General features: G+C 32.6%; 41 protein-coding genes, 1 tRNA gene, 1 other RNA gene and 1 pseudogene (1 of these 44 cut by a window edge). 27 read left to right on the forward strand and 17 right to left on the reverse strand.

Annotation, left to right across the window (positions count from 1 at the left end):
* Positions 1 to 10 carry the beginning of a 2-isopropylmalate synthase gene (locus C8C88_RS12635; protein WP_121338672.1) on the reverse strand. Its footprint begins 1,157 nt before the window's first position, so the window shows 10 of its 1,167 coding nt (coding positions 1-10); the start codon lies at positions 8 to 10; the stop codon falls past the left edge of the window.
* A 154-nt stretch (positions 11 to 164) separates the two neighbouring features.
* On the opposite strand from C8C88_RS12635, the gene C8C88_RS12640 reads away from it, so the two are divergent.
* Entirely contained in the window at positions 165 to 1,709 is a 1,545-nt protein-coding gene (locus C8C88_RS12640; RefSeq protein WP_121338466.1) for a hypothetical protein, read from the forward strand.
* A 50-nt stretch (positions 1,710 to 1,759) separates the two neighbouring features.
* Here C8C88_RS12640 and C8C88_RS12645 read toward each other — a convergent pair whose 3' ends face one another.
* Complete coding sequence (locus C8C88_RS12645; RefSeq protein ID WP_121338467.1) at positions 1,760 to 3,736, reverse strand: thiamine pyrophosphate-dependent enzyme; 1,977 nt, start codon at positions 3,734 to 3,736, stop codon at positions 1,760 to 1,762.
* A 171-nt stretch (positions 3,737 to 3,907) separates the two neighbouring features.
* Between C8C88_RS12645 and C8C88_RS12650 the strand changes: the two genes are divergently transcribed.
* From C8C88_RS12650 to C8C88_RS12680, 7 genes are all read left to right on the forward strand, one after another.
* On the forward strand, positions 3,908 to 4,858 hold the full coding sequence (locus C8C88_RS12650; RefSeq protein ID WP_121338468.1) for an isopenicillin N synthase family oxygenase: 951 nt from the start codon (positions 3,908 to 3,910) through the stop codon (positions 4,856 to 4,858).
* Between the two features lie 105 nt (positions 4,859 to 4,963).
* Positions 4,964 to 5,293, forward strand: a complete 330-nt coding sequence (locus tag C8C88_RS12655; RefSeq protein WP_121338673.1) for a translation initiation factor — start codon at positions 4,964 to 4,966, stop codon at positions 5,291 to 5,293.
* Positions 5,294 to 5,346: 53 nt separating this feature from the next.
* Positions 5,347 to 6,216 (forward strand): nucleoside phosphorylase, encoded by an 870-nt coding sequence (locus tag C8C88_RS12660; protein WP_121338469.1) that lies wholly within the window; start codon positions 5,347 to 5,349, stop codon positions 6,214 to 6,216.
* A 94-nt stretch (positions 6,217 to 6,310) separates the two neighbouring features.
* Positions 6,311 to 7,435 carry an SDR family oxidoreductase gene (locus C8C88_RS12665; protein WP_121338470.1) on the forward strand — a complete coding sequence of 375 codons (1,125 nt, stop codon included), beginning with the start codon at positions 6,311 to 6,313 and terminating at the stop codon, positions 7,433 to 7,435.
* Between the two features lie 182 nt (positions 7,436 to 7,617).
* Positions 7,618 to 8,550 (forward strand): transglutaminase, encoded by a 933-nt coding sequence (locus C8C88_RS12670; protein ID WP_121338471.1) that lies wholly within the window; start codon positions 7,618 to 7,620, stop codon positions 8,548 to 8,550.
* A 197-nt stretch (positions 8,551 to 8,747) separates the two neighbouring features.
* Positions 8,748 to 12,185, forward strand: a complete 3,438-nt coding sequence (locus C8C88_RS12675; protein WP_121338472.1) for a gliding motility-associated C-terminal domain-containing protein — start codon at positions 8,748 to 8,750, stop codon at positions 12,183 to 12,185.
* Between the two features lie 20 nt (positions 12,186 to 12,205).
* Positions 12,206 to 13,087, forward strand: a complete 882-nt coding sequence (locus tag C8C88_RS12680) for a type IX secretion system membrane protein PorP/SprF (RefSeq protein WP_121338473.1) — start codon at positions 12,206 to 12,208, stop codon at positions 13,085 to 13,087.
* Between the two features lie 156 nt (positions 13,088 to 13,243).
* On the opposite strand, the gene C8C88_RS12685 is transcribed toward C8C88_RS12680, so the two are convergent.
* Positions 13,244 to 13,318, reverse strand: a tRNA-Val gene (locus C8C88_RS12685).
* 186 nt (positions 13,319 to 13,504) lie between these two features.
* Between C8C88_RS12685 and C8C88_RS12690 the strand changes: the two genes are divergently transcribed.
* Positions 13,505 to 15,292 carry an ABC transporter ATP-binding protein gene (locus C8C88_RS12690; RefSeq protein WP_121338674.1) on the forward strand — a complete coding sequence of 596 codons (1,788 nt, stop codon included), beginning with the start codon at positions 13,505 to 13,507 and terminating at the stop codon, positions 15,290 to 15,292.
* A 78-nt stretch (positions 15,293 to 15,370) separates the two neighbouring features.
* Here C8C88_RS12690 and C8C88_RS12695 read toward each other — a convergent pair whose 3' ends face one another.
* On the reverse strand, positions 15,371 to 16,540 hold the full coding sequence (locus C8C88_RS12695; RefSeq protein WP_121338474.1) for a proline dehydrogenase family protein: 1,170 nt from the start codon (positions 16,538 to 16,540) through the stop codon (positions 15,371 to 15,373).
* A gap of 92 nt (positions 16,541 to 16,632) precedes the next feature.
* Here C8C88_RS12695 and aroB point away from each other — a divergent pair, with 92 nt between their 5' ends.
* The 7 genes from aroB to C8C88_RS12730 all read left to right on the forward strand — a co-directional run bounded on the left by aroB (position 16,633) and on the right by C8C88_RS12730 (position 23,553).
* Positions 16,633 to 17,700, forward strand: a complete 1,068-nt coding sequence (gene aroB / locus C8C88_RS12700; RefSeq protein WP_121338475.1) for a 3-dehydroquinate synthase — start codon at positions 16,633 to 16,635, stop codon at positions 17,698 to 17,700.
* Between the two features lie 58 nt (positions 17,701 to 17,758).
* Positions 17,759 to 17,938, forward strand: coding sequence for a hypothetical protein (locus C8C88_RS12705; RefSeq protein WP_121338476.1), 180 nt, complete (start codon positions 17,759 to 17,761; stop codon positions 17,936 to 17,938).
* A gap of 52 nt (positions 17,939 to 17,990) precedes the next feature.
* Positions 17,991 to 19,391 (forward strand): arginine decarboxylase, encoded by a 1,401-nt coding sequence (locus C8C88_RS12710; protein ID WP_121338477.1) that lies wholly within the window; start codon positions 17,991 to 17,993, stop codon positions 19,389 to 19,391.
* Between the two features lie 93 nt (positions 19,392 to 19,484).
* The gene (locus C8C88_RS12715; protein WP_121338478.1) at positions 19,485 to 20,456 is read left to right on the forward strand and encodes a deoxyhypusine synthase family protein; all 972 of its coding nucleotides are present in this window, start codon (positions 19,485 to 19,487) and stop codon (positions 20,454 to 20,456) included.
* Between the two features lie 10 nt (positions 20,457 to 20,466).
* On the forward strand, positions 20,467 to 20,871 hold the full coding sequence (locus tag C8C88_RS12720) for a DNA primase (RefSeq protein WP_121338479.1): 405 nt from the start codon (positions 20,467 to 20,469) through the stop codon (positions 20,869 to 20,871).
* Positions 20,872 to 20,957: 86 nt separating this feature from the next.
* Entirely contained in the window at positions 20,958 to 23,075 is a 2,118-nt protein-coding gene (recQ, locus tag C8C88_RS12725) for a DNA helicase RecQ (protein ID WP_121338480.1), read from the forward strand.
* A gap of 1 nt (position 23,076) precedes the next feature.
* Positions 23,077 to 23,553 carry a DNA-deoxyinosine glycosylase gene (locus C8C88_RS12730; protein WP_121338675.1) on the forward strand — a complete coding sequence of 159 codons (477 nt, stop codon included), beginning with the start codon at positions 23,077 to 23,079 and terminating at the stop codon, positions 23,551 to 23,553.
* Position 23,554: 1 nt separating this feature from the next.
* On the opposite strand, the gene C8C88_RS12735 is transcribed toward C8C88_RS12730, so the two are convergent.
* The 4 genes from C8C88_RS12735 to C8C88_RS12750 all read right to left on the reverse strand — a co-directional run bounded on the left by C8C88_RS12735 (position 23,555) and on the right by C8C88_RS12750 (position 28,467).
* Positions 23,555 to 24,070: a DinB family protein gene (locus C8C88_RS12735; RefSeq protein ID WP_121338481.1), complete on the reverse strand. Its 516-nt coding sequence runs from the start codon at positions 24,068 to 24,070 to the stop codon at positions 23,555 to 23,557.
* 11 nt (positions 24,071 to 24,081) lie between these two features.
* Positions 24,082 to 26,667: a phosphoenolpyruvate carboxylase gene (locus C8C88_RS12740; RefSeq protein WP_121338482.1), complete on the reverse strand. Its 2,586-nt coding sequence runs from the start codon at positions 26,665 to 26,667 to the stop codon at positions 24,082 to 24,084.
* Between the two features lie 88 nt (positions 26,668 to 26,755).
* Positions 26,756 to 27,235 carry an Lrp/AsnC family transcriptional regulator gene (locus tag C8C88_RS12745; protein ID WP_072943262.1) on the reverse strand — a complete coding sequence of 160 codons (480 nt, stop codon included), beginning with the start codon at positions 27,233 to 27,235 and terminating at the stop codon, positions 26,756 to 26,758.
* Between the two features lie 77 nt (positions 27,236 to 27,312).
* Positions 27,313 to 28,467, reverse strand: coding sequence for a M14 metallopeptidase family protein (locus C8C88_RS12750; protein WP_121338483.1), 1,155 nt, complete (start codon positions 28,465 to 28,467; stop codon positions 27,313 to 27,315).
* A gap of 312 nt (positions 28,468 to 28,779) precedes the next feature.
* Between C8C88_RS12750 and C8C88_RS12755 the strand changes: the two genes are divergently transcribed.
* On the forward strand, positions 28,780 to 29,238 hold the full coding sequence (locus C8C88_RS12755) for a helix-turn-helix transcriptional regulator (RefSeq protein ID WP_121338484.1): 459 nt from the start codon (positions 28,780 to 28,782) through the stop codon (positions 29,236 to 29,238).
* A gap of 18 nt (positions 29,239 to 29,256) precedes the next feature.
* Here the strand turns inward: C8C88_RS12755 and C8C88_RS12760 are convergent, their stop codons facing one another.
* Positions 29,257 to 29,808 carry a 1-acyl-sn-glycerol-3-phosphate acyltransferase gene (locus tag C8C88_RS12760; RefSeq protein ID WP_121338485.1) on the reverse strand — a complete coding sequence of 184 codons (552 nt, stop codon included), beginning with the start codon at positions 29,806 to 29,808 and terminating at the stop codon, positions 29,257 to 29,259.
* 60 nt (positions 29,809 to 29,868) lie between these two features.
* On the opposite strand from C8C88_RS12760, the gene C8C88_RS12765 reads away from it, so the two are divergent.
* Together C8C88_RS12765 and C8C88_RS12770 are read left to right on the forward strand one after the other, a co-directional pair.
* Complete coding sequence (locus tag C8C88_RS12765) at positions 29,869 to 30,534, forward strand: spermidine synthase (RefSeq protein WP_121338486.1); 666 nt, start codon at positions 29,869 to 29,871, stop codon at positions 30,532 to 30,534.
* Positions 30,535 to 30,654: 120 nt separating this feature from the next.
* Positions 30,655 to 31,371 carry a potassium channel family protein gene (locus C8C88_RS12770; RefSeq protein WP_121338487.1) on the forward strand — a complete coding sequence of 239 codons (717 nt, stop codon included), beginning with the start codon at positions 30,655 to 30,657 and terminating at the stop codon, positions 31,369 to 31,371.
* On the opposite strand, the gene kdsB is transcribed toward C8C88_RS12770, so the two are convergent.
* From kdsB to C8C88_RS12790, 4 genes are all read right to left on the reverse strand, one after another.
* The gene (gene kdsB, locus C8C88_RS12775; protein WP_121338488.1) at positions 31,366 to 32,091 is read right to left on the reverse strand and encodes a 3-deoxy-manno-octulosonate cytidylyltransferase; all 726 of its coding nucleotides are present in this window, start codon (positions 32,089 to 32,091) and stop codon (positions 31,366 to 31,368) included. The two genes, C8C88_RS12770 and kdsB, sit on opposite strands and share 6 nt — an antisense overlap.
* Before the next feature lie 90 nt (positions 32,092 to 32,181).
* Positions 32,182 to 33,012, reverse strand: coding sequence for a 4,5-DOPA dioxygenase extradiol (ygiD, locus tag C8C88_RS12780; RefSeq protein ID WP_121338489.1), 831 nt, complete (start codon positions 33,010 to 33,012; stop codon positions 32,182 to 32,184).
* Between the two features lie 16 nt (positions 33,013 to 33,028).
* A complete protein-coding gene (locus C8C88_RS12785) occupies positions 33,029 to 33,430 on the reverse strand; it encodes a VOC family protein (protein WP_121338490.1) in 402 nt (133 codons plus the stop codon).
* A gap of 12 nt (positions 33,431 to 33,442) precedes the next feature.
* The gene (locus C8C88_RS12790; protein ID WP_121338491.1) at positions 33,443 to 34,864 is read right to left on the reverse strand and encodes an ATP-dependent RecD-like DNA helicase; all 1,422 of its coding nucleotides are present in this window, start codon (positions 34,862 to 34,864) and stop codon (positions 33,443 to 33,445) included.
* A gap of 149 nt (positions 34,865 to 35,013) precedes the next feature.
* On the opposite strand from C8C88_RS12790, the gene C8C88_RS12795 reads away from it, so the two are divergent.
* Positions 35,014 to 35,826, forward strand: a complete 813-nt coding sequence (locus C8C88_RS12795) for a DUF3822 family protein (protein WP_121338492.1) — start codon at positions 35,014 to 35,016, stop codon at positions 35,824 to 35,826.
* Positions 35,823 to 36,419 carry an RsmD family RNA methyltransferase gene (locus C8C88_RS12800; protein ID WP_121338493.1) on the forward strand — a complete coding sequence of 199 codons (597 nt, stop codon included), beginning with the start codon at positions 35,823 to 35,825 and terminating at the stop codon, positions 36,417 to 36,419. The genes C8C88_RS12795 and C8C88_RS12800 overlap by 4 nt, the downstream gene beginning before the upstream one ends.
* Positions 36,420 to 36,508: 89 nt before the next feature.
* Here C8C88_RS12800 and rnpB read toward each other — a convergent pair.
* An RNA gene (rnpB, locus tag C8C88_RS12805) (RNase P RNA component class A) lies at positions 36,509 to 36,835 on the reverse strand.
* 110 nt (positions 36,836 to 36,945) lie between these two features.
* Here rnpB and C8C88_RS12810 point away from each other — a divergent pair.
* The 3 genes from C8C88_RS12810 to C8C88_RS12820 all read left to right on the forward strand — a co-directional run bounded on the left by C8C88_RS12810 (position 36,946) and on the right by C8C88_RS12820 (position 39,170).
* Positions 36,946 to 37,257, forward strand: coding sequence for a hypothetical protein (locus C8C88_RS12810; RefSeq protein WP_121338494.1), 312 nt, complete (start codon positions 36,946 to 36,948; stop codon positions 37,255 to 37,257).
* Positions 37,258 to 37,440: 183 nt separating this feature from the next.
* The gene (gene dnaX / locus C8C88_RS12815; RefSeq protein WP_121338495.1) at positions 37,441 to 38,526 is read left to right on the forward strand and encodes a DNA polymerase III subunit gamma/tau; all 1,086 of its coding nucleotides are present in this window, start codon (positions 37,441 to 37,443) and stop codon (positions 38,524 to 38,526) included.
* Positions 38,527 to 38,786: 260 nt separating this feature from the next.
* The gene (locus C8C88_RS12820) at positions 38,787 to 39,170 is read left to right on the forward strand and encodes a DNA polymerase III (protein ID WP_233549340.1); all 384 of its coding nucleotides are present in this window, start codon (positions 38,787 to 38,789) and stop codon (positions 39,168 to 39,170) included.
* A 76-nt stretch (positions 39,171 to 39,246) separates the two neighbouring features.
* Here the strand turns inward: C8C88_RS12820 and C8C88_RS12825 are convergent, their stop codons facing one another.
* The 3 genes from C8C88_RS12825 to C8C88_RS12835 form a co-directional block, all read right to left on the reverse strand.
* Positions 39,247 to 40,137: a Ppx/GppA phosphatase family protein gene (locus C8C88_RS12825; protein WP_121338497.1), complete on the reverse strand. Its 891-nt coding sequence runs from the start codon at positions 40,135 to 40,137 to the stop codon at positions 39,247 to 39,249.
* A gap of 69 nt (positions 40,138 to 40,206) precedes the next feature.
* Positions 40,207 to 42,306, reverse strand: coding sequence for a polyphosphate kinase 1 (ppk1, locus tag C8C88_RS12830; protein WP_121338498.1), 2,100 nt, complete (start codon positions 42,304 to 42,306; stop codon positions 40,207 to 40,209).
* A gap of 5 nt (positions 42,307 to 42,311) precedes the next feature.
* Positions 42,312 to 42,797, reverse strand: a complete 486-nt coding sequence (locus C8C88_RS12835; RefSeq protein ID WP_121338499.1) for a histidine phosphatase family protein — start codon at positions 42,795 to 42,797, stop codon at positions 42,312 to 42,314.
* A gap of 561 nt (positions 42,798 to 43,358) precedes the next feature.
* Between C8C88_RS12835 and C8C88_RS12840 the strand changes: the two genes are divergently transcribed.
* From C8C88_RS12840 to C8C88_RS12850, 3 genes and pseudogenes are all read left to right on the forward strand, one after another.
* A complete protein-coding gene (locus C8C88_RS12840; RefSeq protein WP_121338500.1) occupies positions 43,359 to 51,632 on the forward strand; it encodes a gliding motility-associated C-terminal domain-containing protein in 8,274 nt (2,757 codons plus the stop codon).
* A 152-nt stretch (positions 51,633 to 51,784) separates the two neighbouring features.
* Entirely contained in the window at positions 51,785 to 52,693 is a 909-nt protein-coding gene (locus tag C8C88_RS12845) for a type IX secretion system membrane protein PorP/SprF (protein ID WP_121338501.1), read from the forward strand.
* Positions 52,694 to 52,704: 11 nt separating this feature from the next.
* A pseudogene (locus C8C88_RS12850) lies at positions 52,705 to 53,897 on the forward strand (PD40 domain-containing protein); the annotation flags it as partial.

Genomic DNA, 53,897 nt, shown 5'->3' on the forward strand with positions numbered 1-53,897 from the left:
CTCTATTCATTTTCATTTATTTAATGTAATTTCACATCTTAATAACAAAAATAGATTTCAATACTTTGTTATAAAAATCATTTTAATAAAATATACTGTTTATAAAGCTATTTAAACCTATTTAAATAATTGAAAATCAGTATTTTACATTACTTTATTTTACAATGGCTAACCATCAAAAAGATTTCTTATTTGTACTAATTAAATCGCTATCTAAATCTGAAAAAAGACAGTTTAAGATTTTTGCTAGCCGACTTGAAACTAGTTCAAATACAAAATTCATCGAATTATTCAACATTTTAGACAAATCAGAAGTTTATGATGAGAAACTTATTTTGAAAAGTGGCATCATTAAAAAAGTGCAATTATCAAACTTAAAGTCTTATTTATACAAACAAATCTTAGTAAGTATTAGACTTAATATTCCCAGTCAAAATATTCGGTATCAACTTAGGGAACAAATTGATTTTGCTGCCATTTTATACAATAAAGGATTATACAAACAAAGTCTAAAAATATTAGACAAAACCAAACAATTAGCCTTAGAGAATGATGAAAAACTAATGGCTTACGAAATTGTAGAATTCGAAAAATTAATTGAATCACAGTACATAACCCGAAGTATACAAGGGCGTGCGGATGAATTAGTTGTCCAAGCCAAAGAGCTGAATTACCGCAATACTATATCTAGTAAGTTGTCTAATTTGTCTTTGCAACTTTATGGTATTATGCTTAAAACGGGCTACGTAAAAAGTGATGAAGAGTACAAATATATTGACGACTATTTCAACAAACATATTTCTAAATTTGATGAAAAGAAATTTGGATTTAGAGAAAAATATTGGTTTTACAATGCTAATCTTTGGAGAAGCTTTTTAGTTCAAGATTTTTTATCTTGTTATAAATATGCACTTAAATGGGTTACTCTTTTCTACGATAATCCAAATATGATTTACTTAAATCCTGTTTTCTTTCTAAAAGGAAATCATTATTTACTGGAATCATTATATATGCTTAAATACAAATCAAAATTCAAAAAATATTTAGGCCTTTTAGAAGAAACAATTAAAGATTCCCGTTTCCCCGTTAATGATAATATTGCAAGTTTGTCATTTTTGTATGTTTATAACAACAAATTGAATTATCATATTTTAGAAGGAACTTTTGCAGAAGCAGAATATCTAATTCCTGAAGTTATTGAAAAACTAAAAACTCATAGTGAACATCTTGATGAACATCACGAAATGTTGTTTTACTACAAGATTGCTTCTATTTATTTTGGTAACGAAAAATATAATGAATCCATATTTTATTTGGAAAAAATCATAAACAATAAACACCTCACCATGCGTGAAGATTTAATGTGTTTTTCTAGAATATTATGCTTAATTGCTCATTATGAGATTGGTAAAGATTATTATTTAGAAACCCAACTGAAAAATACTTATAAGTTTTTGATAAAAATGAATGATTTGCATGAGGTACAAAAAGAAATTATCAAATTCATGAAAAACTTAAACTCCATTTATCCAAACGACATCAAAAAAGAGTTTGTAAAAATGAGAGAACGCTTTATCGAATTGGAAAAAAACACTTACGAAAAAAGAGCCTTCCTATATCTCGATATTATTTCTTGGCTGGAAAGTAAAATAGAAAACCGAAAAATTAGTGATATTATCAAAGAAAAAGCAAAACTAAGCAACCGATAATGATTTATTTATAACTAAAAAGCTCCTTGAAACCAAGGAGCTTTTTTTAGTTAATACGCTATAAGAGCTAACAATTCTTTTTCGAATTTGCCTTTCGGCAAATACTGATCTTCTAATGCTTTTGTAAACGGTATTGGACTATCTAAACTGGCACATCTTTTTACTGGTGCATCTAAATGTTCAAAACAATTTTCCATAATTAATGCCGAAATATCGCTTGCAACACCGCCAAACATAGAATCTTCCTGATAAATAATAACTCTTCCTGTTTTCTTTACTGAAGCAAAAATAGCTTCTGTATCTAAAGGCTGTAAAGTTCTTAAATCTAGTAAATCAGCAGCTATTTCAGGGTTCTTAGCTAAAGTTTCTAATGCCCAATGAACAGCAGCTCCAAAAGAAATAATAGTAACTGTATCACCTTCTTTCAATAAAGCAGCTTTCCCCAATGGAATTGTATAATAATTAGTTGGTACCTCTTGATGAATGCTTCTGTATAATTGCTTGTGTTCAAAAAACATAACTGGGTTTGGATCATTAATTGAGGTATTTAACAAGCCTTTGGCATCATAAGGAAAAGCCGGATAAACCACTTTCAATCCTGGTGTTTTAGTAAACCAAGCTTCATTAGTTTGCGAATGAAAAGGTCCCGCTTGAGTTCCACCACCACATGGCATGCGAACGACAACATCTGCTTTTTCCAACCAGCGGTAATGCGATTTAGCCAATAAATTTACGATTGGATTAAACCCTGTTGAAACAAAATCAGCAAATTGCATTTCTACAATCGCTTTGTGTCCATTGATAGATAATCCCATTCCAACAGAAACTACTGCGCTTTCACAAATTGGCGTATTTCGGATCCTTTCTTTTCCAAACTGCGCAACAAATCCATCGGTAATTTTAAACGCTCCGCCATATTCAGCAACATCTTGCCCCATAATTACGAGGTTGTAGTGACGCTCCATCGATTGTCTCAGACTAGCCGAAATTGCATCGATAAAACGAATGTTTTCCGTTTTTAAATCTGGTTTAACAAGCTCAAAATTATACTGTTGATAAACATCTTCTAATTCTTCATTGTAGGATGGTTTTATTTCTGGTTCAGCATTGGCTATAGCCAAACTTTCATCAATATCATTTTTAATTTCTGTATGTAAAGTAGCATCAAAATCAGCGGAGAGAATTTCATTTTCAATCAAGAATTTCCTGTAATTTTCTACAGGATCTTTTACTGCCCACATATCCATTAATTCCTGAGGAACATATTTGGTACCACTCGCCTCTTCATGCCCACGCATTCTAAAAGTTTTAAATTCTAGTAAAACAGGCCGAGGTTTTTCAATCATTGAGGCTTTCAAATCAGAGAGCAAATTATATACTTCCAGAATATTATTTCCGTCAATTATATGACTTTCTATACCATAGCCAATTCCTTTATCGGCTAAATTTTCGCAACGGTACTGTTCATTAGTTGGGGTAGAAAGACCGTATCCATTGTTTTCAATTACAAACATAACCGGCAATTCCCATACTGATGCAATATTTAATGCTTCATGAAAATCACCCTCACTAGTGGCACCTTCTCCTGTAAAAACAGCGGTAATTTTACCGTTTTTCGAAAGTTTATTCGCTAATGCTATTCCGTCTGCAACCCCTAACTGCGGACCAAGATGCGAAATCATTCCAATAATTTTATATTGCTGTGTTCCAAAATGAAAACTACGATCACGTCCTTTAGTAAATCCATTTGCTTTGCCTTGCCATTGCGAAAAAAGGCGGTACAACGGAATGTTTCTCCCTGTAAAAACACCTAAATTTCGGTGCATCGGTAAAATATATTCATCCGAATCCAAAACTGCTGTAACCCCTACAGAAATTGCTTCTTGACCAATTCCAGAAAACCATTTTGATACTTTTCCTTGACGAATAAGTATCAACATTTTTTCCTCAATCAGCCTAGGCTTAAGAATTTTTTTATATAAATCTAATAGTTGATTATTAGTTAAATCTTTTCTGTCAAAGGTCATTTTCTTCTATTTTATTACATTACTCAAAGATATAAAAATATAACAATTACATTTGTTTTTGTTATATTATTTAAAATTTGATTTGAAAAATTTAAAAATATGATTTAAAAATAATATTTACATTTGTATAGAAAGTTTTAAATAACTTTTACTTTATAAAATACATAAAATATGCAAAACATTCCTAGTGTTAACTTGCGTGATTTCCTTTCGGATGACCCGAAACGTAAACAAAAATTTGTAAATGAAATCGGAAGTGCTTTTGAAGATATTGGCTTCGTAGCACTAAAAGGGCATTTTTTAAATGACCAATTGGTTGATGAATTATATAGCGAAATTAGAAAATTTTTCGCTTTGCCATTAGAAACTAAACACAATTATGAAATTCCCGGAATTGGAGGACAGCGAGGGTATGTTTCGTTTGGCAAAGAACATGCTAAAGGCCGAAAAGAAGGAGATTTAAAAGAGTTTTGGCATTTTGGTCAATACGTTTCTGACGATTCAAAATATGCTTCGGAATATCCTAAAAATGTAGAAGTAAAAGAATTAGATCGTTTCAATGATGTAGGAAAAGAAGCGTATCAAATGCTGGAAAAAACAGGGATTTATGTATTAAGAGCATTAGCATTACATCTTGGTTTAGACGAATTTTATTTTGATGAATTTGCCAAAGATGGAAATTCAATACTAAGACCGATACACTATCCTCCTATTACTTCTGAACCAGAAAATGCTATTCGCGCCGCGGCTCACGGAGATATCAATTTAATTACTTTATTGATGGGAGCTCAAGGAAAAGGACTTCAGGTGCAAAATCATAACGGTGAATGGATTGATGCCATCGCTGAATCAGATGAATTAGTCATTAATGTTGGTGATATGTTATCTCGTCATACTAATAACAAATTAAAATCTACTATTCATCAAGTAGTAAATCCACCAAGAGAATTATGGGGAACTTCCCGATATTCTATTCCGTTTTTTATGCACCCAGTGAGTGACATGAAATTAGATTGTTTGGAAAAATGTATTGATTCTGAAAATCCAAAGAAATTTGATGATATTACTGCTGGTGAATACCTTTACGAACGTTTAGTAGATTTAGGTTTAATCAAAAAATAAAACTTAAATTTACATCAATAAATAAAAGACATTGAGTTTATGCTTAATGTCTTTTTGCTTTCTATTTTTATCCCGAAAGCAAAAAGACAACTAAAAATATTAAAAATGGATTTACAAGACCAATTAAAAAACCTATTTCCGGATCATCAAATCGCTCCTGAAGAAAAAGTTGAAGAAGTTGCTCATGAATTATATGTTCAAAAAGAACCTATGATTTGCAAATTCGAAAAAAGAAAAGGAAAAGCGACCACTATAATTGAAGGTTACGAAGGAACTGATGAAGATTTCAAAATTTTAGCTAAAGAAATCAAAACCAAATTAAGTGTTGGTGGAAGTTTCAAAGATGCTTCTATAATTATTCAAGGAGATTACCGAGATAAAATAATGCAAATACTCAAAGAAAAAGGATTTAAAGTAAAACGAGTTGGAGGCTAGAAAAAGTGTTCCGTTGAGCAACTTCAAACATTAAATCTCAAACAAAAAAAGTAATGATACAATCATCTGAATTAATTCTCAATCCTGACGGAAGTGTTTACCATTTAAATTTAAAACCGGAACACATTGCACACAACATTATTTTTGTTGGGGATCAAAATAGAGTGGAAAAAATCACGCAGTTTTTTGACAGCATAGAATTTTCTACTCAAAAAAGAGAATTTAAAACTCAAACCGGACTATTCAAAGGCAAACGAATTACAGTTTTATCAACTGGGATTGGTCCTGACAATATTGATATTGTAATGAACGAGTTAGATGCTTTGGTAAATATTGATTTGGTAACTCGCAAACCAAAAGAAACGCTAACATCATTAAATATTATCCGAATAGGAACTTCTGGCTCCTTGCAAGCTGATATTCCTGTTGACAGTTTTGTAATGTCCACATTTGGTTTAGGCCTTGATAATATGCTTCGCTCCTATGTTATTGACGAAATATCAAATTCTGAAATTGAGGACGCTTTTATAAAACATACCAATTGGGATTTACGAAAAGGAAAACCATATGCAATTTCAGGTTCAAAGAAACTTGAAAAAATGATTGAAAGCGATACCATTCATAAAGGAGTAACTGCAACTGCAGGAGGTTTTTATGGACCACAAGGTCGCATTTTACGATTGAACATTCAAGATGAAAATCTTAATTCAAAGATGGATAATTTCAATTATAGCGGAAACCGAATTACTAATTTTGAAATGGAAACAGCCGCTATTTATGGACTTTCTAAACTTTTGGGTCATCATGCCTTATCGATGAATGCTATAATTGCTAATCGAGCTAATGGTACTTTTAGTGAAGATCCATACAAAGCTGTCGATGAATTGATTGTTTACGTTTTGGATAAAATAGCTTCGGAATAAAATTAAATGATTCAAAACTCTTCGAATTTGTAGTTTTAAAAAAGTTTAAATAATTTTTTTAAAACTACATTTGCTTTTTTAGAACAAAACAACAATGAAAATAATACTTACTGGAGCAACTGGAGTTTTAGGATCACATATAATGTATGAAATTCTGGAGCTTTTTATTAATACTGAAATTGATGGAAAACTCTTTATTATTGCCCGAAATAAAGGAAAAAAGTCTGCTTTAGATCGTGTAAACGAAATATTATCAAGCAGTTACACCCCCAAAATAATTAAAGACAAGGGATTACCAAAATTACATGAATACATCAAAATCATTGATACTGATTTATCCGAAATTCAGGATACCTTTTCTAACCAAATAAAAGATGCCTATTTTATTCATTCAGCAGGTTATGTAAATTTATCAACGGATGAAGCGCATCGGGAGAAAATTTTTGATGAAAATACTAAAATTACAAAATCACTTTTCAGCATATTTCATCCTTTTATTAAAAAGTTTATTTACATCAGTACCGCTTTTTCTTCCGGAGAAAGAAAAGGATTAATTGATAATGATTTTCATAATTTAGATTTCATTCCAGAACATCGAAATGCTTATGAAACTGCTAAATTTCATTCGGAAAATTATATTGCTCAGCAATGCAAATCTTTAGGATTACCGTATCAAATTTTGCGTCCAAGTGTCATTGGCGGAAAAATGCTAGGAAAAGAAAGCAATTATTTTATTTCAAAATATATGGTTTTTTATCTTTTAGCTAAATTCTTTCACTTTACTGCACAAAGAAAAAACGAACAAGAAAACGTACGTTTTATGATTAACGAAAAAACAGGTTTAAATATCATTCCTGTTGATTATGTAGCCAAAGTTATTGTTAATATATTCGAAAGAGAAGACATACAACAGCTTAATATTGTAAACGATAGAAGTTTTAATATTGTAAAAGGATTGCAGTTAATAATGAAAGAAGTAGGTTATTCTAATTTTACTTTGATCCAAAATTCTCTTGATTTCACTTACAAAAATACAATTGAGAAATTGTATTATGAAAGTATAGGCAAACATTTGAAACCGTATTTGATAACTGAGGCAAATGAATATGATACTACATTATTAAACTCTATTCTTGAAATACCAAAACTAGATCAAGAAGCGTTTACTAACATGATTCGTTATGCTAGAGTAAATGATTTCAAGGATATTAATGTCTAGTATTTAAATATTTAGGATTTGTAATTTAGATCAAAAGGACCAAAACCTAATTTCCTAAATAAATTTAGATAAAAATATGTTAAACAATGTTCAAAATCAGTTATTTGAACTGGAAATTATTGATAAAAAAAGTACTTTTGTTGAAGTTGTAAAAGCAATATAGATTACTGCTTTTTGATAATATGATACAAAATAAAAAAATTGATTTTAAAACGATAAGAACTAAACTGCAGGTGAAAAAACCTTGGGATCATGTTATTATTTTTTTTCTGAATCTTTTAATTACTTTTCCCGTTTTCATTATAGCGCATCAAAATCTTATCAATCTAAATTGGCCTTTTAATAGTGACCGAATCCTTCTTTTTTTATTTTTATTAATTGTAATTCAATTATTCTTAACAGCACTTAGAACCATAATTATTATTTGTATTTCCTTGTACTTTATGGTTTTGTTTTATGGAACTGTATTAGGGAATTATGGGTTTAACAGCATATTTGAAGACTACAATTCCATGGTTTATTCCATGTCTGACAATCCATATCCACAAGATATTATTATTGCAAAATTGCTTCCTTTTCCAAACAAAACACAAATTGTCAATGCAATTGAGTATCAAAATCCCAAAGTGAGAAATTTTGCAATAATGGCAACTACAAAACATTTTAAAGATCTTAAAGGCTATTCCGAATACCGAACATTAATCCAATGTTTTGCTGTTTTCAAAGAAATTAATTCAAAATGGAATTATGTCAGCGATCCAAAAGAAGGTGATTATATAGCTACCGCAAGCGAATCTTTACTTTATTTTTCGGGTGATTGTGATGATTATTCGATATTGATGGCTGCCTCAGTAAGATCAATTGGTGGGGCTCCCCGACTTATTCATACCAAAGGTCATATTTATCCAGAAATTTTAATTGGCTCTTTAACCGATTTAGAGAAAATAAATTACCTGATTAAAAATGTTCTTTTTGCTGAAGAAAGTTCAAAAAAACAACTACACTACCATATTGATGAAAGAAATCAAGTTTGGTTAAATCTTGATTATACAGCTAATTATCCTGGAGGACCTTTCTTGTCTGAAGAAATTTTAGGAGCCTTAACGTTAAATTAATTAGGCTGTTTTTGGAATTAAATTTATACTAATTCTAAAAAAGTCTTCTCTAAAATAAAACGTTTAAAATCAAGTATTTTTCAAATAAATTTTAAGTTATTAGTAAATGTATTTCAATTTTTAGTAAATACCTCCGATTACTGTTTTTGTTAAATTAGTTTTGATTTGTATTAAAGAAATTTAACAAAAATAATTTTATGAAATTAAAAAATTACTTACCAAATCAGCTTATAAAATGTAATCAAGAGAGTACATCTTATAGCAAAAAAGTATTCTTATTTTTTGCCGCGCTATTTTTGACTGTAGCAAGTAGTTATTCCTTAGAAGCCCAAAATGTTAGTTTGACATTTTCTAAAGGATACCTAGGCACCCAAGGGTCTAACACTAATCAGGCCAATTCCATTAACAATTTATCTAATATTGGAATCAACAGAATTAGTTTTAGCCAAGCCTATGCTGGTGCATTTGGAGGTACACAAGGAAATGACTTGTCAGGAAACTTAACCTTTTATTTGGCTAACGGAACTTCATTTTCATTAACAGGTGCTTTAAACTGGAGAGAAACTAGTGGATCAACTGTTGAAGTATTCGGATTTATTTTTGATTCAGGTCAAAACCACACTATCACTTACGGATTAGGCCAAACTTATAATATAGTTGGAGGAAGTACCCCTAATACAAGTACAACTTTAGGACTAAAAGCATATGCATCAAGCTTTGTGTTTGTTAATGGAGAAAACAGAGCAGGAAATGCTGCAACTAATGGATTATTAGATGCTCTTAATGCTGAACTCTTGAGTTCACCACAACCATCTACTGTAACTTTGAGTACTGCAAATGTAACTGAAGGTCAAAACTTAGTTTACAATGTTACATTATCATCAGCAACTACTGTAGGTAATCCACAAACTTTTGTTTTTACTTATGGTGGAACTTCAACAAATGGATCTGATTACAATAGCACATTTACATTTTCAAATGGAGTAATCGATAATGGTGATGGCACAATAACTGTTCCGGGTGGGGTTAGCTCTTTTACAATTACAGCTAGCACAACAGACGATAGTTCTATTGAATCAACTGAAACTTTAATACTAAATATAGGTAGTAAATCAGACTCAGGTAATATTTTAGACAATGATAGTGTTGCATTAACAGCAAGCACATCTCAGACAAATTTATTTTGTTTTGGGGGTAGCAATGGTACCGCATCAGTTGTTGTTTCAGGAGGAACTGCGCCTTACTCTTATTCTTGGTCACCTTCTGGTGGTACTTGGGCAACCGCCTCTGGACTTACAGCTGGAAATTACACTGTAACGATTACAGATGATAATTTAGCAACTATTACTAAAAACTTTACTATAACAGAACCATCTGCTATAACCGCGAGCGCATCGCAAACTAATGTATCTTGTAATGGTGGTTCTAATGGAACTGCATCTGTAACTCCTTCTGGTGGAGCAGGTTCTTATACCTATTCTTGGTCTCCTTCTGGAGGTACAGGTGCTACTGCTTCTGGACTTTCTGCAGGTAGTTATACCGTAACTATTGAAGATGCTAACGGATGTTCTGCAACAAGAAACTTTACTATAACTGAGCCATCTGCTATAGCCGCGAGCGCATCGCAAACTAATATAGCTTGTAATGGTGGAGCAACAGGTAGTGCATCTGTCACTCCTTCTGGTGGTGCAGGTTCTTATACCTATTCTTGGTCTCCTTCTGGAGGTACAGGTGCTACTGCTTCTGGACTTACAGCTGGTAACTATACTGTAACAATTACAGATGCTAACTTATGTACTGCAACAAGAAACTTTACTATAACTGAGCCATCTGCTATTACCGCTACTACATCACAAACAAATACATCATGTAATGGATCAACAGATGGTATTGCCTCTGTTATTGCTTCTGGTGGTACAGGTTCTTATTCATACTCATGGTCACCTTCTGGTGGTACAGCCGCTACTGCTACTGGACTTGCAGCTGGAAACTATACTTGTACAATTACTGATTTAAATGGATGTTCAATTGATAAAAATTTCACAATAGCATTATCATCTTCTTGGAATGATTTTGATTGTGATGGTGATGGTGTGACTAATGGAACTGAAGTTACTGACGGGACAAATCCTGATAATAGCTGTTCTTTTACAGCATCAAGTATCACATTAAATGCAAGTTCTTCTTGGAATACTGCTGATTGTGATGGCGATAATGTAACTAATGGTCAAGAATTATTAGACGGCACTGATCCTAATAAACCAGATACAGACGGTGACGGTGTAACAGACGGTAAAGAAAAAACAGATGAGACTGACGCAACTGATCCTTGTAAATTTGTTTTTGCTAGTCAATCTGTAGCTCCTAGTTCTTCTTGGAATACTGCTGATTGTGATGGCGATAATGTAACTAATGGTCAAGAAAAATTAGATGGTACTGATTCTAACAAACCTGATACTGATGGTGACGGTGTAACAGACGGTAAAGAAAAAACAGATGCAACTGACGCAACTGATCCTTGTAAATTTGTTTTTGCTAGTCAATCTGTAACTCCTAGTTCTTCATGGAATACTGCTGATTGTGATGGTGATACTATTACTAATGGTCAAGAAAAATTAGATGGTACTGATCCTACTAAACCTGATACTGACGGTGATGGTGTAACTGATGATAAAGAAAAAACAGACGCAACTGACGCAACTGATCCTTGTAAATTTGTTTTTGCTAGTCAATCTGTAGCTCCTAGTTCATCTTGGAATACTGGTGATTGTGATGGTGATAATGTAACTAACGGTCAAGAAAAATTAGATGGTACTGATCCTAATGTAGCAGATACTGACGGTGACGGTGTAACAGATGATAAAGAGAAAACAGATGTTACTGACGCAACTGATGCTTGTCAATTTATTTTAGCTAGTCAATCTGTAGCTCCTAGATCTTCTTGGAACACTGCTGATTGTGACGGTGATAATGTAAGTAATGGTCAAGAAAAAATTGACGGTACTGATCCTTTAAAACCAGATACTGACGGTGACGGTGTAACAGATGGTACAGAAAAAATTGATGGTACTAATGCTAAAAACACATGCGACTATTTAGCAGCAAGTCAGACTTTGAGTCCAAGTGCTTTATGGAATGATGCAGATTGTGATAATGATGGTATTAGAAACGGAGACGATAACTGTGTATTTACAGCTAATGCTAACCAAACTGATAATGATAATGATGGTTTAGGTGATACATGTGATGATGATGATGATAATGACGGAATTTTAGATACTGTTGACAACTGTCCATTAACTCCAAACTCAGATCAAGCTGATAGAGACCATGATGGTAAAGGTGATGTATGTGATTTAGGATTAAATGTTTCACAAGCTATTACTCCAAACGGTGATGGTATAAATGACACTTGGATGATATACAACATCGAACAATATCCTAATTCAACAGTTCGAGTATTCAATCGTTGGGGATCTGAAATATTCTATGCTCACAATTATAGAAATGATTGGGATGGGCATTATAAAAACAAAAACCAATCTCTACCAGAAACTTCAGCATACTATTACCAAATTGATATTGAAGGAAATGGAAGCGTTGATTTAGAAGGTTGGATATATTTAACAAAATAATTTACTAAGAAAAAGATAAAATGAAAAAACTTAATTATATACTAATCGGTTTTCTATTCGTAATGAGTAGTTCCCTTTTTGCCCAACAGGAAAGCACGTTTACTTTTTACAAATACCATATGAATATGATCAATCCAGCTTATGCCGGAATGGACAATCAAACACTTGGTACAAGTTCTATTAGAACGCAATGGACAGGAATTGTTGATGCTCCAAAAACGCAAGCAGTTTCTTTTGGAACTACTTTGGGTCACAATTTAGGATTTGGAGTTTCTGTAGTAAACGATAGAACTTTTGTTGAAAAACAAACCTTTGTTGGTGTTGATTTCTCTTATAAATTACAAATGAGTGAAACTATCGACTTGTATCTAGGATTAAAAGCAGGTGGAAATTTCTACAATGTAAACACTTCAGGTTTAGAAACATATGCAGTACAATCTGATCCAGCTTTAGGTTCTATTAGCACTTTCAATCCTAATTTAGGTGTTGGTGCCGTTTTGAAAAACAATAAATTCTTTGTTTCGCTTTCTATTCCTAGAATATTGAATACTCAGAATGCTAAAAACGAAAACGGATATGCAATGATAGCTACAGATAGACCTCATGTTTATTTGAGCGGAGGATATGATTTTGATTTAAATCCTTCATTAGTTTTAAAACCATCTGTATTGCTTCGTTATGTGAATGGTGCTCCTGCTTCTTTAGATTTAAACACAATGTTTCAAATTGAAAACAATTTTGAAATTGGAGGAACTTACAGAACGGATAAAGCATATGCAGCTATGGCAAATATTACTTTAAGTAAGCGATTTGTTTTTGGATTTGCTTACGAAATGAGCACAAGACCTGAATTAGCAAGTGCAAAAAATACAAATGAAATTTTATTGCAATTTAAATTCTAAAACAGAATTAAACATATTTTATAAAAAATCCTCAAGTCATTGAGGATTTTTTTTGTTTTAAATTCAAAGCATGGTAATTACTAAAAAATAAACCTAAATAGAATTCCATAAAAAAAACCTCCAAAATCAAATGACTTTGGAGGTTTGTAATTTTTGTGGGCGATGAGGGGTTCGAACCCCCGACCCCCTCGGTGTAAACGAGGTGCTCTGAACCAGCTGAGCTAATCGCCCTAATTGCGAGTGCAAATATACATTTAGAAATCAATTTCACAAGGTGTTTTTAAAAAAAATATTAAAAAAAAATCATCCTTAATAACTTATTCGCTCACTAACAGTATTTTAATACTTAAATCAAAAACTGTTATTTTTTTGTAATGAATGTCTATAGTAGTACATTTGGAACATAAATTATATAAAATGGCAAGATTCAAAGAAAATGATTTACCAAAATCAAAAATTACTGCAACTTCACTTAGTAAGGCGAAGATAATTTTCAAATATGCTGGAAAAAACAGTTGGAAATTTTATGTAGGCTTAGTCTTTTTATTGCTAACAAGTGTTACCGCATTAGCCTTTCCTAAATTTATGGGAATGTTAGTTGATTGCGTGAATAAAAAAGACGCAGCACTAGCTAATCAAATAGCGCTAGGATTAGGATTAGTACTAATTTTACAATCTGTATTTTCATTTTTCAGGTTATCATTGTTTGTGAATTTTACCGAAAACACTTTAGCTAATGTTCGATTAGCTCTTTACACAAACCTTGTTAAATTACCGATGTCTTTTTTCTCTCAAAAACGTGTTGGGGAATTAAATAGCCGAATTAGTAATGATATTGGACAAATTCAAGATACATTAACAACTACTATAGCGGAATTTTTACGTCAATTTATTTTAATTATAGGAAGTTTTGCAATGTTAGCAAGCATCAATATTAAATTGACTATCATGATGATTTCTGTAGTGCCACTAGTAGGAGTTGCTGCAGTAATTTTTGGACGATTCATAAGAAAGTATTCTAAAAAAGTGCAAGACCAAGTTGCAGAGAGTCAAGTTGTGGTTGAAGAAACCATGCAAGGGATTAGTATTGTTAAAGCATTTGCAAACGAATGGTATGAAATACATCGCTACAAAGAAAAAATAAAAGAAGTTGTCAAAATTGCTATTAAAGGAGGACAATTTAGAGGATATTTTGCTTCTTTTATTATTATCTGTCTCTTTGGAACTATTGTAGCTGTTGTTTGGTATGGCGTGCAATTAAGTATTGCTGGCGAAATAACCGTTGGGCAATTATTCACATTTATTTTATACTCAAGTTATGTTGGAGCTTCTTCGGGAGGTATTGCAGAATTATATGCGCAAGTCCAAAAAGCTATTGGTGCAACCGAAAGAGTTTTTGAATTATTAGAAGAAGAACCTGAAAAAATTAATTTAATTCATGATGCTTCAACAATTCAAAAAATAAAAGGAGATGTTACTTTTAAAAATGTTGCTTTTCATTATCCATCTAGAAAAGAAATCAAAGTACTGAAGGAAGTGAGCTTTAAAGCTACTTTTGGCCAAAAAATAGCTATTGTTGGACCTAGTGGAGCCGGAAAATCAACTATTGCGTCTTTGTTATTGCGTTTCTACAATATAAATGAAGGTGAAATTTTAATTGACGATAAGAACATCTACGATTATGACTTAGAAAATCTAAGAGGAAACATGAGTATTGTTCCGCAAGATGTCATTTTATTTGGAGGAACAATTAGAGAAAACATTGCTTATGGAAAACCTAATGCTAGCGAAGAAGAAATTCTTTTAGCATCAAAACAAGCTAATGCTTATAATTTCATTGAAAGTTTCCCTGAAAAATTCGATACAATTGTTGGTGAAAGAGGTATTAAATTATCTGGTGGACAAAGACAACGTATCGCTATTGCGAGAGCATTACTGAAAAATCCAAGTATCTTAATTTTAGACGAAGCTACTTCTTCATTAGATAGTGAAAGTGAAAAACTAGTTCAAGAAGCCTTAGAAATTTTAATGGAAGGAAGAACAAGTATAATTATAGCACATCGTCTTTCTACTATTCGTAGTGCTGATCAAATTTTAGTTCTTGATAATGGTGCAATTTCAGAACAAGGTACACACCAAGAATTAATTGCTTTAGAAAACGGAATTTATAAAAACTTAAGCAACTTACAATTTAGCCATTCTTAGAAAAAAGAATACTTCATAAAAAAACTCCATTCAATTATGAATGGAGTTTTTTATTGGGTGTTTTTTTGTCATACAAAATTACTTCCCTTTCCTTCTATCTCTTTCCGCTTTTATCAAGGATAATTCACGACTTGTTTGTCCTGCAACAGAAGTGTTTTCCTCCGCACGACGAATTAAGTAAGGCATAACATCCTTAACTGGACCAAATGGCAAATATTTAGCTACATTATATCCGTTAGCTGCTAAATTATAACTGATATTATCACTCATTCCATACAATTGACCAAACCAAATTCTATCATCGTCATTTTTGATGCCTCTTTCTTGCATCAACTCCATTAGCGAATAAGAACTTTGTTCATTATGCGTTCCCGCAAAAATGGACATTTTATCTAAATGCTCAATCATATAAAGCACCGCTGCGTCATAGTTTACATCTGTTGCTTCTTTCGAACTACAAATTGGCGATATACACCCGTTTTGTTCAGCACGCAGATTTTCTTTTTCCATGTATGCGCCACGAACTAATTTCATTCCGATATAGAATCCTTCTTTTAAAGCTTTTTGATGTAAATTCTTCAAATAATCCAAACGATCCCAACGATACATTTGTAGCGTATTAAAAACAATCGCTTTTTCTTTATTATACTTTTGCATCATTTTAGTAACCAAATCATCTGCGGCATCTTGCATCCAACTTTCTTCTGCGTCAATCAGTAAGGCAACATTCTTTTGGTGCGCTTCCTTACAAACTATATCAAAACGTTCCTCAACTCTATTCCATTCTGCTTGCTCTTCTGGAGTTAATGCTTTCTTCTCTCCTACTTTATCATATAAATCAATACGTCCAAATCCTGTAGGTTTAAAAACCGCAAACGGAATTGCCTCGCGTTCTTTTGCAAATTCAATGGTCTTCAAAGTCATATTAAGAGCGGCGTCAAACTGATCTTCCTCCTCTTTTCCTTCAACAGAGTAATCTAATACTGACGAAACTCCTTTGGTAAACATTTTATCAACTACACTAAGACAGTCGTCTTCATTTACACCACCACAAAAATGGTCAAAAACGGTAGCTCTAATTAATCCTTCAACAGGAAGATTAGCTTTTATTGCAAAATTAGTGACTGCAGTTCCTATTCGCACTAAAGGCTGATTATCAATCATTTTAAAAAGAAAATAGGCTCTATCAAGTTCCGTATCACTTTTTAGAGCAAAGGCAATTTGTGTATTTTTGAATATTTTTTCCATTATTTGTTATATTTTTATACAAATATAGATAGAGTTTTGGATATTATTTAGCAAAAATTCCCTTATTTTGCGCTTAAAATTATTCCAAAAAGATGCAAACTATTCAAGCCAATAATTATCCAATATATTTTAATGCAAAAGGATATGAAGCGTTAAACCTTCATCTAAAAGAAAACAAATATTCCAACATATTTATTATAGTTGATAGTAGCACAAATGAGTTTTGTTTACCAAAATTCCTGCCTTATTTAGAAACGGAACTTACTATTGAAATCATTGAATTTGAAGCTGGTGAGGCTAATAAAAACATCGATACGTGTGTTGAAATCTGGAAAGTTTTAACAGAATTAGGTGGTGACAGAAAAAGTCTTGTAATTAATCTAGGTGGTGGAGTTGTAACGGATTTAGGTGGATTTGTTTCATCAACATTCAAGCGAGGTATTGATTTTATTCACATTCCAACTACTCTATTATCAATGGTAGATGCTTCTGTAGGTGGCAAAAATGGTGTGGATTTAGGAAATTTAAAAAACCAAATTGGCGTTATTAATGTTCCTAAAATGGTATTGATAGATACGAACTATTTAGAAACTTTATCTCAAACCGAAATGCGATCTGGTCTAGCAGAAATGCTGAAACACGGATTAATATACGACAGAGCTTATTGGGAGCGATTCTTAGATTTAAAAGCTATCGATTTTGCTGATTTTGATGAACTAATTTATCGTTCAGTAGAAATTAAAAATGAAATCGTAAAACAAGATCCAACCGAAAAAAATATTAGAAAAGCATTAAATTTTGGTCATACTTTAGGACATGCTATTGAAAGTTATTTTTTAGAAAATGAATCTAAGACTACTTTATTACACGGAGAAGCTATTGCTGTTGGAATGATTTTAGAAAGTTATATTTCGCTTCAGAAAAATCTAATCAATACAGAAGAATATCTTGAGATTAAATCTACTATAAAATCCATTTATGACGATATCACTTTTGAAAAAAATGATATCGAACCTATACTAGAATTGCTTATTCATGATAAAAAAAATGAATTTGGAACCATTCAGTTTGCATTAATTGAAGGGATTGGTAACATAAAAATAAACCAATTAGTTGAGAATGAATTGATTCTTGATGCTTTCCAAGATTATAAATCTTAATCCATTTTTTAATAAAAAGGATTGCGTTTCGTATATAATATTTTTTACATTTGCTCCGATGAAAAAAAATCAAAATCAAATAAATTTTAGTTGGGATAAAGCCCAAAACAGTATTCCTTTTTTAGGAATGTTGAATTGTTTTTATACCATTAAAAGAAAATTTAGTTTTGATGTTTTTCAATATTTAAAAGCGGATCCTGAAAAGCTTCAGATTGTTTATGCAAATATTCGAGTTTGAATTTTAGTTTACTTATTTTTATGTATATTTAATCTAAAATTCTGAAAACTAAATGAATACAAAATACTACGACTTAATAAATCAAACTTATTATTTCCCTCAGGAAGAGTTTACACTAAATAAAGACAATCTTCAGTTTCACAATATTGATTTGATGAAACTCGTAGAACAATACGGTACGCCATTAAAATTTACGTATTTACCTCAAATTTCCAACAACATTAACAAAGCCAAAGCTTGGTTTCGTAAATCGATGGAAAAGAACAAATATGAGGCAAAATATTTCTATTGCTATTGTACAAAAAGTTCTCATTTTGAATACATAATGAATGAAGCTTTTAAAAACAATATTCACATTGAAACTTCTTCTGCTTTTGACATTAATATTGTAGAAAATTTATTAGCTAATGGCAAAATAAACAAAAGCACTTATGTAATTTGTAATGGTTTCAAAAGAGATCAATACATTGAAAACATTGCGCGTTTAATCAACCATGGTCATAAAAATACAATTCCAATAATCGATAATTACGAAGAATTGGATTTGCTACAAGGTCAAATTAAAAGTAAATTCAAAATAGGAATCCGTATTGCTGCTGAAGAAGAGCCTAAATTTGAATTTTACACTTCTCGTTTGGGAATTGGATATAAAAACATTGTTCCTTTTTACAAAAAAGAGATCAAGGAAAATAAAAAATTGGAACTTAAAATGTTGCACTTTTTTATCAATACCGGAATCAATGACAATGCCTACTACTGGAATGAATTAGTAAAATGTATCAAAGTATATGTGGCACTAAAAAAAGAATGTCCAACACTAGACGGCTTGAACATTGGTGGAGGTTTCCCTATCAAAAATTCATTGACTTTCGAATATGACTATCAATATATGATTGATGAAATTATCAATCAAATAAAAATAGCTTGTGACGAAGCCGAAGTTGATGTACCAAATATCTTCACTGAATTTGGATCTTTTACAGTAGGTGAAAGTGGAGGTGCTATCTATCAAATTTTGTATCAAAAACAACAAAATGATAGAGAAAAATGGAATATGATTGATTCCTCTTTTATAACAACTCTTCCAGATACTTGGGCCATTAACAAACGTTTTATTATGTTAGCAGTAAATCGTTGGAATGACACTTACGAGAGGGTTTTATTAGGCGGAATGACTTGTGATAGCGACGATTATTACAATTCAGAGCAGAATATGAATGCTATTTATTTGCCAAAATACAATAAAGAAAAACCATTATATATTGGATTTTTCAACACAGGAGCCTATCAAGAAACAATAGGTGGATACGGTGGTCTTCATCACTGTTTAATTCCGCAACCAAAACACATATTAATTGACCGGGATGAAAATGGGATTTTAGCAACCGAAGTTTTTTCGGAACAACAAACTTCTGAAGACGTTCTGAAAATATTAGGTTACGACAAAAAATAATTATTAAATACACAATTAGTCAATTTAAAAATTCGTTAAATTTGAAATACAATCTTTCAAAATTTCGATCTTTAAATCTTTAAATTAAAAAAAATGAGCAAAGGACCGATCAGTCAGTTTATTGAAAAGCATTATTTGCATTTTAATTCTGCATCTTTAGTTGACGCCGCAAAGGCATACGAACAGCAATTAGCCAATGGTGCAAAAATGATGGTGAGCATGGCTGGTGCAATGAGTACTGCAGAAATTGGGAAGATTTTTGCGGAAATAATCCGTCAGGACAAAGTTCAAATTATTTCTTGTACAGGTGCAAATCTTGAAGAAGATATCATGAACCTAGTAGCGCATTCACATTACGAAAGAGTTCCTAATTACAGAGATTTAACGCCTCAAGACGAATGGGATTTATTAGAAAGAGGATTAAACCGAGTTACTGATACTTGTATTCCAGAACATGAAGCTTTCCGTCGTTTGCAAAAACACATTTACAAAATCTGGAAAGATGCAGACGACAAAGGAGAAAGATATTTTCCACATGAATTCATGTACAAAATGTTGCTTTCTGGAGTTCTTGAAGAATACTATGAAATTGATTTAAAAGACAGCTGGATGTATGCTGCTGCTGAGAAAAATTTACCTATAATTGTACCAGGATGGGAAGACAGTACAATGGGAAACATTTTTGCATCTTATGTTATTAAAGGTGATTTGAAAGCATCTACAATGAAATCAGGTATTGAATACATGGTTTTCCTTTCAGATTGGTATCCAAAAAACAGTGCAAACGGAGTTGGTTTTTTCCAAATTGGTGGAGGAATTGCTGGCGATTTTCCAATATGCGTTGTACCAATGTTATACCAAGATATGGAAATGCATGATATTCCTTTTTGGAGCTATTTCTGCCAAATTTCAGATTCAACAACCAGTTATGGTTCATACTCTGGAGCTGTGCCGAATGAAAAAATAACTTGGGGAAAACTAGATATAAAAACCCCTAAGTTCATTATTGAGTCTGACGCTACCATTGTGGCGCCTTTAATTTTCGCTTATTTATTAGATTTATAGAATAAAATTTATGAAAAGAGTAATTGTTGATTACGCAAAACTTACCAACGAGATTTTAAACCTTTTAGTAGAAAAATTTCCTGATGGTTATGATGATTCAGACATTATCCGTTTTAGAAATGCTAAAAACGAATTGATTGAAGCTGTTGAAGTACGAACTGAAGATACCATTTATTTGGTAAAAGTAAGTACAAAATTAGCCGATCGAATTGAAAACTACGATGATGATGAAATAATAGATGAAGTTGTAGTGCCTATCAAAGGTCTTGATTTAGATGATGATGACATTGACGATGGAGATGATGATGATGAAGCTATCGACAAACCAGACTCTGACGGAGATGACGACGATGATGACTCTGATGACAAAGAACCTTCAGACGAAGATGACGATGATGATGACGATGAAGATTAATACATCTTTCAAATAATAATTTCAAAAAGGAACTCTACAAACGAGTTCCTTTTTTTATACATTTAGTACACAATATATACGCCAAAATGACAACAGATATTTTACACGCCAAACTAAAAGAAAATTTTGGATTCGAAAAATTCAGACCCAATCAAGAAGCCATAATAAAAGGGATTTTATCCGGAGAAGACACATTAGCCATTATGCCTACTGGAGGAGGAAAATCAATTTGTTTCCAGCTTCCCGCCTTACTCTTTCCCGGAATAACAATTGTGATTTCTCCACTTATTGCCTTGATGAAAGACCAGGTTGACAGTTTAAAAGCAAATGGTATTCAAGCTTGTTTTATTAACAGCAGCCAAACGGAAACCGAACAACAATTTTACATTGAAAGCATAGTATCTAACAAAATAAAATTAGTCTATGTAGCTCCTGAAAGTCTATCCTATCTCGAAAATATTTTTAATACAATTACGGTTAGTCTTATCGCTATTGACGAAGCGCACTGCATTTCGGCTTGGGGACATGACTTCCGACCAGCATACACCAATTTAGGATATTTAAAAAACCGCTTCCCTTCTACTCCAATGTTAGCTTTAACTGCTACAGCTGATAAAGCTACACGTGAAGATATTAGCCAACAATTAAATCTAAAAAACCCGCAAATATTTATTAGTTCATTTGATAGAAAAAACTTAAGTCTAGAAGTGCGCCCCGCCTTAGATAGAGTCAAACAAATTATTGATTTTATCAAAGAAAAACCAAACGAATGCGGAATTGTATATTGTCTAAGTAGAAAAACAACCGAAGAACTTGCAGAAAAATTACAAAAAATAGGCATCAACGCTAAAGCTTATCATGCTGGTTTAAATTCTGAAATTCGTTCAAAAACACAAGATGAATTCATCAATGATGAATGCCAGGTGGTTTGTGCAACAATTGCTTTTGGAATGGGAATCGACAAATCAAATGTACGTTGGGTCATTCATTATAATTTACCAAAAAACATAGAAGGTTATTATCAAGAAATTGGGCGCGCAGGGCGAGATGGATTACCGTCAGAAACAATTCTTTTTGAAAGTTATGGTGATGTTATTCAATTGCAAAAATTTGCTTCCGAAGGTTTAAATTCAGAAGTACAATTAGCCAAACTCGAAAGAATGAAGCAATATGCCGATGCTTTAAGCTGCCGCAGAAAAATTTTGCTTTCGTATTTTGGAGAATTGGTTATGGAGAATTGCGGAAATTGTGATATTTGTAAAAACCCACCTGCTTTTTTTGATGGAACTGTTATTGCTCAAAAAGCCTTATCCGCTATTATTCGCTTACAAGAAAACGAACCGCTGGCTGTGATTATCGATTTTTTACGCGGGTCTAAAAATGCTTATATTTTTGAAAAAGAATATCAAAACCTAAAAACCTACGGTGTGGGAATCGAAATTTCTTGGTATGATTGGAATCAATATTTGATTCAGTTGATTAATTTAGGATATTGTGAAATTGCTTTTCATCAACAAAATAAAATTAAGCTAACGCCCTTTGCGAAAAAAGTTTTATTCGAAGGCGAAAAAGTACAGTTGACAACCGTTAAGAAAATAACTGTAGACCAATCCGAAGTAAAGGAAATCAAGAAAAAAACAGTTTCAAATTCTCTTTTTGAAACACTTCGAAAACTGCGTTATGAAATTGCAAAAGAAGAAAACATACCTGCTTATGTGATTTTTAGCGATGCAGCTTTACGCCAAATGGAAACAGAAAGACCTATGAGTGATGAAGAATTTCTTGCTATTGAAGGTGTTGGAAAAACTAAACTTGAAAACTATGGAGCCATTTTTATAAAAGCCATTATTGCTTTTCAAAAAGACAAACCAATCAAAAAGAAAAAAGAAGCAACTACTTATAAAGAAACGCTAATTCTGTTTCAAAATGGATTAACCGTAGAAGAAATTGCTTTGAAAAGAAATTTAGGAACTGCAACAATTATTTCGCATTTAGCCAAATTATATAGTGATGGAAATGAAATTGATTTAAGTAGTTTTGTTTCCGAAGATGAAATTTCAAAAATTAAGGAAGCACAAATTAAATTAGAATTCCCTAATGCTTTAAAACCCTACTTTGATTATTTAGAAGAACGTATTTCTTATGACAAAATCAGAATTGGGCTTGCAATCATTGAAAAAGAATACGAACAAAATCAACGCTAATATGATACGTTCTTTTTTACCAATTGTAAATTCAGACACTGAAATCTTAATTTTAGGAACAATGCCAGGCGTAGCATCGCTTTCAAAACAAGAGTATTATGGAAATCCAAAAAATCATTTCTGGAAAATAATATATTCTCTATATAGCACTTTACCAGTTTCAGAAGTTTTCGAAGAAAAAAAACAATTGATTTTGGCAAATAAAATTGGACTTTGGGATGTTTTAGAAAATTGTGAAAGAAAAGGCAGTTTAGATATTCATATCAAAAATCATAAAGAAAATGATTTTGAAATATTGTTTGAAAAATACCCTTCCATAAAGATGCTGATTTTTAATGGCAAAGAAAGTCACAAATACTTTCTAAAAAAATATGGGCCGCTAGAAGGAATCACTTATTGTGTTATGCCTTCTAGCAGCCCAGCTAATACTATGTCTTTTGAAAATAAGTTGAAAATTTGGTCCACTTGTTTTCAATAATCTATAAATATCTTTCTTGAAAAACTTTTTGGTGGTGTTTTTGATGACCAATAATTATAAAACCAATAGCCCGAACAGAAATCTCATTGTCAGAGGCAATTCCAATTCTTTTTAATTGATCTTCAGAAAAGCTTTTAAAAAGAAACAAATTTGAATGCCTAACCGCGGATAATTCCGTTAATAAATCTTGAATACCACGACTATTAGCATTTGTATTATCTACATAATGGTTTTCTTCAAAGCCAGGCAAAGGGGTTTTATCATTTCTTGAAATCCTCAAAGCTCGATAAGCAAAAATCCTTTCTGTATCAATTATATGCTGAATAATATCCTTAATCGTCCATTTCCCTTCCGCATACCGATAATCAAACTTATCCATCGGAATATTTTGTACAAACCGAATAAAATCGTGAAGACAAATTTCTAATTCCTCGATCAGCTCAACATTACCAGCTGCATTAATGTAGGTAGCATTAAAAGTTGAATATTCATTTACAGGCAATTGATCCGTTTTCATTTTTTTATAAATTAAGCTGAATTTCTACTTGCATTTGTATTACCAAAAAGAGAACGAGTAACTATTTTCTCATATACTTTAATTAACTCCTCATCTGGATTTTCTTCTTTGTTTAATTCATTAATTTTAGTTAATGCATATTGTTGTATTGTCAACAAAGGCAATACTATACGCTCTCTAATTTGAATTGAAGCTTTACCGTCAGGATAGTTTTCCATCAACTCTTTATGACCTGCTATTTTCAACAACAATCTTTTTGTTTCTAAAAATTCATCATAAATAATTTGCCAAAAAGCACCAAATTCAGGATCCTTACTCATGTAAGCTGTTAATGGAAAAAATGATTTTGCCAAAGACATCATACTATTTTCCAACAAAGTTTTAAAGAACAAAGAATGATCATACAACCCTTGAACTCTATCCCATTGATTTGTGTCTTCGAAATGTTTCAAAGCAGAACCAACTCCAAAAAATCCAGGTACATTTTGTTTCAATTGACTCCAAGATCCTACAAATGGAATAGCTCTTAAATCAGCAAAATCAAGCGTTTCAGATTTACTTCTTTTAGATGGGCGACTTCCAATATTAGTTTTAGCATAATATTTCAAAGTACTCATTTGCTCTAAATAAGGAATAAATTTCGGATGATTTTTAAAATTCAAATACTTGTTATATCCTAATTCTGCTAATTGATCTAAAATATTTTTATCATCAGCACTTAATTTATTTTGGGCTTTATTAAAAACTTGATTTGTAGCTCCTGCACTTAACAAGTTTTCTAAATTATAACGACAAGAATCTAAAGTACCAAAGTTCGAACTAATTGTTTGCCCTTGAACGGTAACTTGAATTTCATTGTTTTCAATATTTGGCCCTAATGAAGCGTAGAATTTATGTGTTTTTCCTCCACCACGAGCAGGAGGCCCACCTCTACCATCAAAGAAAATTGCTTTAACACCATATTTTCTGGAAATTTCAGTCAATTCTTCTTTTGCTTTGTAAATACTCCAGTTAGCCATCAAATATCCACCATCTTTAGTTCCATCTGAAAAACCAAGCATTATGGTTTGCTTCATATTTCTATCAACTAAATGACTCGCATACGCTGGATTTGTATACAATTTCTCCATTATTTCGTGAGCATTCTGTAAATCATCAACAGATTCAAAAAGCGGAATAATATCCACTGAAGGCGTTTCCCAATTACTCAATTTAAAAAGAGCAAAAGTCTCCATTACATTTAGAGCACTTTCATTATTACTAATAATATAACGATTAGCACCAGATTCACCATTCTTTTCTTGAATAGATTTAACCGCTTGAACGGATTCAATTGTAGATCGCGTCATTTCATTGTCAAAAACGTTCGGATCTAAATCCCCTTTAATTGTTGTCAATACTTCAAACTTCTCTGATTCTGTCAGTTCAAAATAATTCTTAGGGAAAATTGTTGAACCAGAATTTAAATAATAAGAAACAACATCATTAAATACCGCATCATGTATTTTACTGTTTTGACGAATATCTAAAGTAGCGAAGTGAAAACCAAACAAGTTAACTTTTATAAGCAAAGCCTCAATTTCATCAAAATACAGAGACTGATGTTGATCAACTACAATAGATTTTATTTTATTTAACTGCGATTTAAACTCTTCTAAAGTGATATAAATTTCACCTTTTGAATAAAACACAGAACGATATAATTTTTGTTCCAACTCAGAAACCAAAACATCTACACCTGGAAATGTCAACTTACGTTTCAAACTTCTCATTTCAAAGTAATAACATTTCAAGATTGATGTTCTTAAACGTTCTGCAACTTTTAATGTAATTTCAGTGGTAACAAATGGATTTCCATCACGATCTCCTCCTGGCCAGAAACCTAGTTTGATTAATTGATTTTGAATTGAATTACCATGAAATAAGTTCTTTTCAAGATAATGTACCATTTCACCTGCAGTTTCATAAAAAACATTTTCAAGATACCAAATCAGACTTACCGCTTCATCAAATGGATTTGGTTTTTCGTTTTGTATAAAAGGCGTTTTTCCTAATTGAGCCAATAATTGCTTAATATCAAGCAAATTATTTTTACGGATAGCATCTGTCAAATCATTTATAATTCCCAAAACTGAACCTGGGTAAAACTGAGTAGGATGAGCAGTCAAAACAGTTCTAACATTGAAATTTTCTAAAAAATCAATTAACTCTTCTTGATTATTTTTGGCATCTGCTTTTTCTTTAATATCTCGAAGCGACCCTCTACCTTCCATATTGTTAACCGCTGGAAAAGCTGCATCTTCAATAGCATCAAAAAGTACAATTTGGCGTTCTATATATTGAATAAAACGAAACATTAAATCTATCTTATCTGACTCAATATCTGTATGTAAATATTTCTGAGTAAAGAAATCAACAATTTCTCCAGGAGTTTCCTGTTTCTTAAAACCAGTTTCACAAACATCTGTAAACAAAGGAAGTAAAACTCCAGTATTATCTATAGAATCAAAAGGCAACGTGATAAACACACTGTTGTAAATATGATATTTAGAAAGAACGTCTTGGTTGAAACGTTCAAGTTTAGGAAGCGTATACATATTATTTATAGTTAGTTAAGTTAGTTTGTCATAAAAAAACCCCAAGAATCAACTTGAGGTTATATTTCATATAAGCATTCAAGGTTAATTACATATTTTTAAAAATAGTATGCATCAAACGCTTTTTATCATTTATACTTTCTTCAAGAGAAATCATAGTTTCAGTTCTATAAACACCGTCAATATCATCAATCATGAAAATTACATCTTTCGCATGTTTTGTATCTTTTGCTCTAATTTTACAAAAAATATTGAATTTTCCTGTAGTTACAGAAGCAACAGTTACGAATGGAATTTCGTTAATTCGCTCTAAAACAAATTTAGTTTGTGAAGTATTATTCAAGAAAACCCCAACGTAAGCGATAAAAGAATATCCTAGTTTATCATAATCAAGCACTAATGAAGAGCCCATTATAATTCCAGCATCTTCCATTTTTTTCACCCTAACGTGAACGGTTCCTGCAGAAATTAATAATTTTTTTGCAATATCCGTAAAAGGAACTCTTGTGTTGTCAATCAACATATCTAAAATCTGGTGATCTACTTCATCTAAACGAAACTTACTCATAATTCTTCAATTAATATTATTAATTATTATAACAAAGTATAAAAATATACATAAAAAATAAGAAATCGATAATTAAACTAACTTTTTATCAATCCATTAACAAATTCCTTAGTATTACCTAAATAAAAATTAGCTTTTTGATTTACTTTCGGAAGATTATCAAAATCATCTTTGTACAACTCTTCTTTAGCATCGTAAACAAGATGACCGAAATGATTTTCTAAATCTCCAATTTGTATAATGTAAGCATTAAAACAAATTTTACCATCAACCAATTCTTCTTTGTATTGTGCTGCAAAATTGGTGATTATTTCATTACCATCATAATTTATTTTGACATTTTTATACATTAAATCATAAAAAACGACTTTATTTTGTGAAATATTCAAATATTTACCAATTCCATTGCCAACTATATCGTTTTCGCTAAGTAACTCAAATCCTGAAACTAATGCTACAAAAACATATTTTCGCGTTTCTTCTCTTTCATAATCATCTTGAAAATGTCCAGCTTCAAATAAAACTGTAGGAACACCTAAATTCTGAAACGTATCCCCTATACAATTAATATTAAAGGAATCATCAAAACGCCCAACTTGATTTGGAATGTATTTTTGCAAAACTTCATTCATTCCAGCAATCAAATTAATTGCTTTCATTCTGGACTCATTAACTTCTCTTTCCTCATTGTAAGCAGGAGCTAAAAAAGATAATGTCGCAGGTTTTCCAGTATCACCTACGCCAAAAATAGTACGCTGATCATGTAAATTATAACAATAATCAGGTTTAAACGCTTCAAATGTTTCTCTCAACAACCTACTTTCTGGTTGTGTTAAGTTTTGCGAGTCTCTATTTAAGTCAATCTTATTTGCATTTTCTCGTGTATACAATTCTGCTCCATCAGGATTCAGCATTGGAATACAGCAAAAAGTAAATGTATTCAGCAATTGAAGTGCAAAACCAGAACCGCTATTCAAGACATTCAAAAAATCAAAAAGTCCTTTTGTAGTTGTACTTTCATTTCCATGCATTTGCGACCACATAAAAATTCTTATTTTACCTTGACCAATTTCGTATTTGTAAATTTGTTTTTCAAGCACTGATTTTCCAATAACTTGAACTTGATTATCAGTGTTAAATTTTTCCAACAAAGGTTCAATTGCTTCCAAAGTAATATAACGACCTTGAATGGATTGCTCCTTATATCTATTAAATAATTCTTCTAAATTCATATCTATTAAAATTGATTCACAAAAGTAAACATCTTTATATTTACAATTGTAATCTTATTTTTCATTAAATTTTATACTCTTGTAAACACTTTATAGCGGTACATTCCTTGACCGCTGAAATTCCTAATTAACAAATGTCACTTATTTTATTTTTATATTTTAAATATTTATTTATCAGTTATTTATAATAATTTACATAAACTTTTAAATTAATAAATAATTGCGCTGTATATGAATTTACACTTGTAATTTTGTGTGTTTGCTTTATTTTATTTACATTTGTAAACTAATTAATTTTAAAGTTAATTTACAATGGTAAACATAGAAGATTTTATAAAAAGACTGGAAATTATGCTTGATTATTACAATCTAAGCGCCTCCTCATTTGCTGATAAAATTGGCGTACAACGCTCCAGTTTATCTCATTTATTGTCCGGAAGAAACAAACCTAGTTTGGATTTTATACTCAAAATTTTAGCTGTTTTCCCCGATGTGGATTTGTATTGGATTTTGAATGGTAAAGGTAGTTTTCCGAAAAATGAGGATAATCCAACAAATGATAATGAAGAGTTATTAAAAGCTAAAATACCTACTCCATCAATAGTGGAAATGATTCCAGAAAATTTATTTTCTGAAATAACGAATTTGCCAAATATCGATTCAAAGGAAACAAAAAGTATTAGTACTCCAAAAAGTCCTTATTCAAGCGAAGTGGAAAAAATTGTATTCTTTTATAAGAATGGCACTTTCAAAGTTTTCAACCCTAATTAAAGATGAAATAAGTCTCCGTTATACTTTATATCCTTTGTCAGGGATTTTTCCTTCGACGCCTATGTAATGCTGTTTTAAAATACTCAAATCTGATTCTATGTCGCCTGTTGGCATTAATGGCGCTCCAAGATTTACTTCTTTATTTCCAAAATCAAAAGCAACTGGAATTATGGGCACATTAGCTTTTAAAGCAATGTAATAAAACCCAGTTTTTAATTCATTTACATATTTCCGAGTTCCTTCTGGAGCTACTGCTAAACGAAAAATTTCTTTTCTTTCAAAAATTGAAGCAATCGAATCAACTTTATTCAATCCTCCCGTTCGATCAAGAGGCTCTCCTCCCATATACCTGAAATAAAACCCAAAAGGAAAACGAAACAACTCTTTCTTACCTACCCAATTCATTTGTAGCTGTGTAATTCCTCTAGTAAAAATTCCTAAATAAAAGTCATGTGCGCTAGTATGTGGCATCACCATCATAACACATTTCTTTACATTAGGATCTATTGAACCTATAATTTTCCAGCCCATGATTCTGAAAAAAATCCACTGATAAATTTGTTTCTTCATTCTTTTACTATTTCTTACAAATTAAATAATTAATATCTTATTTTTGGGAAAAAGTGCACAATGTTTAAAAAAATATTTAGTTTTCTTATTCCTATAAAAATTTATCAAGCCAAATCTTCTTTAAGTAAATCAATTGAGATTACATGGGCTAATGGTGAATTGGTTTTAGATTCTGAGAATACTAATTACTCTTATGGAAGTTTACAACGTATTTTGAAAATTGGATTAAAAAACATTGGTTTTGACAAAATTGTCAATATGAAAGATGTCTTAGTCTTAGGAGTTGCGGGCGGAAGTGTCATCAAAACATTAGTTGACGACATCAATTATAAAGGAAAAATCACTGGCGTAGAGATTGATCCTGAAATAATCAAAATAGCAAATACCTATTTTAAATTAGATGAAATCAATAATCTAGAACTTGTAATTGAAGATGCGTTTGAATTTGTTTTGAAAACCAAAAAAAATTACGATCTAATCATAATTGATATTTTTCAAGATATATTTATGCCAAATTTTCTATTTGAAAAATTTTTCATAAACCGTATCTGTTATTTACTCAAAAGCAAAGGCTTTGTTCTGTTTAATACTATGATTTTAAACGAGCAGCAAGAACTTAGAAACAAAAAATATGTATCTGAGTTTTATGAAAATCAATTCCGAATTAAAACTATTCCAAGAATAGAAGTCCACAATGAATTGATTGTTATCGAAAAATTAGACTAGGATTTTGAATGTAGGAATAAAGCTTTTTTACCAAAGTATTTTATCAAATTAACACGCAAATTCATCCAAAAAATGCAATTATTTTTGTATCTTGTAGTCAATCTCTAGAGAATTCACAAAATGAAGGCAATTATAAAAAAACTGCTTTTGGGAAAAACCACTAAAGCAGAAAAACCAGAGTTCAATCCGATTGAAAAACGAATTCAAAACATCAAATCAATCTGGAATAACGACCATCAAGACGATAATGGTTTAGAAAAAATTGTCCGTTTAATATTATCCTCTTCGCAATTATTATTTCCTGGAATTTATATCAAATATTTTGCTCGCAAAAAAGGAATTGAATATCAGGATTTAGCTTTAGATTTTTATGTCTTGCTAAAGGTGATTTTTCCAATTTTGATATTAACTAATGGATGGCAAAATCACTATTGGTTAATTTGTATTCTGATTTATGTTTTCTTAGAAACTATTTTTTATATCCCAACCTTAATTTTCGCGTCTGATTTATTTTCAAAACCACGATCTTACAGAAGGTCTATGTTATTGCTGTTTTTTAATTATTTAGAAATTGCCTTTGCTTACGCCGTTTTTTATTCTTGTGACCACTATTTAAACAAACCTTTCGCACATTGGTTTGACGCTATATATTTTAGCTTAGTCACCTCTTCCTCGATTGGATACGGCGATTTTTATCCTGTAACTGTTATCGGTAAATTTTTAGTAAGCACACAAGCTTTATTATTCTTGTTCTTCATTGTCCTTTTCTTGAATTTTTTCTCCACCAAAATAAAAGCTAAAGGCTATTTTGATCATGAAAACCAAAATCAGTTATAGCATCTTTCTTGCTTTTTCTAAATCTTCGGGAGTATCAATTCCAATACCAACATGCGAGGTTTCGACCATTTTGATACGTTTACCAAATTCTAAATAACGCAATTGTTCTAGTTTTTCGGATGCCTCCAATGATTTCATTGGTAAACTATAAAAATCCAACAACGCTTGCTTGCGGAAGGCATAAATACCAATGTGCTGCATATAGCGAACGCCTACATTTTTCTCCCTTGGATAGGGAATCACCGAACGCGAAAAGTACAAGGCAAATCCGTTTTGATCCACCACAACTTTTACATTATTTGGATTATTGATTTCAGCTTCATCTGTAATTTCTCGCATCAAAGAAGCTAAATCAACTTGTTTCGTAGTATCATTTCTAAAAACCTCAATTACTTTTGCCAAAGGTGCTGCATCTATAAAAGGTTCGTCTCCTTGTACATTAATTACAATATCCACATCCAGATTTTCAACAGCTTCAGCAATTCTGTCACTTCCTGATTCATGCGCTTTGATGCTTCGAATAGCTTTGCCACCATTAGAAACTATTTCGTCATAAATTAAATCTGAATCGGTCACCACAAAAACATCATCAAATAACTGGGTGTTAATGGCTGCTTCATAAGTTTTTAAAATTACCGTTTTACCTCCTAAATCCTGCATCAATTTAGCGGGAAATCGTGTAGAAGCGTAACGTGCTGGAATGACTGCTATTATTTTCATTGTAATATTGAATTTGCTTTGAAGCTAATTTATATGTTTTTTATTAAGATTTATAATTTAAATACAACTGAAACTTATTTATTAAAAAAACTACATAATCTTCACTGAAGTCATGCTTAATGAACCTCCTAATAATTTATCGTTAAATAAACTAAGTTCTTCTTTTTTATCCTTTAACCCTAAGGTATAAATCAATGGTAAATAATGTTCTGGTGTTGGAATCGCTAGTTGAAACGCTCTGCTTTGAGTTTCGAAATCAATCAAAGGTTGAAAATTTCCATCTAATAAATAATTATTTACCTTTTCTCTGATTTCAATTGCCCAATCATAACCGTAATCGTCTTTTTCAAAATTTTGAAAATCTACTAATCTCAAATTATGAATAATGTTTCCGCTACCCACGATTAAGATTCCTTTATGACGCAAATCGCTTAATTTTTGAGCTAATTCAAAATGATATTGTGCTGATTTTGTATAATCAATACTCAACTGAATTACAGGAACATTGGCCTCAGGATATAAATGTTTAATTACACTCCAAGCGCCATGATCAAGTCCCCAATGTTCGTCTAATTCAACGTCAACAGTTTGTAATAATTGTTTGGTTTCTAAAGCTAATTCAGGACTTCCTTTGGCAGGATATTGCACATCAAATAGCGCTTGTGGAAATCCACCGAAATCGTGAATCGTTCTTGGCATTTCCATAGCGGTTACTTTTGTTCCGTTTGTAAACCAGTGTGCTGAAATACACAAAATGGCATTAGGTTGCGGTAAAGTTTTAGCCAAATTTCTAAAACCAGTCACAAACTGATTTTCTTCAATGGCATTCATAGGACTTCCGTGTCCTAAAAATAAAACAGGCATTTTTTCGGTATTAGAGAAAATTCCGGAAATTTTATGTAAATCGCTTAAAGTGTTCATAATAAATATGTTTTGTTTAATCTTGATTATCCTTTCGTTCTATCAAATCCCAAAGATTGCCGTAAACATCAGCAAAAACGGCAACTTTTCCATACGCTTCCAAAATTGGTTCTCTAATAATCTCAACTTGATTGTCCAGTAAATTTTGATAATCTCTTTCAAAATTATCAGTATTCAAAAATAGAAATACGCGGCCTCCCGTTTGATTTCCTACTCTATTTAATTGTTCGTCATTTACTGCTTTTGCCAATAACAAACTGAACCCAATTGCACCTTTTGGCGCAACCAAAACCCATCGCTTTGTATCATGTAGAAAAGTATCTTCAATTAAATCAAAATGTAATTTTTGAGTATAAAATGCAATTGCTTCATCATAATCAGCAACAACCAAAGCAATATGTGCTATTCTTTGTTTCATTATTCATTAAATTTACTCCACGAAATTCTCGTCTTTAAAACCTATCAAATATAATTTATTTTTTGCTCGTGTCATAGCCGTATATAACCACCGAATGTAATCTCTGTTGATACCGTCAGGCAAATAAGGTTGTTCTATAAAAACCGTATTCCATTGACCACCTTGTGACTTATGACAGGTTATTGCATATGAAAATTTAACCTGCAAGCCATTGAAATAGTCGTTGTTTTTTACTTTCTGAAATTGCTTGAATTTGGTTTCTCCTTCATAATCCTTCAGAACTTCCTGATACAATCGGTTGGATTCTTCATAGGTTAATGATGGAGATTCACTTTTTATAGTATCTAATAACAAAACCGTTTCAAACGGAATTTGATTGGGGTAATCAATCATTCGGATTTTTACTTTCGCAAATTTAAAACTGTATAATTCTTGAATGCTGAAAATTTCTAATATTTCGATAATATCACCATTGGCAATAAAACCAGCTTCGTCGGAATCTTTCAACCAAAAATAATTGTTCTTGACTACCATCAAAAAATCGCCAGTAGATAATTCACTTTCTTTATCCAATATTTTCGTTCGGATTTGCTCATTGTATTGGTTTGCCCTTTTATTGGAACGCACAATAAAAGCCGTATCTTCAATACTATAATTACTATATGCTGAGTTTATTGCATCTTGAATATCATAGCCATCAACCAAGCGAACGATATCCTTAAATTTTTTTACATCAAATTGGAATTCTGTGATAAAAGAATCTTTTAATAACTCTCTAAGTTCTGTAGCATTGTGCAAAATCCCAGAGCTTTCCTCCTGCCGCATAACTTCGTCAAGTTCTATATGCTCCACTTCTTTATCATAATTTACACACAGTGTTTGTATGTCTAATGCAGGGCTGATATCTAAATTTACGGGTGGCAATTGTGCTGTATCTCCAAGTAAAATCATTTTACAATTCGTTCCTGAATACACGTATGAAATCAAATCATCTAGCAAAGAGCCATTTTCATATAATTTAGAATCCGAATTTGTATCCGAAATCATCGAGGCTTCATCTACTATAAAAATGGTGTTTTTATGCTTGTTTTGTTGCAATGTAAACGAAACTCCTCCTCCAGAGGATTTCTTTGGAAAATATATTTTTTTATGAATTGTAAAAGCTGGTTTATTCGAATAATTAGCAATTACCTTCGCTGCACGTCCAGTTGGCGCAAGCAAAACATATTTTTTATTAATATCGATTAGATTATTTACAATCGTCGAAATAACGGTTGTTTTTCCAGTTCCAGCATATCCTTTCAGCACAAAAATGGTGTTGTTTTCTTTTTCTGTCAAAAAAATTGCAATTTTTTGAAAAAAAATATCCTGTTTATAGGTTGGCTGAAAAGGAAACTTTTTTTGTAAAAGACTATAAAACAGGGAGGAATTCATTTCGTGTTATTTGACTGCAAAGTAAAGAATGTTTTTTCAATTTCAATGACAATAGCAATTTCAATTTTCAATTACTGCTATTGATTTTTGCCATTGCAACTGTTATTAATTTTTAAATTTGTAAGTTTGCGATGTAGAAAAAAAACAATATGAGTACCAATATAGCCGAGAAAAAATACAAAAAACTGTCTATTCAAGTTTCCTTGACAGGTCTATCTTTTTGTTGTTTTGATACGCTGAACAATACGGTTAGCTCTTTTAACGAAGTCCATTTTGACACGTTTCACAAATCAACAAAAATAGAAGATTTATTTGCTGATGCTTTCAGAGATTTTCCAGAATTAAAAGATTCTTACGATGAAATTCTGGTGATTCACAATAATAATCTATCAACTTTTGTCCCAACGACACTTTTTGACGAAAACTTTCTTGGTAGTTATTTACAATATAACACCAAGGTTTTTGAAACAGATTTCTTTGCTTTTGATGAAATTCAGAATTACGAAATGAACACTGTTTATATTCCTTATGTAAATATCAATAATTTCTTCATTGATCAGTTTGGTACTTTTGATTACAAACATGCGAATAGTATTTTAGTTTCTAAATTATTAATTGCTTCAAAAAATAAGGATGACAAAAAAATGTTTGTTCATATTAATTCTGGTCATTTTGAAATAATTGTAGTTCAAAATCAAAAATTATTACTTTTCAATTCATTTGATTATAATACTCCCGAAGATTTCTTGTACTATATTTTATTTACTGCGGAGCAATTAAGTATGAATCCTGAAAATTTTAGTTTGGAATTAATTGGAAAAATTGATGCCGAAAGTGATTATTTCAAAATAGCATATAAATACATTCGCGATGTCTCTCTTATTGATGTAGAGGATTTTCGAGGAAACAATTATTTTTCTGAGGCCGAAAACAGAAATCATTTTATACTTTTCAACTCATGAGAATTATTTCAGGAAAATACAAAGGAAGACGCATTTTTCCTCCAAAAGGACTTCCCGTTCGACCTACAACTGATATGTCTAAAGAAGCACTATTTAATGTTTTGAATAATCATTTCAATTTTGATGGCTTAAAAATATTAGATTTATTCGCAGGAACTGGAAATATTAGTTTTGAATTTGCCTCTCGTGGTTGTACTCCTATTACTTCTGTAGATGCTGATTTTGGTTGTGTAAAATTCATCAAGCAAATTGCTAGTGAATATGATTTTAATATTGCTGCCACAAAAAGTGATGTATTTTCTTTTTTAGAAAGAAACAACACTACCTACGATATTATTTTTGCAGATCCTCCTTATGGCTTAGACCAAAAGACATTTGAAAAAGTAGTCACTACCGTTTTTGAAAAAAACCTACTGCAAGAAGATGGAATGATGATTATCGAACATTCTAAATATACCAAAATGGACCATTTGAGTAATTTCTCATTTCAAAAAAGTTATGGTGGCTCCTTTTTTAGTTTCTTCGAAATTGGGAAATCCACAGATGAAGAAATGGATGAGGAAGACTCGCTTTTGGACTCCGAAGAAGAATAGTACCTAAATAAATCTAGCTAGATTAAAAAAAATAACCAAAAATTCGCAAATTTTAAAATAGATTTAAATTTGCGAATTTTCGGTTTAATAAAAAATGCAGACCTATAAGCCGGATTCTGTCCCCGATAAATCGGAGCCTTATCATTTATCTAGACTTACAATTACTCATAAGTTCAAGCTATCTACCCTTCAACAACGGACGAGAAGCCCTTAAATGCTGATATACTTGATATTTCACCGCATAGAGTTTACCTGGTTTCACTACAGCATTACCTGTACATACTTTCTGTTGCACTTGTCCTGAATTGATTGCAATTGATTGCGCAATCCGACGGGAGTTACCCGCTATGCTTCTCTATGGTGTCCGGACTTTCCTCCCTTCGCAAAAAGCGAACGACGATAAGGCGGTCTGCGGGGCAAAACTACAACTTTAATCAGTGGTTGTCAAGATTAGCGTAATTACTTTAACAAGTCTTTCACAATGAATTGAAAATAAAATAGTTACCTTTAGTAAAAACAATTAATCATGAAACCAGCCTACCATTACACCACCGTCTTAGAAGCATTAGATGATTTGAAGAAAAAAGGTTTTACCTATGATTTTAATATTCATTCAGAAGATATTGTAGCAAATCCTCATGAATTTGAAGTGCTTCATGTATATCGTTATGATGGAGATACAGATCCTGATGAAGAATCAGTAGTGTATGGAATAAATTCAATATCAGGAGAAAAAGGCGTTTTTGTCGCTGGATTTTCAGCAAATTCAGATAATGAAGCGGCTTCTATATTAGCAAAATTATGCATTGAAGGCGGAGACAATCAATGCATAATTTAATTCTTATTATGAGATATATTCTAAATTTATTATAATTAAGAACTTTTATCTCTTCTTAATTACAAAAATATTTATGAATAAAATTATCTGGAAATTTCCTTTAGAATAAATTACAAAATCTTCAATATTTAAATTTTTACATCTTTAAATTAAAACCTATATTTGCTTTCGAATAAAATTTTTATGGAACAATTTATTGTATCGGCTCGTAAATATCGTCCTCAAACATTTAAAGATGTTGTAGGGCAAAAAGCGATTACAAATACTTTACTAAACGCCATAGAAAACAATCACTTAGCCTCTGCATTATTATTTACTGGACCTCGTGGTGTAGGAAAAACAACTTGTGCCCGAATTCTAGCTCGAAAAATTAACCAACCCGGCTACGATGATCCCAATGAAGATTTTGCTTTTAATGTTTTCGAATTAGACGCTGCTTCAAACAATTCAGTTGATGATATTCGAAATTTAATTGATCAAGTTCGAATTCCGCCACAAACTGGGCAATACAAAGTATATATAATTGACGAGGTACATATGTTATCTTCGGCGGCATTTAATGCTTTTCTAAAAACCTTAGAAGAGCCACCAAAGCATGCTATTTTTATATTGGCTACGACCGAAAAACATAAAATTATTCCAACGATACTGTCTCGTTGTCAAATATTTGATTTCAAAAGAATAACGGTTAAAGATGCTAAAGAACATCTTGCTGATGTAGCTACAAGCCAAGGCGTAAATTTTGAAGACGATGCTTTGCATATTATCGCTCAAAAAGCGGATGGTGCTATGCGTGATGCTTTATCTATTTTTGATAGAGTTGTTTCCTATTGCGGAACAAATCTTACTCGTCAGGCAGTTACAGAAAACCTAAATGTTCTGGATTATGAAACCTATATTAAGGTAACTGATTTAGTTCTTGAAAATAAAATTCCTGAGTTGTTAATGGTTTTTAATGACATTCTTTCTAAAGGATTTGATGCACATCATTTTGTTTCGGGATTAGCCTCTCATTTTAGAGATTTATTGGTTTCAAAAACGCCTTCAACTTTATCTTTGTTAGAAGTTGGAGAACAAGCACAACAAATGTATGGGGTTCAAGCCCAAAAATGCAGTCAAGACTTTTTATTAAAGGGAATCGAAATTGCTAATGATTGTGATTTGAAATACAAAGTCAGTCAAAACCAGCGTTTACTTGTTGAACTTTGCTTAATGCAGTTAGCCTCTATCTCTTTTGATGGAGAAAAAAAAAAGTTGATCAATTTATAATTCCACCTACTTATTTCAGAAAAAATGATTATTCGATAACAGTACAAACTAAAGCTGTAGAATCGATTAATGTTGTTCAGCCAACAGAAACGGTTAAGGAAAAAGAACCTGAAAGTATAGTTGTTCCTCAAACAATAGCTCCTCAAGCCATAAAAATTGATATTCCACTATCAAATGAACCTAAAGTTTCGGCTTTATCGTTATCAAGTATTCGTGCAAAAAAAGCATTAGAAGAAAACAATAAATCATTTGTTAAGGAAGTGGTTCATTTACCAACAGAATCTTTTACTGAGACAGAAATGTTATTGCAATGGAATAAATATGCGCAGCGTTTAGGGGATAAAGGATATCGGATTATGGAATCCTTATTGCTTATCAATGATCCCGTTTTGAACGGAACTGCTATCAGTATTGAATTGCCAAATGAAGGCTCAAAACTTGATTTTGAAAAAGAAATAAATGGGCTTTTAGGCCATCTAAAAGGACATTTGCACAATCACGATATTACAATTGAAGTAATTGTCAACGAAAGTTTCGAGAGCAAAAGAACCTTTAACGATCAGGACCGATACAATAGGTTGCACCAAATAAATCCAAACATTGAGTTGTTAAGAACTACTTTTGGATTGGATTTGAATGCATAAATAGTATTAAAAAAATCAATTATCTTCCCTCTAATTCTCTAATTTCAATTCTTTAAATAAATTTAAAATCTATCTTTTAGATTTTTCCGTAATACATCGCTTTTACAATACCATCGGCTAAACCTATTTTTGGCACATAAATATTTCTAGCTCCACTCCATTTCATTGCGTTCAAATAAATTCGGGTAGCTGGGATGATTACGTCGGCACGGTCAGAATTTAATCCTAATTCCGAAATTCTTTGTTCGTATGTTAATGAATTTAAAAATGAATATTGTGAATTAATATAAATATAAGACAATGGTTTTTCTTGTTGTTTTCCAGACATTTTGAATAATTTATTAATATTCCCTCCAGAACCAATAAGTGTTACTTCATCATAATCTTTAGTATTTGTTTTGATCCATTTCTCGATTTCATCCCAAACAACATCGCACACCATATCATTAAGCAATCGAACAGTACCTGCTTTGAAAGATCTAGAATTAATCATTTTACCATTAGAAAACAAAGTAAATTCAGTACTACCACCACCAACATCTACAAAAAGATATGTTTTTTCTGTTTTCAACAAATGGTGTAAATCCGTTGAAGCAATTATCGCAGCTTCTTTTTTACCATCGATAATTTCAATTTTTATATCTGCTTTTTTCTTAATAATCGAAACAACCTCTTTGCCATTATAAGCTTCCCGCATTGCCGAAGTTGCAAAAGCCATGTATCGCTCTACTTTGTGAACTTTCATCAAAAGATTAAAAGCTTTCATAGCATCACACATTCTTTCAATGTTTTCCTGAGAAATTTCACCCACTGTAAAAGCATCTTGTCCTAAACGAATTGGGACACGAACTAAGGAACTTTTGCTAAATTGAGTTTCTTTTCCATCTTGCTCAACGATATTCGCGATCAGCAAACGCATGGCGTTAGACCCGATATCAATTGCAGCATATTTTTTTATTTTTATCATTTAAATGATGATTCGTTGGTTTGTTAATTCTTTAAATTAGGAACTTTAGTTTTATAGAATAACAAACAATTATATATCCTCTAATGCTAGTTTGTTTTGATGATACTTATAGGTCTCTAATTGCGCTCTAAAAACAGGATTATCTCCACTTTCTCTATATTTATTATCTAGCTTATAAGAATGATATCTAGCTTTTACATTTCCTTTCCAACCTATATCAAAAATATCTATTAATTCTTGTTTAATATCTTCGTCATAAATTGGACAAGAAACTTCTACTCTTCCATCAATATTTCTAGTCATAATATCTGCTGATGAAATATAAATTTCGGGTTGCCCTGCATTACCAAAAATATAAATTCTAGAATGTTCTAAATAATTATCTACAATACTTATAGCTTCAATATTTTCGCTCATTCCAGGAATTCCGGGAATTAAAGAACATATTCCTCTTACTTCAAGTTGGATTTTCACTCCCGCTCTACTTGCTTCATATAGTTTATCAATCATATCAAAGTCAGACAAACTATTCATCTTTAACTTCATATACGTCGTTTTTCCTACCAATGCATGCGCCGTTTCTCTTTCTATCATTTTATAGAAACGAGTTCGCGTATAATGAGGAGAAACTATAAGATGTTTGTAACGATGAACTCTATAGTTGATTTCGAAAAATTCAAAAATTTTAGAAATGTCTTTTAAAATTTTTTGGTGACACGTAAAAAGTGTTACATCCGTATAAAATTTTGCAGTTGTTTCATTGAAATTTCCTGACGAAATAATTCCGTAGCGTTTTACTTTTTTATCTTCAATTCGTTCAATCACACAAATTTTACTATGTACTTTCAGTCCTTTTATTCCAAAAATAAGTTCAATTCCTTCTGTTTGCATTTGCTCCGCATAAGAAATATTACTTGCTTCATCAAAACGAGCTTGTAATTCAATTTGAACCGTTACTTTTTTTCCGTTTTTTGCAGCGTTTATTAATGAACTGATAATCTGCGAATTTTTAGCTAATCTATATAATGTAATCTTTATTGAAGTCACTTTTGGATCTAATGCTGCCTCTCGTAAAAACTTAATAACATAAGCATACGATTGGTATGGCGCATGAATCATATAATCCTTTAAAGCGATTTTTTTCATGATATTTTCATCCAAACTCAAACCTGGGATTTGTAGCGGTGGATTACTTTTATAAAGCAAATCAAAACGTCCCAAATTCGGAAAGTCCATATAATCCCTTCTATTATGGTATCTACCACCTGGAATTATACTATCAGTCGAGTCAATTTTCATATTTGAAAGAAAATATTTCAAAGTATCCTTTCCAATAGATTGATCATAAATGAAACGTACTGGTTCTCCAATTCTTCGGTCTTTTACACTAGTTGCAATTTTTTCGAGCATACTTTTACTCAAATCACTATCAATGTCTAGTTGTGCATCTCTGGTGATTTTGATCATATGAGCAGAAACACTTTCGTAGTCAAAAATGTCAAAAATCTTATTTAAATTAAAACGAATCACATCATCTAACATGATAACATATTGTTTCTCATTATTTGATGGTAGCACTACGAATCGATTAATTGTTTTTGGGATTTCAATTACTGCATAGCGAACTTCTGATTTTTGCTTTGGTGAATTAGCAGATTGTTCTTTATTCTTATTATTCATAACTAATTTCACTGCCAAATATCCTATAGTATCTTTCAATACTGGAAATTGTGCCAAATCATTAAGAATAATAGTTACTAATTCAGGGCTTACCTTTTGAACAAAAAAGTCTTTTATAAATTCTTCTTGTTCTGGAGAAACATTCGTTTCATCTATGGTAAAAATATTTTCAGTTTCAAGTTTAGCCTCAATATCATTCAATATTTGCAAACTTTCTGTTTGTTGATCAATAACAATATCTGTAATATCATTCAGTAATTGTTGGGCTGAAATACCACCTAGATATTTTTCTCCAGATATTCCTGTCAAACTTAATCTTCTAATGGCTGCAAAGCGAACTCTAAAAAACTCATCTAAATTATTCGAAAAAATTCCTAAAAAACGCAACCTGTCTAAAAGTGGTACCGACTCATCTGCAGCTTCTTGAAGTACTCTATCATTAAAAGACAACCAACTTTTTTCTCTATCAATATATTTTTGTTCTAACACTATTCTTATTTTAAATCCTTTGGAAATATTACTTTTTGGGTTTTGCCTTTATGGATAGCATCCCAACTATCGGCTTGAAATTGTATGGATACAAATCCGGATGTAGGAACATTATCAATAAAAACATCTCCAAATTTATTAACAAAATTTGTAATAGCCTCATTATGTCCAAAAAGAATAACACTTTCGAAAAGATTACTACATGATTTGATAACTTTCTCCAATTGGTTTTCATCAAAAGTATAGAGTTCTTTTTTGTAGACAATGCTTTCAACGGGATAAGATATATTTTGGGCAAAAATTAAAGCTGTTTCAGCTGCTCTCGCAGCAGCACTACTCCATATCAAATATGTTTTAGGAATAAAATTGGAAATATTTGAAGAAACCAAATGAGCATCTTGAATTCCGTTTTTCATCAAAGGCCTATCAAAATCTTTCAAAGGAGCTTCCCAACTAGATTTTGCATGTCTAATTAATATTAAATTTTTCATACCCCAATAGTTTTAATTTGAAACACTGAATAACCACAACAAATTACAATTTTTTTTCTAAAGTAAATAGTAATTCCAATTCAAAACATTTAAGTTTTAATTTAAAAGTATTAGTCCTACTAAAATATTTTTTATAAAATGTTAAAATATATATTTTAAATTATAGTAAAAAACTTACTAATTATTTAAAATAATGCAAATAAACGATGATTTTTGCACTTTATCGACTTTTTTTAATTTTCGTATCATAAAAAAATATAAATTTGATTAACGAAATGAAAAAGAGTTTAACAGTTAGATTACAAATTAAATAATTTGGAAAACTCGATTAAATGCAAAGTAAATAGATTTTAATGAAGCAAAAACATCGTTTCAACGAGTATTTAAGTTGTTTGTAGAAAAAAAATACAAGTTGGTGTTATTCAAATTAATTTAGCACTATAATTAATTACAATAGTCCCACAATTTAAAAATATTAACAATTGTTGAACATGATTTTGTAAGAATTAAAAAAGTAAAATCCCCAAATAATATACATAAATAAATTTAAATTTTGATTGTATGAAAAATTCTCTACCCAAAAGAAGATCTGCCAAAAATATAGGAGTGACTAAAATTATCTCCCTTTTGGTATTTTTACTATCAGCAGTAAGTTCTTTTAGTCAAACTTGCAGTATTAGCCAAACTAATCCTTGCCCTTCATCGCCAGTTTCAGCTTGTACAACAGGCACTGGTTTATATTCTACAGACCCAGCTCTAAATTTACCTCTTGCCCCAGGGTATTTTCTTTCTTGTAATGGTGGAGGAACATCGGGTTATCAATATGAAAATTCGTTTGATATTCCCGAAAGTCAATCTGCTAGCGATTGTTGGAAATATTCACGAGTTCAGCGGATTGGAAATTTGGGTGGGGTGTTAAACTTGTTTCAATCTACTGGAACAACTACAAGCGTTACTACGCCATTTTTTTATATGATGCCGACTGATCCCGTTGATATTAAATTAGATGTTTTTCGAGCTGGCACAAGTCTTTTCAAAATAAACTATTATTTAGAAGATAAAAATGGAAATAAAACTCTACAAGGTTTTTTTGATGTAAACGGAAGCCATCTTACAAACACAAACAAATTTTATACAGCTACTATAACTGCTCCTTCAACAACTGGTTTTAGAATATATTTTGAATTTGTTCCAAATCCTACTATAGGTAATGGAGATAAAAACAGAGTTGATTGGTTAGGAATAGATGCACCTATTTATGGAACTGGTTGTTCTGGCGATGCTAACTTCTCAACCACTGTTACAGGACTTCTTCCTTTTTTCCCTATTGGATCAACTCCAGTTACCTATACTGCTACATACAGAAACTCTGCTGGGGATGTACTTGATTCAAAAATTTGTACCTACAATGTTATTGTGAATAAAACAACTTTTGCTGGCGTTCCAACAAGTGCTACATGTACAACAAATGGAAGTATTCAGATTACTGCTGCTTCAGCTAACACTTCAACAAATAATATAAAATATACTATTAACGGTGGAAGTCCAATAAGTCTTACCGGATCTTTATCAACAGTAACAACTACAGCAATAAACGATGGTGTAACTACGACAACTACTTATTCAACGGTAATAGGTACAATATCCAATTTATCAGCTGGAAGTTATACGATTAGTGTAAGTGATGATATAACTAAATGTAGCGACTCGAAAGAAATTATTGTTCTAGAAACACCTGATACAGTAGCTCCTGTAATTCCAACTTTAGCAAATGTAACTGGACAATGTTCAGCTACTGCTACTGTACCAACTACAACGGATGTATGTGCAGGTACAATAACAGGTACAACTTCGGATCCTTTGACCTATTCAACTCAAGGTTCACACACAATCACTTGGACTTTCAATGACGGTAATGGTCAATCCGTAACCGCTACCCAAAATGTGATTATTGATGATACAGTAGCTCCTGTAATTCCAACTTTAGCAAATGTAACTGGACAATGTTCAGCTACTGCTACTGTACCAACTACAACGGATGTATGTGCAGGTACAATAACAGGTACAACTTCGGATCCTTTGACCTATTCAACTCAAGGTTCACACACAATCACTTGGACTTTCAATGACGGTAATGGTCAATCCGTAACCGCTACTCAAAATGTGATTATTGATGATACAGTAGCTCCTGTAATTCCAACTTTAGCAAATGTAACTGGACAATGTTCAGCTACTGCTACTGTACCAATTACAACGGATGTATGTGCAGGTACAATAACAGGTACAACTTCGGATCCTTTGACCTATTCAACTCAAGGTTCACACACAATCACTTGGACTTTCAATGACGGTAATGGTCAATCCGTAACCGCTACTCAAAATGTGATTATTGATGATACAGTAGCTCCTGTAATTCCAACTTTAGCAAATGTAACTGGACAATGTTCAGCTACTGCTACTGTACCAACTACAACGGATGTATGTGCAGGTACAATAACAGGTACAACTTCGGATCCTTTGACCTATTCAACTCAAGGTTCACACACAATCACTTGGACTTTCAATGACGGTAATGGTCAATCCGTAACCGCTACTCAAAATGTGATTATTGATGATACAGTAGCTCCTGTAATTCCAACTTTAGCAAATGTAACTGGACAATGTTCAGCTACTGCTACTGTACCAATTACAACGGATGTATGTGCAGGTACAATAACAGGTACAACTTCGGATCCTTTGACCTATTCAACTCAAGGTTCACACACAATCACTTGGACTTTCAATGACGGTAATGGTCAATCCGTAACCGCTACTCAAAATGTGATTATTGATGATACAGTAGCTCCTGTAATTCCAACTTTAGCAAATGTAACTGGACAATGTTCAGCTACTGCTACTGTACCAATTACAACGGATGTATGTGCAGGTACAATAACAGGTACAACTTCGGATCCTTTGACCTATTCAACTCAAGGTTCACACACAATCACTTGGACTTTCAATGACGGTAATGGTCAATCCGTAACCGCTACTCAAAATGTGATTATTGATGATACAGTAGCTCCTGTAATTCCAACTTTAGCAAATGTAACTGGACAATGTTCAGCTACTGCTACTGTACCAACTACAACGGATGTATGTGCAGGTACAATAACAGGTACAACTTCGGATCCTTTGACCTATTCAACTCAAGGTTCACACACAATCACTTGGACTTTCAATGACGGTAATGGTCAATCCGTAACCGCTACTCAAAATGTGATTATTGATGATACAGTAGCTCCTGTAATTCCAACTTTAGCAAATGTAACTGGACAATGTTCAGCTACTGCTACTGTACCAACTACAACGGATGTATGTGCAGGTACAATAACAGGTACAACTTCGGATCCTTTGACCTATTCAACTCAAGGTTCACACACAATCACTTGGACTTTCAATGACGGTAATGGTCAATCCGTAACCGCTACCCAAAATGTGATTATTGATGATACAGTAGCTCCTGTAATTCCAACTTTAGCAAATGTAACTGGACAATGTTCAGCTACTGCTACTGTACCAACTACAACGGATGTATGTGCAGGTACAATAACAGGTACAACTTCGGATCCTTTGACCTATTCAACTCAAGGTTCACACACAATCACTTGGACTTTCAATGACGGTAATGGTCAATCCGTAACCGCTACTCAAAATGTGATTATTGATGATACAGTAGCTCCTGTAATTCCAACTTTAGCAAATGTAACTGGACAATGTTCAGCTACTGCTACTGTACCAACTACAACGGATGTATGTGCAGGTACAATAACAGGTACAACTTCGGATCCTTTGACCTATTCAACTCAAGGTTCACACACAATCACTTGGACTTTCAATGACGGTAATGGTCAATCCGTAACCGCTACCCAAAATGTGATTATTGATGATACAGTAGCTCCTGTAATTCCAACTTTAGCAAATGTAACTGGACAATGTTCAGCTACTGCTACTGTACCAACTACAACGGATGTATGTGCAGGTACAATAACAGGTACAACTTCGGATCCTTTGACCTATTCAACTCAAGGTTCACACACAATCACTTGGACTTTCAATGACGGTAATGGTCAATCCGTAACCGCTACTCAAAATGTGATTATTGATGATACAGTAGCTCCTGTAATTACACAAGCTGGAGAAAACACAACTATCTATTGTCCAAATTTACCTGTATTCACTCCACCAACTGCAACTGATAATTGTAGTATAGCTACTATCAATATAGTTTCAGATGTAATAACTCCTGGAAGTTGTTCAAGTACTTATAGTAGAACTATTACTTGGGATGCAACCGATGGGAGTAATAACCATAGTGAGACAGTTAGTCAAACTATAAATGTTCAAGATATAACTGCTCCTACATTTACTGTTCCGGCTGATATAACAATCAATACTGGTGAAAATTGTTCTACTAATTTAGATCCAACTGCTATTGGTACTGTAACTAATATCTCTGATGCCTGTGATTCAAGCCCTGAAGTGACTTATACAGATTCTAATTGTTTTGGAGATGACAATGAAGCCAATATCAATGCCGGAAACGGAAACTATTTCTACTTTGATGTAACTGGATATAATAACCTGACTGCAAAAGATATTGAAAAAGTAGCTCTTGCATTTAAAACCAATCAAGGAAAAGGAAGAGCTGAATTTACTTTAGTTAGTCCTAGTGGACAAGCTGTAGTATTAGTTGGTCCTTACTGTACAGATGGTGCTTGTGAAGATGATAATTCAAGTAATCAAGAATTATATGTACCTGTATTCTATCCTAATAGTTCAGGATATGCACAATGGAACAATAACAATGTTATCGCTCAAGATATTCCTCAAAACTTTACGCCAAATGGTGCCTTGTCTTCTCCAAACACGATTACTGGAGTTACAAGTTATGTTTCAAGTTTTGACAACTTAACAGGTCCAATGAACGGAACTTGGTTTGTATTCTCAAAAAAACAAGCTAATGTTAATGGAAGCATTAACTTTAACAGTGTTTGTTTAACTCCTATAGGTACTTGTCCAAGTAACAAAGTTATTTCAAGAACTTGGACTGTAACTGATGAATGTGGAAATGCAACTTCAGCGAAACAAACTATAACTATTCAAGACGTAACAGCTCCTGTGATTTCAGCATTGCCAGTTACTACAACTATCTCTTGTCCAGCAGTGCCTGAGTTTACTCAAGCTATTGCAACAGATAATTGTAGTTCAAATGTTAATTTGACTTCTGCGGATGTAACTACAAACGGTGATTGTGCTGGGTCGTATTCTGTAACTAGAACTTGGACTGCAACTGATGCTTGTGGAAATACTTCTACTGCTTCACAAACGATAAACGTTCAAGACATAACTGCTCCAGTTATTGCTGCTCTACCAGAAGCATCAACTATCAACTGTCCTGCTACACCTATATTTGCTTTAGCAACTGCTACTGATGGTTGTAATTCAACTTTCAGCTTGACTTCTGCGGATGTAACTACAAACGGTGATTGTGCTGGTTCGTATTCTGTAACTAGAACTTGGACTGCAACTGATGCTTGTGGAAATACTTCTACTGCTTCACAAACTATAAACGTTCAAGACATAACTGCTCCAGTGATAGCTGCTCTACCAGAAGTGTCAACTATCAACTGCCCTGCTACACCTGAATTTGCTGTAGCAACTGCTACTGATGGTTGTAATTCAACTTTCAGCTTGACTTCTGCTGATGTAACTACAAACGGTGATTGTGCTGGTTCGTATTCTGTAACTAGAACTTGGACTGCAACCGATGCTTGTGGAAACACTGCTACTGCTTCGCAAACGATAAACGTTCAAGACATAACTGCTCCAGTGATTGCTGCTCTACCAGAAGCGTCAACTATCAACTGCCCTGCTACACCTGAATTTGCTGTAGCAACTGCTACTGATGATTGTGGTTCTACTTTCAGCTTGACTTCTGCTGATGTAACAACAAACGGTGATTGTGCTGGTTCGTATTCTGTAACTAGAACTTGGACTGCAACCGATGCTTGTGGAAATACTGCTACTGCTTCGCAAACGATAAACGTTCAAGACATAACTGCTCCAGTGATTGCTGCTCTACCAGAAGCATCAACTATCAACTGCCCTGCTACACCTGAATTTGCTGTAGCAACTGCTACTGATGGTTGTAATTCAACTTTCAGCTTGACTTCTGCTGATGTAACTACAAACGGTGATTGTGCTGGTTCATATTCTGTAACTAGAACTTGGACTGCAACCGATGCTTGTGGAAACACTTCTACTGCTTCACAAACGATAAACGTTCAAGACATAACGGCTCCAGTGATTGCTGCTCTACCAGAAGCGTCAACTATCAACTGCCCTGCTACACCTGAATTTGCTGTAGCAACTGCTACTGATGGTTGTAATTCAACTTTCAGCTTGACTTCTGCTGATGTAACTACAAACGGTGATTGTGCTGGTTCGTATTCTGTAACTAGAACTTGGACTGCAACCGATGCTTGTGGAAATACTTCTACTGCTTCACAAACGATAAACGTTCAAGACATAACCGCTCCAGTGATTGCTGCTCTACCAGAAGCATCAACTATCAACTGCCCTGCTACACCTGAATTTGCTGTAGCAACTGCTACTGATGGTTGTAATTCAACTTTCAGCTTGACTTCTGCTGATGTAACTACAAACGGTGATTGTGCTGGTTCATATTCTGTAACTAGAACTTGGACTGCAACCGATGCTTGTGGAAATACTTCTACTGCTTCACAAACGATAAACGTTCAAGACATAACGGCTCCAGTGATTGCTGCTCTACCAGAAGCGTCAACTATCAACTGCCCTGCTACACCTGAATTTGCTGTAGCAACTGCTACTGATGGTTGTAATTCAACTTTCAGCTTGACTTCTGCTGATGTAACTACAAACGGTGCTTGTGCTGGTTCATATTCTGTAACTAGAACTTGGACTGCAACCGATGCTTGTGGAAACACTTCTACTGCTTCGCAAACGATAAATGTTCAAGACATAACTGCTCCAGTGATTGCTGCTCTACCAGAAGCGTCAACTATCAACTGCCCTGCTACACCTGAATTTGATGTAGCAACTGCTACTGATGATTGTGGTTCAACTTTCAGCTTGACTTCTGCTGATGTAACAACAAACGGTGATTGTGCTGGTTCGTATTCTGTAACTAGAACTTGGACTGCAACAGATGCTTGTGGAAACACTGCTACTGCTTCGCAAACGATAAACGTTCAAGACATAACTGCTCCAGTGATTGCTGCTCTACCAGAAGCGTCAACTATCAACTGCCCTGCTACACCTGAATTTGCTGTAGCAACTGCTACTGATGATTGTGGTTCTACTTTCAGCTTGACTTCTGCTGATGTAACAACAAACGGTGATTGTGCTGGTTCGTATTCTGTAACTAGAACTTGGACTGCAACCGATGCTTGTGGAAACACTGCTACTGCTTCACAAACTATAAACGTTCAAGATATAACTGGACCAACTTTTGTGGAAACAATACCAGAAAACATAACTGTAGAATGCTCTGAAGTTCCTACAGCAGATACATTAACAGCTACAGATAATTGTAGTTCCGCTACTGTAACTTTTGAAGAAACAACCGCTTCGAATGAAGGTGCTTGTGCTGGATCTTACACTTTGACTAGAACTTGGACTGCAACTGATGCTTGTGGAAACACTACTACAGCATCACAAACGATAACTGTTCAAGATACTGTTGCTCCTACTTTTGTAGAAACAGCACCAGAAAACATAACTGCTGAATGTTCTGCTATACCAGAAGCTGCAACGCTTACGGCTACTGACAATTGTGGAGATGCTACTGTAACTTTTGAAGAAACAACCGCTTCTAATGAAGGTGCTTGTGCTGGATCATATACTTTAACTAGAACTTGGACTGCAACTGATGCTTGTGGAAACACTACTACAGCATCACAAACGATAACTGTTCAAGATACTGTTGCTCCTACAACTACAACGGCTTTTGAAACAACTGTAATTGCAAACTGTGATGCGGTTCCTCCTGTACCAGAATTAGTATTTGTAGATAATTGTTCTAGTGTTGCTCCTGCAGTATATACAGAAACTATTACTAACAGTACCCCTAGTTCTTACTCTATTGTAAGAGAATGGTCTGTATCTGATGCTTGTGGAAACACTTCCCTATTTAGTCAAACTGTAAATGTCACTATTGCGAATAGTTTAACAACTATTCCAAGTGAAGCTTGTAACGGAGATTCATCAACTATAGATTTAATGAACTTACTACCTCAAGGTACTCCTACTAATGGAACTTGGATTGACACTAATACAACTAATGCCTTACAAGGAAGTATCTTTTCTCCTTCAGGATTACCTTTAGGTTCGGTATCATTTGAATATAAAATAAATGATGAAACTTGTCCTAGAAGCATTGTATTAAATATTGCCATAAATGATGATTGTGTGGTATTAGCTTGTGGAACTGTACTTGTTCACAACGCTTTCTCTCCAAATGGGGATGCATTAAATCAAAAATTTGTAATCGATAATATTGATGATACAGTATGTTATCCAGAGAATACAGTTGAGATTTATAACCGTTGGGGTGTTTTGGTTTTTGAAACTAAAAACTACAACAACAACTCCAATTATTTCGATGGTACTTCTAAAGGAAGAACAACAATTAGTGCCTCTTCAGGATTACCTACAGGAACTTATTTCTATATCTTGAATTACACTTCTGTAGACAATAATAATAATATTGTTACTAACAAAAAAGACGGGTATTTATACCTTAGTAAATAGTTTAATCAGCCTGAGGGCAATCAATTTGTCCTCAGGTTATTATATAATAAAAAGCCCTATTTTAAACATAAATAATTAATATTTGATTAAACTGAATTTCATAACTATTTAAAAGGGAGTTCAGGAGCTAATTAAAACAATAAATATCTACTATGAAAACAAAAATATTTTCTATCGTTTTGATGTTTACAGCCTTTGTAAGTTTTGCGCAACAAGATGCTCAATTTACGCAATACATGTATAACACAATTAATGTAAACCCTGCTTATGCTGGGTCGAGAGGAGCTTTAAGCATATTTGCACTACATCGTACGCAATGGGTAGGTCTTGATGGAGCACCTGTTACCAATACCGTATCGGTGAATACTCCTCTGAATGGAAAAAATCTTGGATTAGGAGTCTCTTTGATTAATGACAAAATTGGACCTACTCACGAGAACACTATTTCTGCTGATTTGTCCTATACTTTACAAGTTTCAGAAACTAATAAACTTTCTTTTGGTATTAAAGCAACGGCTAATTTATTTGATTTAGATGAAACTAGATTAACGCCTTCACAAGCTGGTGATCCTAGTTTAAGAAACTACAACTCTTTTTCTCCTAATATTGGAGCTGGTATCTATTGGCATTCTGATAATGCTTATGTAGGTTTCTCTGTCCCTAACTTCATTGAAACAAATCGGTATGATGCTAACGAAGTGCGTATTTTTAAAGAAAAGATTAACTACTATTTAATTGCTGGATATATCTTTAATTTAAACAACACCATCAAGTTCAAACCTGCCGTGATGACAAAAATGGTTGAAGGTGCTCCACTTCAAGTGGATATGTCTGGAAACTTTATGTTCAATGACAAATTTGTTCTTGGTGTAGCTTACAGATGGAGCGCTGCTATGAGTGTGATGGCTGGATTCCAAGTTTCTGACGGTATGTATATTGGATATGGGTATGATTTAGAAACTACCAATCTAGAAAATTACAACTCTGGTTCGCATGAAGTTTTCTTACGTTACGAACTATTCAAAAATATCGGTAAAATTACAACTCCTAGATTCTTCTAAAATTAAGCATTATGAAAAATTATATACTCCTTATAACTATACTTTGCAGTTTTTCCTTCAATGGACATGCCCAAAAGGCAAAATTAGCTGCAGCTGATAAGAAATATGACAACTATGCTTATATAGATGCCATAAAAACATATGAAAGAGTGGCCCAAAAAGGCTACAAATCTGTTGATATGTTCCAAAAACTGGGAAATGCGTACTATTTTAACTCTGATTATCAAAATGCAGCTAAATGGTATGCCGAATTATTTGCAATGAATACGGAATTAGCTCCAGAGTATTATTACAGATATTCACACTCCTTAAAATCTATAGGTGATTTCAAAAAATCGGATGAAATGCTTGCACTTTTTAACCAAAAATCGGGGAATGATAGCCGGGGAAAGTTGATTAAATCAGATTATTTAGCAGAAATAAAAGCAAATTCTGGCAGATACGATGTAGAAGATGCAGGAATTAATTCTAAATATTCTGATTACGGAAGCGCAATATACTTAGACAAAGTGGTTTTTACTTCTTCTAGAGATACTGGAAGTCTTGCCCAAAGAAAACACAAATGGACCAATCAGTATTTTACTAATTTATACAGTGCTGATTTAGGTGATGGAATGACTCCTGGAGCTGTTAAAAAATTTGATAAAGCTATAAATACTAAATTCCACGAATCCACTCCTGCTTTCACAAAAGATGGAAAAACAATGTTCTTCACAAGAAACAATTATATTGATGGTGAAAAAGGAAAAAGTGAAAGTAAAGTCACTCTGGTAAAAATATACCAAGCTAGCTTAGAAAATGGAAAATGGGATAATGTTAAAGAAGTTCCTTTCAACAGTAACAACTATAGCACGGCTCACCCTGCTCTTAGTTCAGATGAAAAAACACTTTACTTTGCCTCTGATATGCCTGGTACATTCGGACAATCTGATTTATATAAAGTAAAAATAAATGAAGATGGAAGTTTTGGTTCTCCTGAAAATTTAGGAAACACCATCAATACTGAAGGAAGAGAAACATTCCCGAGTATAACCGATGAAAACGAAATCTATTTTGCATCAGATGGTCATCCTGGTTTAGGTGGTTTAGATATTTTTGTCTCTAAAATTAATTCTGACGGAACTTTTGGTAAAGTTCAGAATATTGGTGAAAAAGCCAATTCTAATAAAGATGATTTTGCGTATTTAATTGATACCAAAACACG

Source organism: Flavobacterium sp. 123, from assembly GCF_003634825.1.
GTDB lineage: Bacteria > Bacteroidota > Bacteroidia > Flavobacteriales > Flavobacteriaceae > Flavobacterium.

What these genes read in the sequence shown, in the direction of transcription:
- C8C88_RS12650 (WP_121338468.1), top strand. Translation starts at nt 3,908, where the DNA reads ATGCAAAACATTCCTAGTGTTAACTTGCGTGATTTCCTTTCGGATGAC.
- C8C88_RS12765 (WP_121338486.1), top strand. Translation starts at nt 29,869, where the DNA reads ATGTTTAAAAAAATATTTAGTTTTCTTATTCCTATAAAAATTTATCAA.
- ygiD (WP_121338489.1), bottom strand. Translation starts at nt 33,012, where the DNA reads ATGAACACTTTAAGCGATTTACATAAAATTTCCGGAATTTTCTCTAAT.
- C8C88_RS12810 (WP_121338494.1), top strand. Translation starts at nt 36,946, where the DNA reads ATGAAACCAGCCTACCATTACACCACCGTCTTAGAAGCATTAGATGAT.
- recQ (WP_121338480.1), top strand. Translation starts at nt 20,958, where the DNA reads ATGACAACAGATATTTTACACGCCAAACTAAAAGAAAATTTTGGATTC.
- aroB (WP_121338475.1), top strand. Translation starts at nt 16,633, where the DNA reads ATGCAAACTATTCAAGCCAATAATTATCCAATATATTTTAATGCAAAA.
- C8C88_RS12755 (WP_121338484.1), top strand. Translation starts at nt 28,780, where the DNA reads ATGGTAAACATAGAAGATTTTATAAAAAGACTGGAAATTATGCTTGAT.
- C8C88_RS12645 (WP_121338467.1), bottom strand. Translation starts at nt 3,736, where the DNA reads ATGACCTTTGACAGAAAAGATTTAACTAATAATCAACTATTAGATTTA.
- C8C88_RS12790 (WP_121338491.1), bottom strand. Translation starts at nt 34,864, where the DNA reads ATGAATTCCTCCCTGTTTTATAGTCTTTTACAAAAAAAGTTTCCTTTT.
- C8C88_RS12720 (WP_121338479.1), top strand. Translation starts at nt 20,467, where the DNA reads ATGAAAAGAGTAATTGTTGATTACGCAAAACTTACCAACGAGATTTTA.
- C8C88_RS12760 (WP_121338485.1), bottom strand. Translation starts at nt 29,808, where the DNA reads ATGAAGAAACAAATTTATCAGTGGATTTTTTTCAGAATCATGGGCTGG.
- C8C88_RS12705 (WP_121338476.1), top strand. Translation starts at nt 17,759, where the DNA reads ATGAAAAAAAATCAAAATCAAATAAATTTTAGTTGGGATAAAGCCCAA.
- C8C88_RS12835 (WP_121338499.1), bottom strand. Translation starts at nt 42,797, where the DNA reads ATGAAAAATTTAATATTAATTAGACATGCAAAATCTAGTTGGGAAGCT.
- C8C88_RS12795 (WP_121338492.1), top strand. Translation starts at nt 35,014, where the DNA reads ATGAGTACCAATATAGCCGAGAAAAAATACAAAAAACTGTCTATTCAA.
- C8C88_RS12800 (WP_121338493.1), top strand. Translation starts at nt 35,823, where the DNA reads ATGAGAATTATTTCAGGAAAATACAAAGGAAGACGCATTTTTCCTCCA.
- C8C88_RS12715 (WP_121338478.1), top strand. Translation starts at nt 19,485, where the DNA reads ATGAGCAAAGGACCGATCAGTCAGTTTATTGAAAAGCATTATTTGCAT.
- C8C88_RS12690 (WP_121338674.1), top strand. Translation starts at nt 13,505, where the DNA reads ATGGCAAGATTCAAAGAAAATGATTTACCAAAATCAAAAATTACTGCA.
- C8C88_RS12770 (WP_121338487.1), top strand. Translation starts at nt 30,655, where the DNA reads ATGAAGGCAATTATAAAAAAACTGCTTTTGGGAAAAACCACTAAAGCA.
- C8C88_RS12680 (WP_121338473.1), top strand. Translation starts at nt 12,206, where the DNA reads ATGAAAAAACTTAATTATATACTAATCGGTTTTCTATTCGTAATGAGT.
- C8C88_RS12845 (WP_121338501.1), top strand. Translation starts at nt 51,785, where the DNA reads ATGAAAACAAAAATATTTTCTATCGTTTTGATGTTTACAGCCTTTGTA.
- C8C88_RS12675 (WP_121338472.1), top strand. Translation starts at nt 8,748, where the DNA reads ATGAAATTAAAAAATTACTTACCAAATCAGCTTATAAAATGTAATCAA.
- C8C88_RS12660 (WP_121338469.1), top strand. Translation starts at nt 5,347, where the DNA reads ATGATACAATCATCTGAATTAATTCTCAATCCTGACGGAAGTGTTTAC.
- C8C88_RS12745 (WP_072943262.1), bottom strand. Translation starts at nt 27,235, where the DNA reads ATGAGTAAGTTTCGTTTAGATGAAGTAGATCACCAGATTTTAGATATG.
- C8C88_RS12840 (WP_121338500.1), top strand. Translation starts at nt 43,359, where the DNA reads ATGAAAAATTCTCTACCCAAAAGAAGATCTGCCAAAAATATAGGAGTG.
- C8C88_RS12825 (WP_121338497.1), bottom strand. Translation starts at nt 40,137, where the DNA reads ATGATAAAAATAAAAAAATATGCTGCAATTGATATCGGGTCTAACGCC.
- C8C88_RS12640 (WP_121338466.1), top strand. Translation starts at nt 165, where the DNA reads ATGGCTAACCATCAAAAAGATTTCTTATTTGTACTAATTAAATCGCTA.
- C8C88_RS12740 (WP_121338482.1), bottom strand. Translation starts at nt 26,667, where the DNA reads ATGTATACGCTTCCTAAACTTGAACGTTTCAACCAAGACGTTCTTTCT.
- C8C88_RS12730 (WP_121338675.1), top strand. Translation starts at nt 23,077, where the DNA reads ATGATACGTTCTTTTTTACCAATTGTAAATTCAGACACTGAAATCTTA.
- C8C88_RS12695 (WP_121338474.1), bottom strand. Translation starts at nt 16,540, where the DNA reads ATGGAAAAAATATTCAAAAATACACAAATTGCCTTTGCTCTAAAAAGT.
- C8C88_RS12655 (WP_121338673.1), top strand. Translation starts at nt 4,964, where the DNA reads ATGGATTTACAAGACCAATTAAAAAACCTATTTCCGGATCATCAAATC.
- dnaX (WP_121338495.1), top strand. Translation starts at nt 37,441, where the DNA reads ATGGAACAATTTATTGTATCGGCTCGTAAATATCGTCCTCAAACATTT.
- kdsB (WP_121338488.1), bottom strand. Translation starts at nt 32,091, where the DNA reads ATGAAAATAATAGCAGTCATTCCAGCACGTTACGCTTCTACACGATTT.
- C8C88_RS12670 (WP_121338471.1), top strand. Translation starts at nt 7,618, where the DNA reads ATGATACAAAATAAAAAAATTGATTTTAAAACGATAAGAACTAAACTG.
- C8C88_RS12735 (WP_121338481.1), bottom strand. Translation starts at nt 24,070, where the DNA reads ATGAAAACGGATCAATTGCCTGTAAATGAATATTCAACTTTTAATGCT.
- C8C88_RS12665 (WP_121338470.1), top strand. Translation starts at nt 6,311, where the DNA reads ATGAAAATAATACTTACTGGAGCAACTGGAGTTTTAGGATCACATATA.
- C8C88_RS12750 (WP_121338483.1), bottom strand. Translation starts at nt 28,467, where the DNA reads ATGAATTTAGAAGAATTATTTAATAGATATAAGGAGCAATCCATTCAA.
- C8C88_RS12710 (WP_121338477.1), top strand. Translation starts at nt 17,991, where the DNA reads ATGAATACAAAATACTACGACTTAATAAATCAAACTTATTATTTCCCT.
- C8C88_RS12785 (WP_121338490.1), bottom strand. Translation starts at nt 33,430, where the DNA reads ATGAAACAAAGAATAGCACATATTGCTTTGGTTGTTGCTGATTATGAT.